A 48,582-nucleotide genomic window follows, 5' to 3' on the forward strand; every position below is an offset into this window, starting at 1 on the left:
GGGCCCGAATTTGCAGGAAAGGTGCTCGATGCTTGGGCCTACGAGGCTGGTGTTACCTTGTCGTTCATTCGACCTGGCAAGCCAGTGGAGAACGCCTACATCGAGAGCTTCAACGGCAAATTCCGAGATGAATGTTTAAACGAGCACTGGTTCACGTCGATGCGCCACGCGAAGGCAATGATTGAAGCGTGGCGCGTCGAATACAACGTCGAGCGACCACATAGTTCGCACGGTTATCCGACGCCTGAGCAGTTCGCCACCGCACACAGCCAGAAAGCGTTTTTAACGACGGACTCTACAGCCGTTTCCGATAAATGTCGGGGGCAGGTCACTTTCACGCAACACAGGATCATCCAAAGCGGGCGACGCCCCGCATCCTGCGACCATGTCGTATTACTTCAAGGATTTTATCAAGGCGGCGGACTACGTCTGCGAGGATGGCAAAACTGTCCCGACGTTTCACGAGATCCGGTCGCTATCATCGCGCATCTATACCGACATTCATGAGAAGGATTGTAAGCGATCAATAAATAACGCCCCTCGGTTATCGAAGAGGTAAGATCCTTCTGATATCCTTTTCTCCAAAGCCAGTGACCGGGAGTAGTGGTATGCGTTGGATATTGACCATTTTGCTCGCAATCGTTTCTACGTGTTCGGTGCTAGCTGCCCCAGCCGCCTTTAACGCTGGCGTAACCCGTCTTTCGGTGGCCGACGGAGCTGCTTCTCTCGACACGGTTGTCTTTTACCCTACGCATGAGCATGAGGCTCCATGGCAAGCCGGTCCGTTCACTGTGGAGGCGACACGCGATGCGCCTGTCGAGCATGGCCACTTTCCTGTTGTATTGATTTCACACGGAAGAGGTGGCAGCCCTTTCAGTCACCGTGAATTAGCTAGCTCTCTAGCTCGCGCCGGATTTATCGTTGTCTTGCCGACGCACGTTGGGGATGCTTCCGGCCATCCCAGGGCTCTTTCCCAAGCGCAGATTCTGATTGATCGCCCACGGCAGGCAGAGGCCGCACTCAACGCTGTCCTCATCGACCCCCGATTTTCGGCGAGTGCCGATGTCGGCCGAATTGGCATGATTGGCTACTCGGCGGGTGGCTATACTGCGCTGATTTTAGCGGGAGCAAAACCGGACTTCGCGTACGCCAGTGCATATTGCGCGAATCACGATGATCCGGGATCGTGCCCACATCCAGCAGCTCGCAATAGTGCAAACGGCACACACGGTATTCCTGCGGTATCGGCTGAATTGGTAGCCTGGCAACCATCAAGTGATCGCCGTCTGAAGGCCTTGGTGCTGATGGATCCACTGGCCATGATGTTTGAACCGTCGGGCTTATCGGCTGTACGCATACCGTCTATGCTGTATCGACCGCAAGACGACAGCTATCTTGGTTCCGCAAGGAATTCCCTCGCCGTCGCGTCGAGCTTGCCTGTACCGCCTACAATCCACGTGGTACCAGGCAACCACTTCGTTTTCATTGATCCTTGTCCGGCTGCAGTCGCGGCCAGTGTGCCGCTAATCTGTCAGGACGCTCCCGGGATCGATCGTCCGAATATCCATCGCCAGATAGAACATGAGGTCGTGGATTTCCTGCATGCAAATCTATAACGCAGGCAAAGCTTACATGTTCCAGGGAAGCAGCGCGTCGTAGTCGTCGACGGTCGTGGACAACGGCAGCTTTTTGAACAGCCAGGTGAGGTAACGGTAGGGATCTATATCGTTAGCTTTGCAGGTCTCAACCAAGGTGTAGAGGTTCGCGCTGGCGTTTGCACCGTCGACCGTATCGCTGAACAGCCAGGAACGCCTTCCCACACAGAACGGGCGAATCGCATTCTCGCAGGCATTGTTGCTTATCGGCCAGTCGCCATTTTCTACGTAGCGCATTAGCTTTGGCCACTGCGCGCGCAGGTACGTCAGTGCACGGCCCAACAGACTTTTCGGTGCAACACCAGGCAAGTGCTCAACCATCAGCGCGTGGATGATCTCCAGCACGCGTGCACTGTATCGTCGTCTCAATCGCTGTCGTCTCGTCGTAGGCCATTTCTCGCTATGCGCCTCGGCGGCGAACAACTTGCCAATGAGCTTTATGAAGTGCGTAGCGAGCAAATCAGGTGTCCGCGCAGCCTTGGGCACGCTCTCTTCGGCTTTCACGAAGTAACGTCTGGCGTGCACCCAACACCCAAGGTGCACGAGTTGGTGGCGCCGGGCGATATCGTTGTAGGGCTCGTATCCATCGGTCATCAGTACCGCACCCTCGCGGATTCCGGTGAACAGTTGATCGGCCAGCTTCGTGCCGCGCCCGGGGGTGTAGGTAAAGCAGCGGATCGGTACGACCGAATCTGTCATCTGCGCCCAGAGATAGCTCGTCGTTTGTGGTCGACGTCCTTTTTCTTTCAACACCTGCAGCGTCGTCTCGTCGCAATAAATCAGCTCGGCATCAAGCAGTGCGTCGCGCAGCAGGTTGATCACGGGTTGCGTGGCCAGTCCGACGCGCACCATGCTCGCCGCGATCGTATTCGACGACAGGTCGCCACCGAAGCGCCGTAGCAGACCCGCTTGGCGGTAGAGGGGCATGCCGAACTGATACTTGCCGGTGGCGATCCACGCAAGCGCCGATTCGCTCAGTAGCCCGCGAGGGATGATGCGTGCCGGCGCCGGTGTTACCTTGATGCCCAGATCACAGCACGTGCACGCATATTTGACCCGCTGGTGCTGAATCACCCGAAGCTGCTCAGGAATCACGTCAAGCTGCTCGCTGATCTCCACACCGAACTCGACGAGCGCATGTCCATCGTTTGCACAGAAACGCTGCGCTTCGGGCAGTTCGTGCCGTACAACGTCGCGCGGCAGGCTCGGATCAAGTGGCTTACGATGACCGCGCTTTTTGCGCGTGTGGCCAGAGACTGTCGATTCAGGCGCATCTTCTAGAGCGGGCGTGCTGTTTGTAGCCAGTACTTCGGCTTCGTTGAACAAACCCGGTTGATCTGAATCACGTGCCTCGCTCTTCGCGGCAAATAACTCCCGGCGGTAGGCCCGCAGCCGCTCCTCTGCAAGATCGCGTTCGGCCGTCACCAGCCGCAGCGCACCGCGCAGCGCCTCCCGCTCGGCGAGCAGCGCTTTGAGTTCCTCGGCGTTGATCGTGATGTTGGTCGGCATGCTAGGTTAGACCAGCATGTCGCGCGCACGTTCAGCTCACGCGCAGATATTCCTGCAACGGATGCCGGCGCACTGTCGTGATGTCATCGCCATCAAGCAGCGCATGCAACACCCCGGGCGTCATCATCACAACCTCGGCCTTTTTGTCGGGCCAGATGAAACGGCTTGCCTCAAGGCGTTTGGTCATAAGCCAGAACCCGCTACCATCCCAGCAAAGGATCTTGACCCTGTCGCGGCGGCGGTTCCCGAAGATGTAAAGCGAGCAGTCCATCGGGTTCAGGTGCATCGCCTGTTCGACGATAATCGACAGACTGTTCATGCCGTAGCGGAAATCGACTGGATCTCGATGCAAATACACTTTTAGTCTGTCGTCGAACCGGAACACGGCAAGCTCCCCAGCATTTGCACGATCGTTGCAAGCGCTTCTATGCTCGCTTTGCCCACCTCAAGCTGTACGCCGTTTGCCAGTCGAACGTGTAAGCCGATTGGAACCGGGGGCATTGCTCTGCTGGCCATCGATTGCGCACGCAACGATTCCAACGACGAGATGACGCGGGCGAAGGCCGGGGAGGATGCAGTTTGCCGCTGTTGCTGCAACGGTTCGGGAACCACATCATTGGGATCGCGCGTTTGAGCTTTTGGTTCGACGGCCTCGCGTGGCGTCTGCGCATCGATGGGCCACGCACTGCGTTCACGCTCCATCAGGTATTTGTTAATCCACTTGCGCAGCAAGTTCGCATTCACGGCATGTTCTTGTGCAATGCGTGCCACCGATACACCGGGTCGAAGGGCCGCTTTGATCAGTTCGAGCTTCGAACTTTCGTCGTAGCGCCTGCGACCATCGCGGCGGCGGTGCAGCACGCGCAACTCTGAGTCATTGTGAGTCATGGAAGGTGTCCACCTAGTAGGTGGACACCTTTTTCTCACACCCCAGCATTCCTCGATAGGGTGTCGTTCACTGATCGCTTACGAAGGATTTCACCCAGGCACTGCTTGGGCATAAGACATCAGACATGGCCGATATATACCGCGACTCGCGAGGCGCAGAGTGGGCCGAAGTGAAGATCAAAGCATCGTCGTTTTGAACGAATTTCGAACGAGGCTCTTCGCTACCTCATCAGCAACCAATTTATTCCTTTAAAATCAATCCTGCTTCACGTAGCGCGGCTGTTCTTGATGAGACGGCGAGTTTCTTGTAGATAATCTTAATTGAAAATACGAATTTTCTATTGCAATCATTGAGTTAATGTAATTTTCCGGTGTGCGAGAACCCCGTTAAAGTAACAAACTCACCCTTGAGTAAACAAAGGGTTACAAGCGGGTTTTGAACGAACCTGACGCGAGATCTGTAGGATAAAACGCAGACCTGGGGGCAAATGTGCAATCCTGTCGGTCAGTCGACGAATTCGAGTGGTACGAGGACACTCGGGAATTGAGCGATGCCCCGGCATGACGTGCCTGCGCTGATCGAGACGCAGAAGTAAGCTTCAGCGCGACATTGCGTGATCCGATTCACTCGACGCTTCAAACTCGATGAGGATACTTGCTCCGACCGAGGGCGAGAACTGCACGATGTGCCGCATCTCACTCGGACGAGGCGAGTCGGTCTGATCCAATAAAAGAACGGCGTCTGCAAACTGAGCACTGTCCGGATCAAGAATTTTCGCCTCATAAACAATATTTTGAGTGTTGAAGCCGTCCACTCGAACTCGCGTTACGCCCATAAATGATAGCCGCTTCCGAGTCGTGCCAACTTCGCTAACAAGGTCTACGTCTACCTTTCCAGGTATCGGGGCAGCGATCGAATGGATAACCCAGTCGTGAAATGATTTTATGGCCATGATCAATACGGAATGATAGAAAGCGGCACGCCAGGAGAGCGTACACCGTTATCCCAATTGTGACCGTGTGGCGTCCCGGCGCCGTGGTCTGCATGAAAGTCAATATCGTACGCAGCGTTACCCGCTGAGTCATATCGGCGCATCTGGCCACTCGGTAATTCAAGCCATCCGTCGGGCGGCCCGCCGGTTCTCGGCAAACTCTGACTTGCTGCTAATTGAATGCCGTTGCTCGGATCTAGCGCAAACGAATCTTCGACGCTGATGGCGTTTTGTGATGTCGATAGCATGTAAGGGCGATGAAGACATTTACAGGCTATCGAATCGTACTCAAGCGCGACTTCTTTTCCCAAGTATTTGGAGCGGCGGGGGCCGCCTGATTTCACAATTGGTGCATAACTGCGACACGAATTGCAATAAGCCAGGCTGCCTATTAAAGCTGCCTGTGCTTTGAATATCGTTTTTGTAGCTGCTACATTAGTCGATAGCACATAACCACCAGATGACGGCTGGTCACTAGCGGTCACAACGCGTCGCTGCACTTATTTTCTCGCAATAATAATACGAGTCTGTAATATAACCCATTTCCATTTAACAAGTCGCACGCGATAAAGTGATAGGCTTCTCGTTAGCCATCGGCCCGAAGCCGACAAGCCTTTACGGCAAGGATTACACATAGGCATTACTCGATGATAAGACATCCCGAATGGCCGATATGTACCGAAATTCGCGTGGCGCGTAGTGCGCTGAAGTGAAGGTCAAGACGTCGTAGTTTTGGATAGCCGAATTACTTGCCCAATCAGCAACCAATTTATTCCTTTAAAATCAACCCTGCTTCACGTAGCGCGGCTGTTCTTGATGAGACGGCGAGTTTCTTGTAGATATTTTTTATATGGCACTCTACCGTCAGTTTTGACAGCGCCAATCGTTCAGCAATTTCGCGGTTTGACAGCCCTTCCCCTACGGCCCCGAGAATCTGCCGCTCTCGCTTGCTTAATACCGACGCGCGCTCGGTAGAGGCAACAACCGCTGCCGCTACGACGGCATAGTTAACAGAAGGCGCCACAGGCTCCTCGGATGACGCTATCGTCAAGACTTCCGCTTGCACGGCATCCGGCCCTGCAAGCGTCTGCGCCACCAGCGCTGCTGCCCCGTCAGCACTATGCATCTCGGGCCGTCGACCGCCCGCATTGACTTCGTTTAACGGCGCACTTGATATTGGCAAGGCGACCGCGCCAGCTTGCCGCTCCGATGTCTGACCAAAAAGATGCAAGATATATCGCGCGACAAAAGGATCGATTGGTGCCCCCCCACGCAATGCACTTCGAATACTGACAAGAATCTCAACATCGTCGCGCTCTTTCAATAGATAGCCCGTGGCGCCAGCCTGCAGAGCCCCGACGATGATCGTCTCCGTACTCCAAGACGATATGACCAGGATTGGAAGCGAAGGATCGCCAGCATGCATCTCGGCGATCAGATCGATACCACAACCGTCCGGCAGACCAACATCCACCAAGGCCATGGCCACCGGCTCTTCTTGCAATAACGCTCTTGCCTCGCCGATGGTACTCGCGAACAGCAACGCGTCGTCGCGATAGCCCAGTTGTCGGAGAATGTGCTTCTGACGTTCCCGCATGACTGCCTCATCTTCCACCACCAACAAGGGAGACGGCAGTACGGAATCAACTCGTGAAACGAGCAAGTCGGACATGGTCGATCCGTAAAGAACGCTTGGATGGCGCGAAAAGAACGGCAGTCCGATACAACCGGCGCCAACGTAAGAACCTTCACCGCACTTCGGGGTAAGTGCGGGCCAGACTATCACTTACCTACGACATGAAACGCGCGTTTCAGCATTGGACGCCATATCGCGTCTTTTGAATATCCCTAAAAACAAGTAATTTTCACCTTCTTCTAGCACGCCGTACTGCCCTTATTGCCTCAAAAAACGCGCAAGGTGCCCCGAGCACTGGTAAACGTCACGCTTGGCATCGTCCCCATACCTGCAAAATCATTACATTAGATAGACAACATCCTTCCAAAAAACAATTGCGACACTATGTCGCACGTCGGAATCACAGGCGAAGCGAGCCAAATCAAAATCGACAATAGGAATCATTCTTATTATGGTTTAACATTGTTACTGCTACAACAAGCAACATTGATAACGGGGCCGAGCACATTCGGCCCCGTCCTGCTTTTAAAGGAACCGAAGTGAAGAGATTCGCCGTTGCAGTGATGGTTGCCACATCGTTGGCGTTCGGCTTGACCTGCGTGTCCGCATACGCAACGCAGTACCCGGTCACCGTCACCGATACGGCGGGACGAATGGTCACCATTGACCAGGAACCCCAACGCGTGGTCGTTCAGGATGGTCGGGATATTCTCACCATGGCCCTGCTGGATCGTCAGGACCCGTTTAAACGACTGGTAACCTGGAACAACTTGATCAAACGCGGCGACCCAGGGTTATGGCAAACCATGTCGACGCACTGGCCGGACGCAAAAAAGATTCCTGATATGCAGTTCTCGGATCAAGGCAACGTCAATCTCGAAACAATCATTTCGAAACAGCCCCAGTTGATCATTGCTCAGTTGCGGGCAAAGTCTGCGTTTGAGCAAAGTGGCGTCATCACACGCATGGACCAATTGCATATCCCGATCGTCTTCATCGATTCGGAGCAAGACCCCGTGGCGCACACCGCAGAAAGCGTTGCAATACTGGGCAAGGTGCTGAATCGCGAAAAAGAAGCAGAACAGTACGTCAATTTTTATAATCAGCGTCTACAAAAACTGCGAACAACCATCGCAGCGATTAACGCGCCGCGACCACGCGTGTTCGTAGAAGCAAAGGCGGGGTTCACGGGGGGCACCGACTGCTGCTTCACCCATGCGACCGTCGGCTATGGCCAGTTATTGAAAGCAGTGGATGCCGTCAACGTGGGTGCGGAACTACTGCATACGCCGTCCGGCAACGTAACGATGGAAAGCGTGATTGGCGCCAAGCCGGATATCTACATCATGACGGGTGCCAATGTCACCGGCAACAACAATATCGCACTGCCCTTCGGCTATGGCACCACGCTGCAGCAAGTAAATGCGGCATTCGCCAAGCTCGAAGCACGCCCGGGCTTCATGCAAACAAAGGCTGCACAGAATGGACAGATCTACGGAATCTATCATCTGTTCTACAACCATGCTTATAACATCGTGGGCATGGAGTATCTGGCGAAGATACTGTACCCCACGCAATTTGCCAGGTTAGACCCCGCCGCGGATTGGCAGACCATCATCTCGCAATTCACGACGATTCCGGCCAAGCCCCTGCTACTGGAAGCCAAAGCCCCAGCAAAGTAATACATGGCTGATATCCCGTCCCTTGATCAGAATATCGCGAATATGACCGCTCCCCAGAGCGTAACGCCGCTTGCGGCACGCGGCGAACACGTGACCAGTCGATCAGCACCCAGACCAGGAAGCAATACGATTCCCGAGGACGACATGGCCTCCGGCGTCCTTGCCGCGCGTTACCGTCGTGGCATTGCGAAACGCTTGCTACTCTTGACGGTTGTAACAGGGCTAGGCGTGGTCGCGATACTTGCTGACCTCGCAATCGGATCCGGCACCTTGACGTTGCAACAGGTATTGACAGCACTGCTCCACCCATCCGAAGTCGATATTGGGACCCGGGTTATCCTGCATGATATCCGCATGCCCATTACCTTCACCGCGGCACTGTCAGGCATCGGACTCGCACTGGCCGGCACGTTGATGCAAACGTCGCTGCAGAATCCCCTGGCCGAGCCTTTCACGATTGGCATTTCGTCAGCAGCAGGCTGCGGCGCCGCCATCGCCATCGTATTCCAGGCCTCCCTCGCAGGCTTCATGCCCTGGCTCCCGCCGGACTTATTCGTGTCGATGAACGCGTTCGTGTTCGCATTGCTGACGGTCCTGTTCATCAGCATCTTTGCGCGCAGTAACGGCCTGGGCGTGGAGACGGTGACATTGCTGGGAATCGCGATCCATTTCGTCTTCGCCTCCGCGTTGGGAATGATGCAATACTTCGCCGACGCGGATCAGTTGCAAACGTTGGTGTTCTGGTTGATGGGCTCACTACTGAAGTCCAGTTGGCTCAAGGTCGGACTGAATTTCGCGGTGATCGTAGTCTTGATGCCCCTGGTATTCTTGAACAGCCGGACCATTACAACGCTTCGCAGCTTCGGAGATCAGGCTGCCACGCTAGGCGTCAACGTCGCACGTACGCGTTTCCTGATGTTGTTTGCCGCCGCATTGCTTGCAAGCGGCATCACCGCTACCATCGGTGTGGTCGGGTTTATCGGGCTGGTTGCCCCGCATATATCGCGACTGCTCGCGGGTGAAGACCAGCGTTTTTCGCTACCCATGACGGCGGCATGTGGCATGTTGGTCATGACACTCGCATCGGTCGCCAGCAAACTTATTCTACCAGGCGGAATCCTGCCGATCGGCATGGTGACCTCGCTACTGGGCGTACCGTTCTTCCTGGCACAGATCCTGTGGCTTAAAAAGCGAGGAATGCGATGAATCGTCCTGGCGTCGAGGCTATCGATGACCTGGTGCAATCTGGTCTGCGCATCCGTAACATCCATGTCGCCATCGGGCGCAAGCGCATCGTCCACGATGTCAGCTTCGATGCCGGTGCCGGTGAATGCCTCGCGGTGCTCGGTCGAAATGGCGCGGGGAAGACAACCCTGATCCGTGCCCTGGCGGGCCTGCTACGTGCAGAAGGCAAGATTGTTCTGGATGGGCAAGACTTGGACACCATGCCGCCCTACGCCCGTAGCGCACTGATTGGTTATGTTGCACAATCCGTTGCGCACGGCGATGTGCAAATGTCAGTGTTCGAATTGCTGCTCCTGGTCCAGAACGGGCAAACGGCGGGCATGATCGGTCATCATTCCCTGGCCACGCCCGCATCTCACCTCGCACGCGCGGAGCGGGTGTTGCACGAATTGAAATTAGAAGCACTGGCAGAGGCGAAGCCGGGTAATCTTTCAGGTGGCCAGCGACAGATGGTCGCCTTGGCGTTGGCGCTGGTCCGCGAGCCACGCTTGCTATTACTCGACGAGCCGACATCGGCATTGGATTTAAATAACCAATTGCATCTGCTCGAGTACGTGCGGGACTACACTCGCACGCATCGGATCGTCACGTTGATGATTTTGCACGACTTGAATCAGGTCAGCCGCTATGCCGATCGCGTGCTTTTGCTTGATCAGGGCGCGACGGTCGCTTTAGGTGCAACCGAGCAAACCCTGACAGCAGAGCGGCTGCGTGAGACCTACCGCGTTGAATGCCAGATCGTGGCGTTACCAGACAACCAACGCGCGATTTACCCGTTGCATCGCGCGCTCTAAGCGTATGCAGCCCTCCATTGGTGCACGGCTGCCGGACGACATGACATCATAGCTGGGTACGAACGCTCCACAATTCAGGGAATAGTACGGTATCCAGCATCTTGCGCAAGTATTGCGCACCGTTGGTACCACCCGTTCCCTGCTTTGCGCCAATCACCCGCTCCACCGTGGTGACATGGCGGAAGCGCCACTGGCGAAACGCGTCCTCAAGGTCCACCAACTCTTCGCCCATCTGGTAAAGCTCCCAATGCGCGTCAGGCTCGCGATAAATCTGCAGCCACGCCGCCTCCACGGAGCTATCCGCGACGGTCGCCTGCGTCCAGTCCCGCTCCAATCGCGATGCGCTAATCCGAAAACCTCGACGCGCCAGCAGACGCACCACCTCGTCATAAAACGAAGGAGTATGGAGAACGGCACGTGTGGCTTCGTAACGCGCGGCATGATGCGAATGTGGCTGCAACATTCGGGCATTCTTGTTACCCAACAGGAATTCGATCTGTCGATATTGAAACGACTGAAAGCCGGAAGACGCTTCCAAATAAGGGCGCATTGCCGAGTATTCGGATGGGGTCAACGTCGAAAGAACATTCCACGCCGTCACCAGTTGCTCGAATATCCGTGACACACGGGCCAGCATTTTGAACGATTCCTGCAATGCGTCTCGCTTCACCGCGTCCAGTGCCGCGTGCAACTCGACCAGCATCAGACGCATCCACAGCTCCGACGTCTGATGCTGAATGATGAACAGCATCTCATTATGGTCCGGGGAGCGTGGATGTTGCGCTTCTAATATCTGGTCCAAAGCCAGGTAATCGCCGTAACTCATCGACGCGGAAAAATCGAGCTGCGCGTCGTGCCAGCCCTCGGCAGGTGCCGTTTTTCCGGTATGCGATTGCGTTGCCTGGGCCGCGGCCTCCATCAGCGGCGCTGCACCGTCGGTGGCTGCTACCGCACCGGCACCATAACCGAATGGGCATACCGCGCTTTTGGGTGTCGGTTGATTCATGATGTCTCAATTTTCATCGGGTATGGTTTGTATGGCTGTTCCGTCGATCGGTCAGGTCACTTGATCGCGGGTCGCCTTTGCAAACTGTCGCCACGCACCGCTATCCAGGATGTCCCCCAATATCTGCGCCGCATCCCATACATCGACAAAACGCGTGTAAAGTGGCGTGAAACCGAAACGAAGAACCGACGGTTCGCGATAGTCACCAATCACGCCGCGCGCGATCAATGCTTGCATCACCTCATAACCATGCGGAGAGGCAAAACTGACATGCGAACCGCGTCGTGCATGGTCGCGCGGCGTCACCAATGTCAAGTCATGGCTGCCGCATCGTGCTTCCACACAAGCAATGAACGCATCAGTCAAGGCCAGCGACTTGCGGCGCAGTGCCGCCATATCGGTTTTCGAAAATGTGTCCAGACCGCATTCAACAAGCGCCATTGACACAATGGGTTGGGTACCGCACAGGAAGCGGGCAATGCCGGGATCGGGGCGATACGCTGACTCCATTGCAAAAGGTGCCTGATGCCCCCACCATCCGGACAGCGGTTGCGAAAAAGCGTCTTGATGACGCTTGGGAACCCATACGAATCCAGGAGAACCCGGTCCGCCGTTCAAATATTTATATGTGCACCCTACCGCGTAGTCCGCGTTCGCACCATTCAGGTCGACCTCGACAGCGCCCGCCGAATGTGCGAGATCCCAGACGGCGAGCGCACCGCGCGCCTGCGTCAAGGCTGTGAGCGTGGCCATATCATGCAGATAGCCGGTCCGATAATTGACCTGCGTCAGCATTACGATTGCGGTGGACGCATCGATGACATCGGGCAGTTCCGACGGATCATCGATCAGCTTCAGAGTATGTCGCCCTCCCAATTGGGCGATGACGCCTTCGGCTATGTACAGATCCGAGGGGAAATTGGAGCGCTCCGAGATGATCACGGTACGCGCGGCGTCGCATTGCTGCTGCATACCCAACGCCGCCGACAAGACCTTGAACAGATTGATTGAAATCGTGTCGGTGATGACGGTCTCGTCCTGCGCCGCACCAAGCAAGGGAGCAAGCTTGTTCCCAAGACGCTTTGGCAAGTCGAACCAACCGGCAGTATTCCAACTGCGAATCAATTGTTCCGACCACTCACCCTCTATGACCTGCTGGGCTCGCCGGACGGCAGCCGCCGGCGATGCACCAAGTGAATTACCATCCAGGTAGATAACATTCCCCGGCAACGAGAAAGCATCGCGCAACGTAGCAAGAGGGTCGTTCTTGTCATATTGCAGGGCGTCGTCACGCGATGCAAAAGACGAAAAGTGCGTTAGTGTCATGGTGCTATCCAATTTCTCAAAATAGTTCGGCTTACGCATCGGACACGGGGCCGCGCAGGACCGCCCGTACTGGGCTCGCATCTGCCGTCGTGAGCTTCAACGGCAACGCGATCAATTCGTAGTAGTCGGGCTGTATGTCATCGAGTAAGAGCCCTTCAAGAATGGCCATCCGATGTGCCGCGACACGACGGTGTGCATCCATCGTTTTCGACGTTTGCGGATCGAGCGACGGGGTGTCCACCCCGATCAATGTGACGCCCTGCTCGGCCAGCCAGTCAATCGCCTCTGGCGCAATCGCCTTGAAATTCGTATCCCAGGTAGCTTGTGGCGCAACACGGTATGTCCGCACCAATACCCGTGGCGGCATCCTCCGGCCGCGCAAGGTGACAGCCGCCGCGGCGACGATGGTGGACACACCGACCACAGGCACGGCATCGACCAGGGCGCAGCAGTCCAGCACCACGCACGTCCCAATATAGGTCTCCAATGGCACAACACCAATCGGCGCACCGTTCGCCTCATAATGCAATGGACCGTCAGCATGCGTGGCCGTGTGCGGCGACAATGTCAACCGCGCGACATTGACGGGCGAACCAGACTCCATATGCCATACCGGCTCGACCGACACGGTCGTATCGCCAGGCCATACCGGCGTTGCGTCATGAATGGGAGCACTGATATCGAATAAGGAGAGAGGCATCGCTCGGAAACTCCCATCGGAAACGAGCAGCGGTGAAAAATGTCATGTTATGACGATCCAGCCGGAGAATTTCTCCTAAAAATATACATTCCTCCTCTATAAATCGCATAAAATTCCATTTCTAATCTTATTTCTCGAATAATATGCAAAGTCTATTGCTCGATGCCGTCGACATTCATATTCTCGACGTCCTACAGCGGCATGGGCGCATCAGCAACCTCGATCTCGCGGACCGGGTGTCACTTTCCGCGTCGGCCTGTCTTCGACGCACGAAGCTCCTGGAGGAACGCGGCATCATCGGCTCGTATCAGGCGCATCTATCGACGGAAGCGCTTGGCTTGACCCTGGAAGCATTCGTACATGTATCGATGCGCAACGATGTGCCTAATTGGCACGAAACATTCACAGCCGCAATTGAAGGTTGGCCAGAAATCGTCAGCGCCTATGTAATCACTGGCGACAGTCATTATTTGCTGCGTGTGGTAGCCCCGGATCTGAAGCATTTTTCCGCATTCATCTTGAATAAGCTGTACAAAGCACCTGGCGTGATGGATATCCGATCGAACATCGTGTTGCAGGCCGTCAAAGACACACCTGGTGCGCCGGTCGGCTTGATTCGCCTAGCCAATACAGCAGTAGGCTAATCTTCAGAACGTATGGCGCAATAATTGTTACGGCAATCGACTGGTCATTTGTATATAAAGATCCGAAGCAACCTGCCGATAACCTATTCAAGAACGACGTGGCGCGCTGCTGCGTTGGTAAGGGAGCCGGGATCGGGGAACCGTAATGCAAGTCGCGAGTAGCCAAGCCGAAAGCAAACAGTTGACCACCACGGCGGCTTCGCGCGCGAAAAACGACGCGCCGAAAGCTGCCGAGGCGTCAAAGAACGATAGTGCAGCAGCCCCCGCGAGCAGCACGAAAGTCACGCTATCGGAATCCGCTCGCCAGTTGCAAGCGGAAGACAGCAAGAAGGCGGATAAAACAGATACCAGTCGGCCCGAAGTGGCACCAACGTCGGCAATGGCCAAGTCGGCCGATGCCGAGAAGACCGCCGAAAAACCATCACCCATCAAGTCTCTTACTTACGGCGCTTTAGGATTGCCTAGCCCTGAAGAGCAGGCAAAGAATACGAATAAAGCCTATAGCGCGGGCAAATGGATCGCCGCACTTGGTACCATCGGCGGCATCATTGCAATGATTGCGCGCTTCGTTTAAGTCCCACGTTTCTTTACCGGCATGTTTGCGTGTCCGGATCGACAGGTGCATGTCTATGGTACTCAGAATAGCCACCGTCCTACATTGCGCACAATTAGCCGCCTGGTTTAACGTGTCTACCGCGATTTTGGAAGCCGCTGGAACCATAGGCATGCACCTATCGCATTTCACGGACGTGCCTGGTCACGTGATGGCGTATCGTTGATCATCTGATGTTACTTCTATCCGCCTTCATTACTTTCTATGTAGAAAGTGGTGCACCCTAGGAGCGCTGGGGCTATAGACAATCAATAGGATGTCTCCGCGCGGCCGAGACCGCCCTTGACGTCATGGCAGGCGTGACAAATAAAGCATCTCCCCCGTCATCGGTTGTTGTCAAAGCCTGGGCTACGTCTCGCGGACCTGGTCAATGAACGCTGGATTCCGCCGCGCTCGCAGTCACCGGCATGACTGCTGTTCGACGGACTGTTCATACGCAAGCGGCTGCGCGCACCACAGCCGGTTGTGGAAACGGCAGATCTCGCTGTGATCCGCAGGCTGTTGCTTAACACTGATATGGTTGCGGTGCTCTCTGCCGGACAGTTGCATTTTGAACGGGAGTCGGGCCAGCTCGATGTCCTGAATATCGAAGACATGCTTGCACAACAAACGCATCGATAGATAGCCTTACGCAACGGGCCGCCCGTGAACCCTCGCCAGCGGCAACTGTAGTATAAAAATACACTCAGATTGCATATAATTAGTATTACTAAAATTTTATGTTATCGCTTTTGACAGGAATTGCAATTTTCAGATTGCAAGAGGTGGCACTATTAAACATCACATGTATGATTCTTGTGCGAGAGCGTGAAGCCAGATGCCTGAAGGCATTGTTGCACGCATCAGGCGCCCTAGGCGATTGCTCGTGCCGATAACGCTGCAAGCCTGTGGCATGATGATATCGATACAGTGAACATCATGGTCACGACATGACACCGTAGCGGCGGCACGGGAGGCAACTATCTAGAACCAAAAACGTACACCTGCATCGATGCCGACCTCGTCGAGCGTGGTACCCCTGCCACGTAACATCGCGGCCGTCGCCCCAAAGGGGCGCTCCCAGGTCAAACCAATATACGGTGCGAACTTCCGCGTCACCTCATAACGTAACCGAAGTGACGCGGTCATATCGGAAATGCCAGCCCCAACACTACGGGCCGCGTCACGTCTACCATAGGCGTTCACCTCAAGTTCCGGTGTCAATACGAGCCGCTGCGTGAAGCGCCAGTCATAATCAGCGCGCGCCCACAACGCCGTGCGACTCGACGGATCGACATATGCCATCGCTGACAAATTGACGTACCACGGCATTACCCCCTGGACGCCCACCATACCCCAATAGCGAGTCGGGCCGGATCCAAGATCGGTGCGCATTCCGAGCAATGTGTTCCAATACCGGTCAACGGCGTGACGCCACGCCCCTTCGATGCGCACATCGCTCCAGTTGCCACGGATACGCTGTCCCTCGCTGCGGAAGAAAAACCGGTCGCGGTCCCCACCGATCCAGCCAGACATGTCCCAACGCATACCTGAAACACCGCGAACGCTTTGATAGCCGAATTGATCAAAAAGAATCTGATGATAAATCGCATCGTCATGCATATCCATGCCCGACATTGCCATACTCAGATTCGGGGCAGTCATCCGCACCGGGTCGATCTTGTCGGGCAGAATCACATTCGCCGGTGCAATCGCTGCTGCGGGCTGAGACGTCAAGGTATCACTTGACGACGTTGTCGGCGCGTCATGCCCGCCATGTGGATCGCTATTCATCTCCGGCATGTCGTGCATAGATCCCGACACGCCAGTATCGGGTGCCGCAGTGACATGCGTGTAGACCGCTATTGCACCCACGCACACGAAAACCCGAGACAGGTTCATCGCCAATTGTTTTGTTGCTGGCCGTTTGCGCAACAGCGTTTGCGGGCGCGTTGCCATCATGCAACCACCACCTTGCGAAACATCCCGGCCTCCATGTGATACAGCAGATGACAATGAAAGGCCCACTGTCCTGGTGCATCGGCAGTAACAAGCGCCGAAAGCTGTTTTGCCGGTTGGACGTTGATCGTATGCTTGCGCACTAGGAACGTTCCGTCTTCGCTCTCCACCTCGAAGAACATCCCGTGAAGATGAATTGGATGATTCATCATCGTGTCGTTGATCAACGTGATCCGGAGCCGCTCACCGTAATAAAATCGATACGGAGGAGCCTCTGAATATTTGAGCCCATCGAAACCCCATATGAAGCGCGACATATTTCCGGTGAGGTGAATGACCATCTCCCGGGACGGCGGACGCGGATCGAGCGGACCACCAATGGTGTGAAGGTCCGCATAGGTCAAAACCCGCCACTCCGATGCCCCCTGGGTCTCTCCTGTTCTCAGACGAGGACCAGGATCATCAAGGCGCTTCGAAGGCATTGCAATTCGCATATCGACCTCCACGCCCGTTGACAACGGCGCATCGGTGTCGGACCTGGCGGACGTGATGTCAGGCGATGGCGCATGAAGTACCGCGGTCTTGGCCGAAGACAACGGGTGCATGTCCATGGTTCCCATGGCCATGCCTGGCATCGTCGTATCGTGACGCTTCCCGCCATGGCCCATGTCCATGCCATGCATCGGCATCGCACCCATCATGTCTTCGTCGGCAAGCCAGGTCTTAGCCCGCATCATAGGCACGCTACCCACCATATCCATGCTTGGCGCCAAGGTTCCGCGAGCATAACCACTACGATCTATCGACTCGCTGAAAATCGTATAGGCCCGATCGTCCGGCATCGTGAACAAGACTTCGTAGGTCTCTGCGGCCGCAAATCGGAATTCATCCACGTCGACGGGATCGACTTGCTGCCCATCGGCTGCAATCACCGTCATCTTGATGCCAGGAATACGCACGTCGAATATCGACGATGCGCTTGCGTTGATGAAACGCAAGCGTATGCGCTCGCCCGCCCTGGCAATTCCGGTCCAATTCGCCGCTGGCGACTTCCCATTAGTGAGATAGGTGTATGTGGCACCGGACACATCGGCAAAGTCCGTAGGGTTCATGCGCATGGTATTCCACATGCGGCGTTTCAGAATCGCGGCGTGTAGGCCTTCGGTATGCACGTCCCGGAAAAATCCAGGAACCGTCGGCATCTGACGATTGTAATAATCGCTATCGGCTTTCAGATTGGATAAGATCGTCGACGGTTTTTCATCAGTCCAGTCACTCAACATCACCACATAGTCTCGGTCCGGCCTGACCGTATCGCCATCCTGCGGAACGATGACGATCGGCCCATACAGCCCCAACTGCTCCTGGAAGCCGCTATGACTGTGATACCAGTATGTCCCCGCCTGGCGTACCTTGAATCGATACGTGAACGTTTCGCCCGGTGCAATGCCCGGAAAACTGATACCGGGTACGCCATCCATCCCGAAGGGCAACACGATACCGTGCCAGTGGATCGACGTTACCTCGTCAAGCGCGTTGCGAACCCGTAACGTGACCGTATCGCCCTGCCGCCATTGCAGCAACGGTGCCGGCATGCTGCCATTCACGGTGAACGCACGCCGTGATTTGCCGGTGAGGTTCACGGCGCGCGTTCCAATTTCGAGATCGAACGTATTGCCAGTAAGCGGCTCGGCACGCGCTGGCTGCTCGGCTGCAACCGGCAGGTCAGCAGAGTTGCCGGATACGTTCTCGTCACGTACTGTCGCGTATGCTGAAACGACCCAACTTCCCGCGAACGTCGCCGCTGTTGCTGCGATGCCTTGAACAAAGCGGCGCCTGCTCAGAGGGGTGGCGTCGTCGCGCGAAGGTATCGCGTCATGACATGTGTTGACGCCAACTTCGGCGCCTATACCACCTCGTGGCGGTAAGTTCATACACTTCGCTCCCCATGCGACCATTGATGAGATATATCCGCATTAAACGATAGTGCAGAGCGGATAAAGCGTAAGCGTAGTCCATTGCTCAACACGAAGACCGAAGACAATGCCATCGCCGCGGCGGCAAGCATCGGCGACAATAAAAGTCCAAGGAGTGGATAGGCAAGTCCGGCGGCAAGTGGGATCAACACGACATTGTAGCCAAACGCCCACACCAAATTCTGGTGAATATTGCGCATCGTTGCATGGCTGATAGTCACAGCGTCCACCACCCCATGCAATGCACTGCGAGCCAGCACGACATTGGCGCTCTGTATCGCCACGTCACTGCCGGAACCAATCGCAATGCCGACATCGGCATGCGCCAAGGCCGGCGCATCATTCATGCCGTCCCCCACGAAAGCAAGCAAACCGTATTGCGCGCGCAATGCATCGAGGGCCGCTACTTTGCCATCGGGCGTTACATCGGCACGCACGTCGTCGATACCCAATATCGATGCCACGGCTGCAGCGGTCGCGGCCGCATCTCCGGTGATCATCGCCACACGTAATTGACGTGCACGTAACGCTGCGATGACGGTAGCCGTTTCTGGACGGATCGGATCGGCCACGGCAAGCGCGCCCACGACCCGCCCCGATAATGCTACGTACAGGACCGTCTTCATCGCCGCGTGCCACGGCGCGACAACCCTTTGAAGCACGTCGTCATCAGGCATCGCGGGTGCTGCTCTGTCGGCAACGCACTGATGCGCCATCCAAGTCGCATTGCCTATTGCTATAAGGTGACCGTCTATGGTTCCAGCGACCCCTTGCCCTGTGCTGGAAACAAAGTTCGATACGGTATGCGGTGACAAGGCCGAAGCGTTTTCGGCCAAACCAATATGCCGCGTGGCGGCAGCGACGACCGCATGGGCGAGTGGATGCGCCGATAAACGTTCCAGTGCCGCCATACCCGACCATAGCGCCACTTCATCGACCGAGACAAACCAGTGCGTATCCGTGACCGCGGGCTTGCCTACTGTCAGCGTGCCGGTCTTATCGAACGCGACAACCTTGCATGCCTGCAACGTCTGCAACGCATCGCCTTGGCGAAACAACACCCCAAGGCGCGCTGCCCGGCCGGCGGCAACCATGATCGACGTCGGTGTCGCCAAGCCCATTGCACAAGGGCAGGCGACGATCAGTACCGCCACCGCGGTGGAAAGGGCAAATGCCACGTCGCGACCCAATGCCATCCACGCGGCAAACGTCAACACGGCAGCAACCAATACAGCCGGCACGAACCACGCTGTAACAAGATCGACTTTCTGCTGGATCGGCAGCTTCGCACCTTGAGCGCGTTGCACCAGGGCGATGATCCGCGACAGCGTCGCATCGGCACCGACGCGTGTAACACGGGCCCGCAAGATACCATCGCCGTTCACCGTTCCGCCGGTGAGGTCGGTTGCCACACCGTGTCGTTTCTCAACCGGCATCGACTCGCCGGTCAGCATACTTTCGTCGACATACGATGCACCGTCGATCAATACCGCATCCGCAGGCACCCGTTCGCCAGGGCGGATCAAAATGGCATCGCCCACTTTCAACATGGCCAGAGGCACATCGCTTATGCGACGATCATCACCATTGTCCAGACCGTCGAGACGATGCGCGGTATCGGGACGCAGCGCCAGCAGGGCGCGAATCGCATCACCGGTCCGCCCCTTTGCACGCGCTTCCAGATACCGACCCAATAAAATCAACACGACGATCACCGCCGCTGCTTCAAAATACAGATGCCGTGCCTGTTCCGGTACCCAGTCAGGGCGTAGCGCGGCAATCATCGAAAAGCTCCATGCGGCACCCGCGCCCAATGCCACCAGCGTATTCATATCGGGCGCCGCGCGCCGCGCGGCCTGGGTACCTTTAATGAAGAATTGCCGGCCCGGTCCAAAAAGCACCAATGTGGTTAAGACCGCTTCAATCGTCGTAATCGTGCCGGTGCCAACGCTGCTCACCAACAGGGGAATAGCCGACAGCCCAAGATGGCCCGCCATTTCGAAAAGGAACACCGGTAACGTCAATGCGATCGCCAGAATCAAATTCCGGCGCTGCTGCATCACATCGCGGGCTTTACGTGCCGCCTTGGCATCGGAGGTGCCAAGCTCCGATCCTTCACGGGAAACAACCTCAGCGCCACCATTCAGCGTATGTGTTTCCGAACCGGGGAGGTCGGTAACAGGTAGCGTTGCTGGAGAAGCGGCAATGCGGCGTACTGCTTGCGTTGACCGCGAGTCCATCTGAGGCGCCGCCTCCGCAGGCTGCCTCCATTCATCCGCCATTTGAAGTTGGGTGGGATAGCCTGCGGCGGTACCCGCTTCGGCGATACGGGTGGGCTGTACTTGCGACGGATCGTACCGAACGAATGCAGTTTCACTCGCCAAATTGACCGCTACATCCGCCACACCGGGAATGGCTTGAAGTGCCTTTTCCAGGCGCCGCACGCACGATGCGCAGGACATGTCGGCGACGTCAAATGTGCCCTCTTCGAATGACGCGGATAAGCTGGGAGCACTTGCAGAAGGCGCATTCGGCGATATGTTTTCTGAGTTAGCCATATTGTGCTCCACGTTACGTTTCCACGACGATCACCTTAAACCTTCCAATTAGGTCAAGGTCAAGCGATGATTTTCAATGTCATGACATAAATAGCTATAGCAATCAAATTGGCGACGTCCCTTGGCTTGTCAGAAATGGCAAGTTTGGTAGCAAAACGAAGAGCATCGCTGTTGCAGCCATGCAAAATGATTGCAATTCGCATTCCTTCAAATTCATCCTTACGCGAGTTCTGGTAGACCGTCCCTTCACTTTGATGCACCATCGCCGCGATAGATGATGACTTGTTTTAAGTGGACCCTACGTAACGTCGCGCCAGCGTTGCGGCTGGTCTGAACAAGCGTGCATTTCGCGTCTGTTTTACACGCTCGTACCTTACGTTCGTTTGTCTGAAACCGCTCATTGAGCAAAGCCTGGTCTTCCCATGCACGTTCGCCCCGTTCGTACCAACTCTTTTATCTGGACTGGTTCATTGCTGGTCTGCCTCCTTGTCGCATTCGCCATCGTCTGGTTCGCGCCATTGGACTTGCGCCATCTCATTCCAAACGACGAAGGTCGCTATGCGGAAATGGCCCGGGAGATGTTCACGACCGGCGACTGGATCACACCCCGATATAACGGCTACAAATACTTCGAAAAACCACCGTTGCAGACCTGGGCAAACGCATTGACGTTTGCATGGTTTGGCATTGGTGACTGGCAGGCTCGGCTTTACACCGCACTGACGGGGTTCGGTGGCGTGCTATTGCTTGGCTATACGGCAACGCGGCTTTATGGTGCCGCGACGGGTTTTTATGCCGCCGTCATCCTCGCCGGCGCACCGTACTGGGCAGCGCTGGGCCATTACGACACGCTGGACATGGGCCTGTCTTTCTGGATGGAATGGGTGCTATGCGCACTGCTACTCGCGCAGCGCACATCTGCGACCACAAGGCAACGGCACGGCTGGATGCTGGTATGTTGGGCGGGGATGGCTGCAGCGGTGTTGTCCAAGGGGCTGGTCGGCTTGATCCTTCCCGGCTCGGTTCTGATCGTGTATTCGATCGTCAGCGCTAACCTGCGCGTATGGCAGCGCCTGCACATTCTTGCAGGGCTGACGTTGTTCATGGTCATTGTGCTGCCGTGGTTTTTCCTGGTTCAGAAAGCCAATCCTGAGTTCTTTCATTTCTTCTTTATCGTTCAACAATTTGAACGCTACCTTACGCCACAACAGAATCGGCCCGGCCCGTTCTTGTATTTCGTGCCCGTCATCCTGCTTGGATTTTTACCTTGGCTCACACTTGCATTTCCGACAGCCGGAACAGTAAAGGCATGGCGCCATCCAATTGACACCTTGCGCCGCGCCGTGTCCGTATGGCGCGCCGATGGCCGTCAGGGCGCGATCAATGGCACTGCCTTTACCGTGGTCTGGGGCGCTTTTATCTTCTTGTTTTTTAGCGTTTCGCATTCGAAGTTGATCCCCTACGTGCTGCCGGTTGCACCAGCCATCGCACTCCTGCTTGCCCACGGCGCGGTCTTGATTCCCTCTACGCGCTGGCAACGACATCTCCAAGGTTATTTGATCTTTTTGGTCATAGCCGCAGTTGCATCATTTGTCATTCGGTTCGTGCGAACACCGCGTGACTCGCACCAAGCGTTTCAAACCTTCCAGTGGTGGGTGTTCGCCGGTTTCGTTTTCTGTGCGGTGATGACGTGGTTCGCCATGTATCTGGCGCGCAACCCGCGAAGAATGCCAGCATCCTTCGCGGCGGTAGGATGCGGCTGGTTAGGCCTTTGTCTGATCGCCGGCACCGGGCACGACGCCTTGGGAAAACCCATGTCGGGAGCGCCGCTAGCCCCGGCGATCAAGGCCGCGATGGCGCGCGCGCCCGCCGATACACCCTTTTATGCGGTGGAAAAACTTGACCATACATTACCGTTTTATATAGGTCACACCACGATCATGGTTCAAGGAGCAGATGAACTGGCGTTTGGCGTATATGCAGAGCCAGAAAAATGGATTCCGAACATCAAGGACTGGGAAGCACGGTGGCGCGCCGAGCGGTATGCATTCGCGTTAATGAATCCGGCACAGTATCGGAAACTGGTGATGGAAGGGTTGCCCATGACAGTCATTGCGGCCGACGCCTGGCGCGTGGTGGTCGAGAAACCGCAAACTGCACCCTCGTCACCTTAAGCAAGGGCAGCGTTGGTCAGGGACAGGAAAGACGGCGCCGTAATCGTGCACTCCGCGAAGTCGCGGGAACGCCTCAAGCGAGAGCATCGCGTCAAAAGCCCATGGTGATCTTTCGACCAATCGATTGGCACGTCACTTGCTTGTAATTCTGCGCCACTCGGCGCGATGCTTAGTGGACCATCTGCTCATTTCTTGCGCCGACGGCCACTGGCCGGGATCGCAAGACGCATACGCCCCTGATTTGACCAACCCAGGTCGCCACAAAAATTTCACAAAAAAATCATGGAACTAAGCTATTCGCACTAGGAGAATTAACAGAGATATCCACAAAATCTGTGGATATCTTTTCGCCAGCGGCGCCATTGCGAAGCCAATGACCGTCCTCGAATAAATGTTCGGGGCACGACCTTAAATAACATGCTGCTCACACCGGGGGCGCATGGAAAACCGTCACGGCGTCACGATGTCCCAGTGGTAGCGACCATGGCGCCGTGAGCGTGCATCGTCGCCGCAAAACGCGCGAGTACGCGGACAAGCGTACCAGCGGGAACCGCGGCGGACTGCGGGTCGAATCCTGCGGCAGTATGCCGGAGGAAAAGCCACGCATCGGGGCTGACCGGCCCTGATTGTGCTTCGCGAAGCGCAAGATAGTCTGATAAAGCGCACTGGAGTGTCTCGATGGATAATGACGTTGCTTGAACCCCCGGCGACAGTTGCACCCGACATGCATCGGCTTTTGGGTAGCGGCAGCGTTGCCGCCCCCGACGCGCCGTCACCAATGTCGTGGCACGCACGACCGGCATGTCCTGCTGAATAAGCGCATCGATATCCCGAACACGCAACGTTGCCACTTCCGACATTCGTAGTCCTGTCACTGCGACGACATGCGCAAGCAATCGCATACGGGCCACATGTATTGCAAGAGGCGGTCGTCGACTGGATGATGTGCTCGCCATCGATGCACCTATGTCACACCACGCTTTTGCAGACTGCGGTATCGCGGAAACAGCATCAGTGCGCGTATGTTCGATCTCTGACTGCGCGACTGGCTTGATCGAAGGCAACAGCGAATCGAATAGCCCGTGGCGAACCGAACCCGCGAGCGCCAGATGCCCGAACAACACCTTCAACGTACGACGGGCAATTCTGACCGATGCGTCGCTGGCGGGGCCTTCGAATGGACGCCAGGTCGGCAGACCGCGCTCCACCTTAGGGCCACACCATTCAGAATCAGGTGCACGCATAAATGCAAAATATGCTTCCACATCGATCACGCGCAATTGCCCCAGCGTGGTTTGTCGTATCAACGCGGTCCATAGCAACAGGCGTTCCGCCTGCAGGCGGAAGCATCGATAGGTGCTGGCGGACTGCTTATACCGGTCAAGGACGCGAATAAGCATATCGCGGTCGGCAGCCACTAAGGCATCCGATGGGGTGAAGTACTCGATGGCGGCCAATCGATCACTTGTGACACGGCGCGCGGCGTCTACATTTGGACTCCATTGCCGACGCGGTGTTGCCGCATGTCGGGCAATGCGAGCGCCAAGGTCGACGGCGTTCATGGACAGCCAATCCTGAAGTCGTTGTGCCGCGCGCAGGCCGATCCGGGGCACATCCCGATACCAGCGAAAACCTCGACGATTGATCATCGACAATAGATCGCCTACAGTCTTCACATCGACCGCTTCCAAGCGGCGCGCCAAGACAGGATCGATCCAATCGCCGATGAAATGATGCAATCGAGGTGGTTCGACCAAAGTGGCTTCTAGTCGATCCAACACCTCTCTACGTCTGGCGCGAAGGCGCTGATTACGCGCCTCTCGTCGCACGGCCCGGTCCGCGATTACACTCGCCTTTTTCAAGGCCATATCGGGCACGGTCGCCAATAATGCGGACGGGGTTTGCATACCCGTCGTGTCGTCGACCAAACGGGCGGTAGACACAGCGAAAGTTGACGCGCCGCGACCTGCCTTGAGTCGCGCTTCCTCGTACAAAGCGATCAATTCAACTTCTGAATACACGCCGTCCGGATCATGGGTCTCGCGAAAATCATCAAGTGACGCGAACACATGCGTCGGAGCGTCTCCTGGCATGACGCTTACCGACGCCGGCACCATCGATGTCTGTCGAACCGTGCCTTGCAACGGTATGGTGGGCTTTGATAAAGGAGTCGCGCGATCTCCCGTACGAATTGCCCCACCAGGTTGCAAGCGTGTGTCGTCTTGCCACGTATGAATGACGGTCGCATCAAACGGCGTATCGGCAAGCTTCGCGGTTGGCAAGCGCAACAAGCGGGCGCCGGCACTGTCACCGCGCTTTCGCGCGGCATTTGACAATTCCTCGACGAGCCAACGCAGCGTGCTCTTCACTCGCCTGCGATCACCAAGCGTGCCGAGATACTGCTCGGCTAACGCACCGATATCGAGCCCTTCATATACCCCACGAATGAACGCCATGTGGTGTAAGCCGATTCGCCGTCGATGTAGACGATCAGCCGACGCGCCTATTGCCTGCGGCGTCTTTATTTCCGGAACGGCCCCGATATCAAGATGTGCCGCCACTTTGACAGGATTTTCTGGCATATCAGGGGAATGACTGAATACATTCGAATGCAATTGGCCGATTACGGGGTATCTACGGCAGGCTTGTGATTCATTATAGCGTGTTATCAGGCTATCATCTTTTTTTCAACAAACTCGGACGATCCATTACGTTTTGCGGAAATATACGCAAATACAAGCACTTAAGCACGGTCGACTGACATGCTCTCCGAATCGAAGTCGGCGGTGAACGAGGTCTACCCTGCTCTGTCCATGGTACGGTTTGCCATCGAACTGACACACCAAAGCGCTGGAGAAGAATGAGACTGCGTTACGACACTGCGACCTTGTATAGACGTGACTTTTTTGTGTCCGCTGAATTCACACCTTGCAATCATTGCTTTTAGTTGACCCGATGAGCATTAGTGCGATCAGTTTCCCCTAACCCAAATGTCAATTGTGTTGAGTAAATAACAACTTTCCCATTTACTTTTGGATGCACTGCACGCTTGGATGTCTGCCAGACATATGACGGATATCATTATCCGGGGCGCATTTCGTTTTTTTGTGGCCTCCATGTCGGCGTTGCCCCAGCCGGATGTACGATAGGGACGCGCAACAAAGTCAGTCGCCATTTGATTGTGTAGATAGATTTCATCACTAGTAATTAAAAATATATTATTATTTTTATACAACCGGATTCCATCGATGAGGCGAGTCATCGTGCTGGCTGCCCGTGATCGATTCGCTAAATATGGTGTCCGGAGGCAACCGACTGGTGAAGTAAGATTCATGTGAACGCTGTTATCTACTATCAACACGGGAGTGCCATCAACTGTAGCCATCGGACTTTCTACGTAGAAAGTCCACCATCTGGGTGCGGAATGGCATCGCGTACAAATTGGCCTGAATCAAAGGCCGACCTTGTTGCGACAGCTGATAGTTTTGCTGCTCTTGTGTATTGCAAAGGCTTATGCATTCCTGGCATAGGTGACTTTCTACGTAGAAACTGCCCATCACTGCATCATACGAATCGATACTGCCGAATTTCCAGGTCCGTATTTCATGGTTCGGCCGAAAACCTTGCGGATGCTCCGTGAGAACTAACCAAACGTAACCCTAGGAACCTAGTCACAGTGACGACCGGCAACAAGACACCGTTACGTGCCTTCACGACTATGCCGCCTGCTCACATTGCAGTCGATCGAAATTACGGATTCAGGCAAATCTGGCATTGTGTTGCCCAATATCGACCGATCAGCATCGCCCTTTTTCATCGACAACGCCCTTACTTACGTAGCGACAGCCTCGCCGTGCGATTATGAATAGTCTTTCTAAAAAGGCGCAATACCAGCAAGTCATTTAAAACGTGCCGTGCAGGGTCAGATCCGATGGCTATCACTTCTGCGAGCAGGTTTCTACGTAGAAAGTCCTTGCTGCGCACGTTGCTTTAGCTCACGCAATAGCATTATGTGTAGAAGATCAACGACAGATCATCGACTACACGCACTCACGGGCTACAGTCGAATACCAAGAGAAGGAGTATGCGTAGCCCAATGCTCTTAAGTCAAAGTCAATGCGGAATCTGAAGATATATCCGGATCTGACGCAGCGTAAAGGTAGAAAAGTTTGGCGCCGGACTCCTCGCATTCACATGGCTCTTTCTACGTAGAAAGTCGTACCAAGTCGAACAAAAGCCTGATGCTGTTCGCGTGTTTCAGCGATCTGGGCACCCCTGACAATGAAAGCTGTCGCGTTTCATGCCGTGATTAGCCACATCGATTAAACCGTGTGGAGGGATGTTGGAATCAATATTCTTCCTTGTACATGCTCACCGTACTGAGCGTCGTCAGTTAAACATCGATCAGTCGGTGCGTATGACAGGAATGCGCAGATGGCTCCATAAGATTTTTTGCAGAACGCTCAAGATTAGCTCTCTCGAGATATCGTTCATTAATACTATCTTTCTTTGTTTTATTGATTGAATAAGCCTTTCTTGGTTACAATGCTGAAACGACTTTCTACGTAGAAAGTTTCGGCGTATTCGCGGGAGGCAGGTACAAGATGGCAGCGAAAATCATTACAGTGTTCAATCAAAAGGGTGGGGCGGGCAAAACCCTTGTCAGTTGCCATCTTGCAGAAACCCTCGCTTTGCGTGGGAATAAATCCCTGCTGGTGGATCTCGATCCGCAAGGGACCGCCACCATATGGGCATCCATGTCTAGCGAGGATCGTCCCGTCAAAACTACGGCGATCAATCTGAGCATGATGGCTTCCGCAGCGCACAGAGAAATTCGAAAATTTGTCGCTGATTACGATTACATCGTCATAGACTGCCCGCCTGCAATCCAGTCGGTTGCACCGTCTGTGGCCCTGCTTGTTTCCGACCTTGCCTTGATTCCGGTCGGTGGTTCTGGAGGGAATTTGTGGGCTATCGAAGAAGCAAAGAAACTTGCAGCAACGGCAATGGCGAACAATGAATCTTTGAAGGTTCGCACACTTCCTAACATGTACCAGAACATCTCGATCGTCAAACAGGTCTTCCAGCACTTATCCGAAGACCCCAGTGTTCCCATGCTGAAAAGCCGGCTTGGACTGAGGGCGGCATTCAAAGAGGCAGAGACTACTGGGCAATCGGTACATACCATTTCTGGCGGGAAAGACGCAGTGCGCGAAGTCAATTCGCTTGTCGACGAAGTTCTGGCACTTATCTAAGGAAAATTGGAATGGCTGGAAAAAGAACTTTTCTGGATCGCTTGTAAAAGGGATCAACCGTGATGGTGCCATGCGCGCGTCGCTTGACGACCGCTTCTCGCGTGCCGAGGAATTGATCAGCGAAAAACCGAATGGCTTGCTATCGAGCAGTCCATCGAATCCCAATGATGCTGTGAATAGCGAAGGGCGTATCCATAACGACGCCGCACCACTGACGCTCATATCTTCCGCGGCAACAGCGTCACCTACGCCGGCACATCCCACTGCACTAGCGGACAGCCTCGACAACCTGGCAGCAAAGGGTGTCCGACAGCGGTTTGCCGCTTTGCCGATTGAAGCTATTCAAAGTAACCCTTTGAACAGTCGAAGCTATTACAATCCGGAGGCAATTGAAGCGAGGGCAGTCTCGATTCAGAAAGAGGGGCAGTTGGTTCCTGTCCTTGTGACACCGGATGCGCATCGCCCTGGCAAATATCTGCTAATTGATGGCCACTATCGACGCCTGGCAATGCAGTCGATCGGGCGCAAACAGATGGACTGCTGCATTCTTGAAGATTTACAGCCAGTGGATTTCTACCGCTTGTCCAAAGCGTTGAACCACGAACGTGAAGGTGAAACCGTTCTAGACGTTGCATTAGGCTTGCAGAAATTGAAAGACAACCAGATCGCAATGACGGACGAAGATCTGGTATCAATTGCCGGCGAGAACGCCACGAAAATCAGTAAACTGCTGTCGTTGCTAGAGTTGCCGTCTCCCGTCAAGGAAACTATCCAAGAGCATCCTCACCATTTTGGAATCAACACGGCCTACGAACTGACCCTATATCAAAAGGCAACAGATGGGCGAATGACCGAGCAACTGGCTCGTCGTATTGTCGACGAATCATTGACGTTTCGAAAAGTGGAGTCGATCCGAAAAAATGCGGAGCTTGGCAAGCGTCCAAAGAAACAACTGTCGCGACAATACAAGATTGTCGCGAGCGACGGGAGAGAGCTCGGTACGTTGAAAGAATGGGATTCGGGACGCGTCGTCCTCGACGTCAAGTTTAACGACCAGAAACAGCGGGACGCACTTCTGACCGATATCAAGTCGCAGTTTGGTCTCGACGGCGCCTCACTCATCGCCTGATTCCTCTGACCGAACTCAGTCGCAGCAGTTGGACATTATCCTAGGCCCAGTACCATAACCTGCTACCTTTTCACTCGTCGATATCGTCCGGCGTGGGCGAGTCTGACCGCGACGCGGCGGCCGCCGCGCCACTCAGCAGAAACTGCAACAAGTCCCCGTCGCTTGGTTCACCCCACGTAACGTGAGCGAGCCAGTTAAAAAAACTTTTTTCGGCAACCACAGACGGCTTGCGCGACTTCGAGATCTTTAACTGTTTCAAAGAAACGCTGTCGTTATAGTCTGCCAGCAATTGTGTCTGATCTTCTACGGCAAGTTCGTTGAAATACGATTTCGCAAGCGGCAGTCGATGGGCAATAAAGCGTTCTTTCAGTTCCTTAGGGGAAAGCCCAGCGGCACCGGCCATATTGCCAGTCGCGTCCGCGCCGCGAGATTTACCATTGACGTTCACCTCAGTGGCTTTTGGTGCTCTTCCTGCGGTAACACTTCCCCATCCTTGAGACAGTGCACGACGGAAATAGGCGCCAACATTATCGACAGGCGGCGCGTTCCGCTTGCCCATTCGTTCTTTTAGATAAGCGATCGCCTGCTGCACTCGGTCGACGCCATATTCGTTAACAAGCTTGCGTGCTTCCGATGGAAGAACGCCAAGTTTGGTCACTGCTTGGAGCACTGCCGGGTCCACATCCTCTTCGGACTTCGCTTCGGGTTTTCTGGTGATCGTGAACTGCACTTCCGCTACCGATCGACCATTTTTGTATTCGATCAACTCCACGGTATGGTCAGTAACTTCGTTGACCTCCTTCATGGCCGGAATCAGGATTCGACTCTTGAAGATTTTATATTCGCGATAGGAGCTCTTGTTCGAATCCTGCCCCAGAAAAAGCTCGCGAAACGTCTTCACCGGAATCTTGCCTGTACGGCCAATTCCCTCATAGCGCACAACGTTTTCCCATAGCGTCAGCGAATGACCGCGTTTGAATTGCCGGGTGATCCGCATGTCGATCATTGCGTACATCACTGGATTCAACAGCAATTCACGAATCTGGTCGGAGAAGTTGTAGCGTAGTCGCGATCCATCAATTTCCGCTCCGGATAACAGGCCCGATGCTTTCCAGATGCTGCGACTGTCGGGCATCAAATGATCCCAATTGACGACCGTACCGACGAGCGAGTTAATCGTCGCCTTGACGTAATTGCGGTTGTTGCTGTTCAGCCCAACGTCGTCGATAAGATTGCGCAGTGAGTACTCAAACGTCAACCGCTGATCTTCCGCATTTTGTGCGATTGCATTTTTGATCAACGCGTTGAACATCTTTGCTTGTTGCAACGTGATGGCGCCCGACTTCGGTGCGATATGAACCGCCTGGACCGCTTTCTTGAACGGTTCCGGTGGCTCCGCCGCCTGAAACAATGCGATCTGCGTTTCTTTGCTCGCTCGACTGCCGCTTGCCATGAACTCAACCTCGATATGCGCCGCCACGCATCTTTTGGCGCGGCCAAGGTGACATTATCGCCGATATCGTGCACCAATTGGAATGAATCAGCGGCGCGATTCTCGAACCATAGCCGTTCACCTCAAACGGGAAAACCAGCTGGCGAATTCTTGTAGGTAATTGATATTGTTCTACTATTTTAAAAATGAGATATCACGCGCTGCGAGGCATTCTAACAAGACACGAACCATAGATATGTACCTCAAGCACACGCAAGTGGATTCACGTTATTGTTCGGCGGGCGCTCTTCCACTGCGGTTTCCGCCAAGCGCTTGTTTGATTGACCATAAACCTTCACCTAAGTGCTACGGGTATCCCGTTCGACCGCCGTACCACTTGGCAAAACGAAAAGCAGAACGGGATAAGGAGCAAACAAGCGCACCGATCCAACTGCGACTTTGTGAACCATAGATATTCACCTTTCCATTGGAACGCTGCTCTCTGGAAGCACAGCGGCGTTATCCAAGTAACGCTGTCCTGCAAAGCATCTAAGCGAATCTGTGGTTTTTTCCAGTGGAAGCGACCAAAGTAGTACCCGTAAAGTGATGCGATTTGACGAGTGTCGCTTAAGAATCCATTCGCACAGTCCCTCTAAGCCTGTCGCAAAACGTGATTTCTACTATTTTTTGAGAGGAAATGATCTTAGCCTCGCGGTCCTTTGGCTATAGCGGTAGTGTCGGCCGCTTTACCATAACAATGCACCTTTTGTTCGTACCATAGACATGTACCTTTAGATGGCGAATGCCCATGAAATCGAAGATGTCACGTCTTAGCCCTTTAATTTGAAGGGGAGTAGTCGCCTGTGAGGGACCATAAACGTTCACCTTTACGTTATCCCATAGCTGTTCACCTGTGAGACCCCTTTCAAACCTAGAAATAACATCAAATTTATTTCTTATTACTATGTTTTTATACAATATTTTTCGTCTTACGGCACAGAAATACATCTCCGCAGAGGAAACACACCATAGCTATGCACCTTCGCTACACGGGCTACTTTTGCCGGGGTCATGAAACCAACGTGAACTTTCCCTGCTAAGTAGCTGTTTTTAATTCATTTTTGGAATGCAAGCACATGAGGGTGAAGGGTTATGGTTCTGTACAAATGCACACGTTGGGTTGTGTTTACCTAAGACACTTTACTAGTTTAGTAAACCTTTAGCGCCAATAAGGCATTGAATTTAAAACGGTAATCGTGCTAAAGGTGAACGTCGTTGGTATGGCAGGTTACCTTCGATGGGTGAAAAGAGCTGTGGATATGGTAAATAGGTGCACGGCACTGGTCCGGAGGGGGGTGTGTATATGGTTAATACGTATATCTCTATGGTAGGCACTCGGATCGTGAAGATCCGTTAGGTGAATAGGGAAGTGACAGGGTTGCTGGAATCATCGCGTGCAAAAAGTGGCTGCTCGCACAGTTTTGAACCATAGACATGTACCTATCAATAACCGACGGGAAGACGGTTCACGGCCGCTCGTACTAAGAGGTAGAATAACGCGCTTGCTTTACTGTAAGTGAACGAGTCCCAGGCGGCATGGGATATGATCGCGATGCGGGTAAGTTGGTTGAGCGGCGGCAATGAACAAGGATGGATGGGAATGACAGACACAATCAAACCGACGCGCGAGGAAGCCGAGAAGGCGGTGCGGACATTGATTCGCTGGGCCGGTGATGATCCGGATCGCGAGGGCTTGTTGGATACGCCGTCACGCGTCGTTCGTTCCTACGACGAATTTTTTGCCGGCTACGCTATTGATCCTGCCACTCTGCTTTCCACGACCTTTTCCGAAGTTGATGGGTATGACGAAATGGTCGTGCTGAAGGACATCCGCTTTGAGAGCTATTGCGAACACCATATGGTGCCTATCATCGGCAAGGCACATGTCGCCTACCTGCCAAATCAGCGCGTTGTGGGCTTATCGAAGCTAGCGCGCTTGGTGGATGCTTATGCCAAACGTTTGCAGATCCAGGAAAAGATGACGGTGCAGATTGCCGATACCTTGAATGCGACGTTGGAACCAAAAGGGGTCGCTGTCATTTTGGAAGCTGCGCACCAATGCATGTCAACGCGTGGTGTACACAAAGCGGGATCGACGATGGTTACCAGTCGAATGCTCGGCGCTTTTCGCGAGGATGCTTCCACACGCCGCGAGTTTCTCTCCATCGTGGGGAAAAACGCATCAATACTGGCTCCATACGCTTGATCGTTTTCGGAGTCGGCATCTATTGATGCCGGTATAAAGGATGGCAGAGTCCTATACCATCGGCATCATCTCCGATACCCACGGCCTGCTTCGTCGTGAGGCGGAATTTGCGCTGGGCGGCGTCGACCACATTCTTCATGCCGGCGATATCGGGAATGCGGAAATTCTGCAACGGTTGTCGCGCATCGCGCCCGTCACTGCGATTCGCGGTAATAACGATATTGGTCTTGACTGGGCGGACGCTATCCCCGATGTGCTGGAATGCACATTTGGTCGTCACACTGTCTATCTGATCCACAGTGATAAAGATTTGCCATTTGATCCCGCAGACGCCGGAGTGCACGTGGTTGTATCAGGGCATTCACACAAGCCCCTTATTCGAGAGCAAGCAGGAGTTCTGTTCTTAAATCCTGGTAGCGCCGGCCCACGCCGCTTCAACTTGCCCATCAGCATCGCGCGACTGTCGCTTTCCAACCGCGGCGCTCAAGCCGACATCGTCCTGCTCGACATCCCCCGAACCGGCACTTCCATTACATCGACTGCAACGCGCCGTACGTCGGGCTCGTCTCGGCGTACGACGTCCTCCTGAGCAAGATACAAGACTGCCCAGGTATTCGTGTTACGAATAGCAGGGTCCGGTTGCGCACGTTTTGCCTACGTGCGTTGATCCTGTGCAGAGTTATTTCGGTACAGGTGAACGTCAATGGTACGACTTCATTAAATATCCCTCAGTCTGCCAACCATAGATGTTCACCTTCGATGCACTAGTGACTTTTGCAATAACCGGTCTCGCTAAAAATGGTGCATGGGACACTGACTTTGACAATGTCGCCCAAACGGCTTTAACGCATAGATCGTCTGAAAATGGGTGCGGTACTGGCGTGGTATCGGCACGCTTTTGTTGTCATTGGGCATCGCGACCCGTAAAACTTGATAGGTGTAAACCCTTTGTTAAATTGTTTGGTCAATTACACAAATTTATATGTTAACCGCAAAAACACGCCCCAAAAACGGTAAAAATCGACTAGTCGTTCTCGGCATCCAGGAAGATCACAAGCTAAATTGTTAAATATCTTTTCTGGAATATCAGTTGTTTTTTTTCAAGTCATTGTTCTTAAATACTTTTTCGTTATTTCTCGTTTGCGAAATGATGTATTTCATTTTTGTACCCAATCGTGTATCCAATCGGCGACACGGTTTTTTTTAGTTTCCGTAATTGCAGTGGCAAGCTATCTTCTCATCCGGATTCAACACTATGCCGTTTGGAGAGATACGGAAAATGAAAAACAAGCTCCTGATGTCGACTCTGTCGCTCGCAGTGCTCGGTGCAGCTGGCGCCGCACACGCACAGAGCAGCGTGACGTTGTATGGCGTGATCGACGAGTCGCTCACGTACGTGCACCACGCGTCGGGAAGTAACAATCTCTGGGCGCTGGGTAATTCCAGCGGCGGTAACCTGTCGGGTAGCCGTTGGGGTTTGAAGGGTACTGAAGACCTGGGTGGTGGCCTGAAGGCACTGTTCACGTTGGAAAACGGCTTCAACCCACAGAATGGCACGCTGGGTCAAGGTGGCGCAGAGTTTGGCCGTCAGGCATTCGTCGGTCTGCAAAGCGATACGACTGGCACCATCACGCTCGGTCGCCAATATGATCCGGTGATTGACCTGGTGCAAGGCATCACGGCCGACAATTACTTCGGTTCGGCTTTCGCAACCGCAGGTGACGTCGACAACTACGACAACAGCTTCCGTGTGAACAATGCGATCAAGTACACGTCGGCTGTGTACTCGGGTCTGCAGTTCTCGGGTATGTACGCGTTCGGTAACGTTGCCGGTAGCCAAAGCTCGAAGCAGTCGTACTCGGGTGCCGTGTCGTACGCGAACGGCCCGTTCTCGATCGCCGCTGGTTACATCAAGTCGTTCAACACGGCGTCGACGGCCCGTTCGGGCTGGTCGAGTTCGTCGGACGGTCCGTTTGACAGCTCGATCAACACGGGCTATTCGGCAGCGCATTCGATCGGTATCGCACGTATTGCTGGTCAGTATGTGTTTGGCCCGTTCACGGCCGGCCTGGGTTACAGCAACGCGAAGTACTCGAACGACGCATCGTCGGGCTTCACGACCTCAGAGAAGTACAACACCGGGCAAGGTTTCCTGAACTATCAGGCAACGCCGGCCATGTTGGTGGGCGTGGGCTACAGCTACACGAAGTCAAGCGGCGATACGTCGGCGACGTACCATCAAGTCTCGCTGGGCGCGGACTACAACCTGTCCAAGCGTACCGACGTGTACATGACGGCTGCTTACCAGCACGCCAGCGGCGAGACGCGTTTGAACGCAACGACCGTGACGTCGGCTGTTGCGTCGATCGGTTCGTACGGCTACAACGGTACCAGCTCGCAAACGCTGGTCAACGTCGGCCTGCGTCACAAGTTCTAAGTTTGTAATCCGACAAACCGCGGCGTCGACGATGCCGCGGTACTGTAGGCATCGCGTACCAAGATGTGTCCTTGTGCGCTGTTGCCACAGCTCTGAAGCGCTCGTGTTCAGTTCGAACCGGGCGCTTTTTTATCGACGTTTCAAAGATTTCGATGTTTCATGGGAGGGCCCGCGGCAGCGATAAGAACGCACAAACACAGCATGAGGCGGATAGTATTATTCGCCAGGTCTGCCGGATACCATAGCAGTTCACCTATCGCGCCACGTTACGCGAAAAGAGGTCAGCCAACGCGCAATGCGCTGGCAAGGGCCGGTTCCCACAGGAAACGCGTTGTATGTTCCAGCATGTTTTCCGGGCGCGTTGGCAGATGTGCCTGTAAAGCACGCAGCGTTGATGTCTGCACTGCTTGTGCGAGAACGTCGTTTGCCAGTGCTTCGACGTCGGCACTGTCTGTGGTGACCGCCTCCACAACCGCACCGAAGTGAATGATCAAGTCCTTGATCGTCATGCCGGGGCGTAACAGCAATTCGGATAGCATCGACACCATGTTCTGATTGCCGATCGTGCCCGGCAGCGCATTGAAAAACACTCGTGAACGCCACAACGCCTCATCCCGTGGTACGGTGGGAACGCTGCGAATAAACGTCTCGTCGAACCGTCGGCAAATGCCGCGATATTGATCGCACAGAAACGCACGAATCGGAGTAGACGGGTCCGAGCTGATTCTCAGGAAAAATGCTATGCGATTTGCCGTTTGATCTTTGCGCGTGAACTCTCTCGCCAACGGCAAAATGATTGCCGCGATGACGTGAGTCGGACGGATGTGTTCACCGTTGACTTCTTCCAGCGTGTCCAGGAGCGCACCACGCTCGGCGTAGAGCGGATCCAGTACCCGCGCCAGCATCGCCTGACAGAGCGCCTCCTTTGTTCCAAAATGGTAATTGATGGAGGCGAGATTAACCCCTGCGCGCTCTGTGATTGCACGTAACGTCAAGCCTTCCGAGCCTTCTTCAGCGTAGACTTCCTCCGCAGCATCGAGGATTTTATGTTTTGTGGACGACTGGTCCCGAACAGACATGCCTGCCACCTCCGGAAGCGCACCATTATAAAAAATGTTTAAGCAATTATTATTCCAACAATATCAGAAATGCGCAAACAACTTAATCAGGCGTACGTTTGTACACATTGGAAAAAGCCGTTTAATTATCAGTTAATCGCGGTGATCTTGATGGATCACCGCATGGTCTCTCACTGCGGGAATGGCGCATATCGAAAGAGGCGCGGTATCCATAAACAGGAGGATTTTTTTGAACGACGGCAGCGTGGCGTTCAATGCTCATGCCCTCGATATCTCAAGCGTGTGTCGCGTTGAAGCTGGTCCGGCCGATTCGCGCGCGAGTCCGCCAATAGTGGGCTTTTGTCAGGAGAGGTGAGCACAAACAACGGTACAATTCCGAAGGTCTGTACCGTTTGCTCGGTTGCCGCTTTTTACGCCATTTTGGCGCCCGTGGCCGACGCACATCGCCGCTCTGACTCAACCACTGCCTCCGTGATGCCTGTCAACTCGTCTACATCCGACTCTCCCAATAACGCGTCCGCCGTATCGTCGGCAACCATTTTTCACAATAGTCGCTGCAGCACGTCGCGCAAGACGCTGGCGTTGTTGCAGGAGCGAGGTATCGCACCGGTTATTGTCGATTACCTGAAAACTCCGCCGACACGCGCGGCCTTGAAGTCGATGATCGAAAAAGCCGGATTGTCCGTCCGTGGAGCGATACGCGACAAGGAAGTCCTCTTTGGGGAGTTGGGGCTCGCGGACGCCAGTGACGGGGCGTTGCTGGATGCAATGGTGGCACATCCTATTTTGATCAACCGGCCGTTCGTCGTGACGTCGAAGGGTGTTCGTTTGTGTCGTCCGGTGGAATCCGTACTTGAGATCCTCCCTTGATGCACGGGCATCGACGCGCAGCGAAGGTGTTGCATGCCGCAACGCCACTGCTGTATACGTCGCCATTTTCAGGCTTTTCAAGCCCTTGTTTCTACGTCTTTTCTAGATAATCCTCTCATGTCCGATACCCAACATGCTGTAGCGACGCTGAGCCGCTTGCTCGCGGATGCGCGTCAGTCTCACCAACAGATTCCCGCTGATACGGTGCTGCCTACCTTGGACGATGATGCGGCATGCTATGCGGTTCAACAGGCCGTCTTTGCACTGACCGGTGAGAAGATTGCCGGCTGGAAAATTGGCGCCAAATCACCGGACGCGGCACCGGGCGGTGCGCCGCTGGCGTCGCACGGCGTGCACGGACCCGGTGTGGCCCTCGCGTTCGACGATTTTCCGCCGGTGGGGCTTGAGTTGGAGATTGGCTTTCGGCTTGGCAAGACCTTCGCCGCGCGCAAGGCGCCGTATTCGGACGACGAAGTACGCGCGGCTATCGCGGAAATGGGTGCGACTATCGAATTGGTGGCCACCCGTTTCGCGGGTTGGCCCGACGTGGACAAGCGGGCTACCAGCGCTGACTTCAGCACGCACGGCGCACTGATCGTAGGCAACTTCGTGCCTTATCGCGACGATTTCCCCTTTGTATCACCGCAGGCGCACTTCCGAATCGGGAGCACCGATATCGTGGCCGCGCAAGTGCAAGGCAAGATCAGCAATTCCGCTGGCGATCCGCGGCGCCTCCTGTCGTGGGCGGTGAATTACTGCACGGCACAACTCGGCCTGGATCTGACGCCAGACATGGTATTGACCACGGGGACGTTTACCGGAATGTACCTTGCGCAACAGAAAGGTGAAGTCCGTGGCGAGATTGTCGGACTGCCCCCGGTCGGTTTCGAGTTGGTGTGATAGCTACGCGTGGGCGACGATGCGACAGGTGAACGCCCATGGTGCCCACTTGTTTATACACGGGCCAGTGTTCAACCGTCGAGTGCCGCAAGGTGCAGCGTATGAGAGCGGCCAATCCACATTGGACTGTCGCGATGATCGCGTAGGGCATCGCCGGTGTTAGGATGCACGAATACATCCAATTCGCCATGGTGCAGTGTCAACCAACTCACGATGGCGGCCATGTGGTCTGGGGCAAATGCCAACTGATAGCTCCACTTCGGGTGTGGGCCGACCGTCTTTTCATGGAACCGTCCCATCTCCAGTTGGTTACCAAGGTGCTTCAGGATTTTTTCTCGTAAATGCCAGGCCGTATCCCGGCTGGTTTCATCGAAATAGACATGTGCATGCCAGCTCTTGATGACTTGGATGGCGGAATCGGAGAGGGCGCTTGATGAGAGGTCGTTCATAGTGGGTGAAGAAGCGTGATGCGCCACAATGCAAGAGGCAACGCCATGAGATCCGCCAATAAGCGTAGACGACAATCCTGGCGGCCACGACGCGTTGCTACGGTTTTTCCCATTATCCCAGGAAGCCTTGGAACGGTATTAAGTACGAAAGCGGTCGGGAGCGGGGTAAGTCGTATTGCCCAGCTCCGTGTGCGTCTGCGGCTGGCGGCGCAATGCCTCGCATTGTTGCCGCTGCTTGCTGCGTCATGTGCGGCCAAAGCGTCCGATGTCACGGCGGCCTCCGGCTTGCCCGCGCCCGACGTGGTCGAAACCATCGTAATGGTGCGCCATGGTGAGAAACCGATGCAAGGGTTGGGGCAATTGAACTGCCAAGGGCTGAACCGTTCACTGGCGTTACCAAAAGTATTACAAAGACTGTATGGTAAGCCCGATGTGATCATCGCGCCGAACCCGGCCATATTGAAATCGGACCTGGGTCGTTCGTATGCCTACGTGCGGCCGCTGGCGACCATCGAGCCGACGGCCATCGTCAACGGCATGCCGGTGGAGGTAACACTTGGCTATGACGACCGGGACGGGCTTGTGGACCGATTGCTGGCGTCAGACCTGCAAGGTAAGACGGTCTATGTCGCCTGGGAGCATCGCATCGCCGAACAGGTCGCCAAGACGTTGATGAAGCGGTTAGGGACTTCCGAGGACGTTGTGCCACGCTGGGGCGGGGGAGACTATGACAGCATCTACGTGGTACGTGTGACCGGTGTGACGGGGCAGACCCGGACCGCGCGGTTCGCGCATGACCATCAGCACCTAGACGGCGTGTCGACGCGTTGTCCGTGACGCTCCTCGGACGAGAGGTCGCGGTATTTATCTTCGGGTGAATGGGTCTGCCAGCGCGTGTCACGGGTCATTGACGTATAGTCGGGATATGAACAAACGTCTCGCCAGTCTGGCCGCCATCCCGTCGTTCATGCCGTTGGCCGGTGCGGTCCTGCTGCTCGGCATTGCGATGTCATTCACCGCGCCTTATCTGTCGCTTTTCAGCATTGAGCGCGCAGGAATGACCCCGCTCCAGTTGGGCATCTTCATGACCGTCAATGCCGCTAGCGGCGTGGTCGCCAGTACCATTGCCAGCAGATGGTCCGATCGGCGGGGAGGACATCGTGCATTGCTGATAGGGGCATTACTCGCCGCGGCATTGGGCTATGTGTTCCTTTGCTTTATGACCAACTATATCGGCTTGCTGGTGATTGGCGTTGCATTCCTCGGCACGGGTGGATCCGCGATTGCGCTGGTGTTTTCATTCAGCCGTGTCGGCCTGCCTTTTCGTAGTGACGCAGAACGGGCGTTTACAACCGCATCGTTGCGGACAGTCTTATCGATGGCATGGGTATTCGGGCCGTCCGTTGGCGCGTTGATTCTTGCCGCTACCAATTTCTACGGCCTTTTCCTTTTTGCAGCCGCGAGTTTTGCCGGATGTGCGGCTATTGTCTATCGCATGCGACCGGTCTCCGTATCGATATCAAAGGGTGCATCCCAGGGATTTCAGGCCACGCGGGCCGCGATGCCCGCAGCTGCTGATCGACCTGATCATGCCGCGATGATCCGCCCTGGTGCGGCGGCGATCGATATGCCCAGTCGTAGCGGGGCGACTGGCGAGAACCCCATGGATGCAACCTCTGTTTTCGCTGCGGGGAAGGTGGACGATATCGGAGGAACCTTGGAAGCGCCTGCCACGGCGGTAGCAGGCCGCGTGGACAAGGCAGCATTGTGGCGCGCGATCGTGGCGCTGACGCTGTTAGGGCTTGTAGCGAACGCGACGATCATCGTGCTGCCGCTGTACATCGTTCAGGGCATGCACGGCACGCGCATCGACGTTTCCGTGATGCTTGGCCTGGGCGCGCTGTTGGAAATACCGATGATGTTGGCCTTGGGAGCCCGTAGTGATCGCTTGAACAAGTTGAAGTGGCTGGCGGCCTGTGCGGCGGTGCATACGGTGTACTTCATTGCCGTCGCACTGGCCTGGCGCATCGGCATCTTGATTCCCATGCAGGCATTGAGCGCGTTCGTCGTGGCGGTGACGTCCTGCCTGGGCATGGTGTATATCCAGGATCTGATGCCCGCGACCCCGGCAGCGGCAACCGCCTTGTTCTTCAACGCTGCGCGGGTCGGTTCGATCATGTCAGGGATTCTGTCGGGTGTAATGGTCGGCACATTCGGCTATCAGGGCACCTTCCTCGGATGTGGGGTACTGGCGTTCATTGCGCTGTGGCTGTTCCTCAATCCGTCCTGGTTCAAGGACGTCTTGCGTGCCTGGCGTCGAGACGGCTGGCAGGGTATTGCTGGCCAATGCGAAGCATGGTGGGGACGCATCAGGCATGCACTTCGCGGTTTAGCGCACCGCCGGCGGCGTTAAAGCGGTGCCTGACGCGGACCGTGACGGGGCCCTGGTATGCAACTCGTCCGGCGCCCATGGTTCGAGTACTGTCCCGGCGATGCGTTCGACGGCACTGCTGAGACGTTGTAACACCGGCGAACGCAACGCCCATCGCTGCCAATACAATGGCACATCAACACCATCATCGCGCCCTGAGCGCGTGATTTGGCGCAAGATACCGTCCGCGATCAGGGGCGCCGCCATTTGTATCGGCAACATGCCCCAGCCCAGGCCGAGTCGGAGTGCCTCGATGAAACTGCTCGTGGTAGGGATGCGATAGCAGGGCGCAGCGCGGCTTCCAGGAGTGCTGTGTTTCAGGCGACTTGCCGCGGCGCCAGCGGCATCACGGGTCTGGTCGGCAGATTTTCTCAGCATATCCGCGGCTACGGACATCGCGTCCCCGGGGGCGGCGGGTACCCAGGAGGTAAGGAAGCGCGCGTGCAGCGCATCCTTCTTGTTGAACTGGATAAACGGCGCGCATGACAGGGCGGCCCAGGAATCGATATCCGGCCCGGGTGTTTCCAACACAGTCAGCCAGCGCCGGTGAAATTCGGGTGCCGCAACCGCGATGTAGCGCATGACGCCGAGCGGCGTCGCAGTGCAGCCTTGGACTGGTTGCGGCTCGGCCGTGACCGCACCGATGACGCTGCCGTCACGCAGTAGCGCCGTTGTATGGTCCTGATCGTCCACCTGGATATGCAACACGATCGCCGGACCGTCGTCCTGCGCACTCGCCACCGCATTGGGGACTGCCATGAACCACGTATCCAGTGAGTCGGCATTAACGACCACGGGAATACGCACTGGCGGGGCGGCACCGCCGGTAGCGTGCGGATCACCGTCCAGCCCCGACAGACCTTGCAAACAAGCCAGTGCCTGCAAGGTCTCCGCTTCGAGCATGTCAATCTGCTCGGCGTGCCGCGCCAGTTCCGCACCAGCTTCTGTCGCCACGCAGGGCGTGCCGCGTTTGATCAGGACCTGGCCCAGGCGTTCTTCCAATTGCCTTACACGCTGAGAAATGGCCGGTGCCGTTACATGCAAAATGCGGGCGGCGCCATCAAAGCTGCCCTCGCGTAGAACGGTGACAAAGGCACAAAGTTGAGCGCGGTCGATCTGCATGGAAGGTTGGTTGGGCGGTGATGCGGTAAGACCGGTGGCTACTTAAGAAACGCTAAGGTGGCATAACAGACTTTGCGTTGTCCCGGCGCCGGCGTGCCGCTATGCTTGCCAATTATAGAAGCGTTCCCCTGGGTGCCTTGTGTGCCGCTTGTATTTTCTTCCCGATGCCTGCGCTGTTTTCGATGAATCTTCCGCTTTTCGAAGCCACCCGGCACATACTGCCTTCGCTTGCTTCTGGCTTTGGCCTGACAGCAGGCCTGATCGTGGCGATTGGTGCGCAAAACGCCTTTGTCTTGAAGCAAGGCGTCCAAGGCCGACACATCGGTCCGGTCGTGTTGCTGTGCTGTGTGTATGACATAGCCCTGATCGTGTGCGGACTTGCCGGCATGGGTACGGTGATTCTGGCGCATCCCGCTTTGGTCGACACCGTACGCTATCTCGGCGCGGCGATGTTGGCTGTCTATGGTTTGCGCAGTTGGCTTGCCGCGTGGCGTGGCACATCGGCTCTATCAATGCAGGCGGTTCCGGAATCCCTGCCACAGGCCGCGCCCCCCTACTGGTCCGCGCCGGTCTGTGCTGCCACCGGTGCCGCAGGGGCGGTATCCGCACGCCAGGCGGTCATCCGGCGCGCCGGCCGGCATGAATCGCCATCCGGCTCGCTGCGCGCGGTCTTGCTGAGTGTAACGTTGCTGACGTTGCTGAACCCGCATGTCTATCTGGACACGGTCGTCTTGTTGGGAGGGGTGGGCGGAACGTTGCCCTGGCCCGAGCGAGGTTGGTTCGGCGCTGGTGCGATGGTCGCCTCCTGCGTGTGGTTTGTGCTGCTTGGATATGGCGCGCGGCGGTTGAGCGGGTGGTTCGCACGCCCTGTCGCGTGGCGTGCGCTCGATGCGATGATCGGTTGTGTGATGTTCATTATCGCGGCGTCGCTGCTGATGGCGCACTTCTGACGCCGGAAGACACGCGACGCCGTGTGTCAATTGCGCATGCCGCGGACTGCTGGAAAATGCCGCACGATGCGCCGGTTACCCGCTACTGATTTACTTTTCGCTGTTGGCGTTGGCATCGGTGGCCGGCTGTCCGCTGTAGAATCGATGATGCATATCGGCCAGGCCAAGTGTATCAAGTACTTCACGCAATCGATTGGCGGGACGGGTACGCGGCAGGTCCTTGTATTGCGCGATGATCAATTCGTTCTTCATGGAATGTTCCCACCCCACGAGTTCCGTGACGCTGACCTGATAGCCGTGCGACTCTAATTGCAGGCAACGCAATACATTAGTGATCTGGCTACCGAATTCCCGTGTATGCAGGGGGTGGCGCCAGATTTCCGTCAGTGGGTTCGACGCCAACGCGGCGCCCTTGTGCTTGCGCAGTACCGATGCCACCTCGGCCTGGCAACAGGGCACCACGACGATCGATTGGGCACCCTTGCGCAGCGCAAAATCAATGGCGTCGTCCGTAGCGGTGTCGCAGGCGTGCAGTGCCGTGACGACGTCTACTTTCTCCGGCAAGGCACGACTTTTCGTGGCATCGGCAACGCTTAGATTGAGAAATGACATCCGATCGAAACCGAGCTCGCTCGCCAATTCGCGTGAGCGTGTGACCAGTTCTTCCCGGGTTTCGATACCATAGATATGCGAGGCGTCGTCGATGGCCTTGAAAAACAGGTCGTAAAGTATGAATCCAAGATAGGACTTCCCCGCGCCATGATCCACCAGCGTAACCGCACCGCGCTGCTGTTGAATGTCAACAAGCAACGGCTCGATGAATTGGAACAGGTGGTAGACCTGCTTCAGCTTGCGCCGACTGTCCTGGTTCATTTGACCGTCACGGGTCAGGATGTGCAACGCTTTCAACAAGCCGATCGACTGTCCCGGACGGATTTCATACTTATCCTGCCGGTCGTGTTTCTCTTGCTTGACCTGCAACTTGCCGGATTTATCGGCTGTGCCTGACAGGGACGCGCGGGAGGGGGCGGATTGCTTAGCCATCGGAATGCGGGAAAACATCAGGGAGAAGGACCAAGCACGCCAGCGCAAAGCAGGCATGCATGCTACGACAGGGAGGGTTTCAAGCCGTCGAAGCAGGAGAGTGTCACATTTTAACAAACTGCGGACCTACCCCCGATGGATCGGGATGCCGTGTTGCGATGTTGTCTGGTTTCCAAACAAACGGCTGAACCGACGAGCACGTCGTGCAGCGGCATGGCGGGCATCGTTTGTCGGGATCTCATTGTGTGCGATGCCTGAGCCGGACGGACACACGGACCTGTCACGACCCATCGCATCACACCTGAATGAATTGTTCATAGCATGATCGAATGACAACGTGGGTACGCACCGTCTGGTGAAGTTGTCTGTTGTTTTTTTGGTTTGACCAGCATGCATATTCACCGCATGCTCCGATCAGAAATATCCGGGACGTGTCGTATGTTCGCATTCCCCATCGCGAATAGACAGGTCGGGAGTCGTTGCGCCATTTCATAATTATATTTTCGAGATAAGTCATCTGTTATGACTGATTCGTTAATAGCGTTATGGGGCACGGGTGCGGATAAGCAGTGTCGAAAGGTGAAAAGCGGGGCGAATCGCCTTCTGCTCAAGTGATGAGTGGGTCGACTGATTCAGTAAAGTTCCCTGCTGCTTCCGCGTGACGGTATCGCGTGGTGACGTGGCGAATGGCTGCCGCTCGTTTGGCATGCTTTGATTGGAGTGCATCTTGAAAAACATGGAAATGCGTACGGTAAAAAACGCGGCTGCCACCGCAGTGTTGTTGGCGCTAGGATCGATGGGGCTGCCCGCGCAAGCACAGGAAGTGTATGTGCAGGGCGGTACACAAGGTGGTGGATTGGGTGCGTCGTGGGGCATCACGAGGTATTTTGGTGTTCACGCGGACGTTAATGGTTATAACCTCTCCCATTCGTTTAACGCGGGTGGTAATAAGTTCGATGGCAAACTGCAAGTAAGGCACCTGGGCGTGTTTGCCGACGTATTCCCATTTCCGTCTTATGGTTTTCGCGTGACGGCCGGTACGTTGATCAATCGTGATCGGATGAATGCGACCGCGGTGCCGACAAATGGCAACTACTACGTTAGAGGCGTTGCCATTCCAGCTGCGCTTGCCCAAGGCCAGCAATTGAGCGTCAATGCCCGTTTCCCGACTTTCATGCCTTATGTGGGTCTGGGCTGGGGGCATCAGCCTGTGCACAAGGGATTCGGTTTTGTCGCGGATATCGGTGTCGCGTACGGCCGCCCGCGTGTCGGTTTCCAAGAACCGTCTGTCCTTACCACGTACATAGCGCGTTCCGCGATCGATCAGGAAGAAGCCGATATCCGTAGCAAAATAGAACGCTATAAGTGGTATCCGATTGTGCAGATCGGCGTCAGCTATCATTTTTAAAAACGATACATTCGCCTGCGAATCGGCGAAATACGGCATCGATCCTTACTCTCATGCGTTGCTGCAACAAGACGCGCGGCCTTTCTGGCGGAGTAGTGATCGGTGCCGCTTGCCATTTGGGATCATGTAGCCTGGAACGAATTGTGCGTTGACCGTGCTGTCTGCTTGACGTGTCGTGAGTGCGGCACATGGCAGTGGTGACCAGCCCATGAAGAACGTTGGTGCATCAAGGCGTTCGGAAGCAAACGGTGTGTTTCCGATGCGATGGCAACCTCAACCGTCATCCGAGTAACGTAACGCATTACGTAACATTCGGGAACGTCATGTCCCATGGGGCAGATGGCCCCAGGTGACAAGGCCCTGTTTGCGTGCCGCGTTTGCTCGTGTGTCAGCCCGGAGTGCAAGCTGCGATGATTTTGTCCGAATACTGCAAGGCGACCTTGTTCTGTCTCGTTTTCGACGGTCCCGGGCCGCGTACCGTTGTCTATATCCAGGCTGGCACCAAGGTTGCCGCCATTCGTAAGGCAATGGACGTCATGATTTGTCTTCACGACGTCGGCATCAGTGAGGTTGCGATGACGCATGTCGCGTCGTATCACGATTTGCTCGCCGAAGGTCGTGCCGAGGTCGAGAGTTTCCGCATTTTCGAGGCGCGCTGGTTCAGCGACGGTACGGAAGAATGGGTATGTTCGCCGCTGATCCTGAGTAACGATTCGACGTTGCTGGGCGCATGGGCCGCGTTGCAGTATGAAATTGCCGCAGGATATGTCGAGCAACTGCCACCGCGCTCACTGCTGGATTCAGGCAAGCCGCCAGTGTCCTAAGCGCGAGCGCACCGGGCGAGCTCTCGCGGCTTTGTCGAAGCGAGAAAGCATCGCGTGTAGAATCGGGTCGTGCAGCGTCATCCGGACGCGCACGGTAATCGCGCCCGCACCGTGGATGCGCGTCTCTCGAGACTGCCATGCTGAAGCCTATCCTTCTGGTTGAAGACAATCCGCATGACCTCGAGTTGACGCTTATCGCACTCGAGCGCAGCAACCTTGCGAATGAGGTCGTCATCGCTCGAGACGGGCAAGAGGCGTTGGATTACTTGAGCGGAGAAGGTGGTTGGGCCGGCCGCGAGCCGGGCAACCCGGCGGTTATCCTTCTCGATATGAAGCTGCCCCGGGTAGACGGATTGGAAGTCCTTGCGGAAGTGCGGCGTCGTGGTGACTTGGCGTCTATTCCTGTCGTGATGTTGACGTCATCTAAGGAAGAGCACGACTTGTTGCGCAGTTATGCCTTGGGCAGCAACGCCTACGTCGTAAAACCGGTGGATTTCCAGGATTTCATTTCGGCTGTGTCCGATCTCGGGATTTTTTGGGCAGTGCTCAATGAGCCGCCACCCGGGTCGTTACGGGTGACGCGCTCCGCGCCGCGTGATAGCGAGGCTTAGTACCCAGTGATCCAAGATCGTGCGCTCAAGCGCGATAAATCGGCAGACGTACTGTGAAAGTGGCACCATGGCCAACGCCGTCGCTTGCAGCGGTTACGGTGCCATCGTGGCATTCGACCAGATTGCGCACCAGCCACAGCCCGAGTCCCAGCCCTCCAATACGTCCCGCATTCGTGCTGCCTAGCTGCTGGAACCGTTCGAAAATGCCATCCAGTGCGTCCGGGTCGATGCCCACCCCATGATCACGCACGCGCAGGCACGCCATGCCATCTTCCACTCGCACGGACACCTCCACGGGACCTTCGCGACTAAATTTCATGGCATTGGAAAGCAAATTCCAGACAATCTGCCGCAGGCGGCTTTCATCGCCAAGCACCACGCATGATTGCAACGCCGGAGTGACAAGATCGAGGCCCCGTGCTTGTACGTCCGGTCGCATTTCTTCCGCGACCAATCCGGTTAATGCCCCAAGGTCGAGCGGGATGCGTCGCACGGACATCTTGCCGCTAACGATGGCGCCGGTGTCCAGTAAATCGCCCACCATCAGCGATAGCTGACGCGCGTTGCGTGCAATAACGTCAATGCCCTGGCGAATTTTTTCGGGATCATGCACCCGTTCCAGCAGTTGCGTCCACGACAGAATCGCGTTGAGCGGAGAGCGGAGTTCATGACTGACTGAGGACACGAATCCGTCCATGGTGTCGACGCGGTCATCGCTGCGCTGGCGCGCACTGCGCTCCTCGCTGAGTTGCGATTCCTGCGCCAGTTCCAGTTCCTTGCGCTGGGTAATATCCAGCATCAGCCCGAGCACAGCCTCCAGCACACCGTCTTCGGTGTATCGCCCAGATCCGCGAACAAGAATCCAGTGCAGGGAGCCATCGGGTCGACGCGTCCGGCAATCGATTTCGAAGAAAGTACGTGCGGACAGTGCGTGATAGATCGCATCGCGCATCCGTTGCCGATCGCGCGGATCGATAACCGATTCGAACAATATTTTCTCGGTTAACTCGGCATCCCGCGTCAATCCGAGATTGATTTT

General features: G+C 55.5%; 41 protein-coding genes and 1 pseudogene. 21 read left to right on the forward strand and 21 right to left on the reverse strand.

Translation table 11 applies throughout. The annotated features are described in order from the left end of the window. Window positions 1–258 (forward strand): annotated as a pseudogene (locus WM40_RS31710) (integrase core domain-containing protein); the annotation flags it as partial. A gap of 350 nt (window positions 259–608) precedes the next feature. Next, entirely contained in the window at window positions 609–1,616 is a 1,008-nt protein-coding gene (locus tag WM40_RS20960; protein ID WP_046153873.1) for an alpha/beta hydrolase family protein, read from the forward strand. A gap of 12 nt (window positions 1,617–1,628) precedes the next feature. Here the strand turns inward: WM40_RS20960 and tnpC are convergent, their stop codons facing one another. From tnpC to WM40_RS31715, 6 genes are all read right to left on the reverse strand, one after another. After that, window positions 1,629–3,164 carry an IS66 family transposase gene (gene tnpC, locus WM40_RS20965; RefSeq protein WP_046153874.1) on the reverse strand — a complete coding sequence of 512 codons (1,536 nt, stop codon included), beginning with the start codon at window positions 3,162–3,164 and terminating at the stop codon, window positions 1,629–1,631. 31 nt (window positions 3,165–3,195) lie between these two features. Beyond that, entirely contained in the window at window positions 3,196–3,549 is a 354-nt protein-coding gene (gene tnpB / locus WM40_RS20970; protein WP_046153875.1) for an IS66 family insertion sequence element accessory protein TnpB, read from the reverse strand. Next, a complete protein-coding gene (locus WM40_RS20975) occupies window positions 3,525–4,052 on the reverse strand; it encodes a transposase (RefSeq protein WP_046153876.1) in 528 nt (175 codons plus the stop codon). The genes tnpB and WM40_RS20975 overlap by 25 nt, the downstream gene beginning before the upstream one ends. A 599-nt stretch (window positions 4,053–4,651) precedes the next feature. Next, on the reverse strand, window positions 4,652–4,867 hold the full coding sequence (locus WM40_RS30305) for a hypothetical protein (RefSeq protein WP_157685174.1): 216 nt from the start codon (window positions 4,865–4,867) through the stop codon (window positions 4,652–4,654). A gap of 140 nt (window positions 4,868–5,007) precedes the next feature. Then, a complete protein-coding gene (locus WM40_RS32585; protein ID WP_157685175.1) occupies window positions 5,008–5,544 on the reverse strand; it encodes a PAAR domain-containing protein in 537 nt (178 codons plus the stop codon). Between the two features lie 269 nt (window positions 5,545–5,813). Further along, on the reverse strand, window positions 5,814–6,716 hold the full coding sequence (locus tag WM40_RS31715; RefSeq protein WP_046153877.1) for a response regulator transcription factor: 903 nt from the start codon (window positions 6,714–6,716) through the stop codon (window positions 5,814–5,816). A gap of 503 nt (window positions 6,717–7,219) precedes the next feature. On the opposite strand from WM40_RS31715, the gene WM40_RS20995 reads away from it, so the two are divergent. Genes WM40_RS20995 through WM40_RS21005 form a run of 3 tightly spaced genes read left to right on the forward strand, consistent with a single transcriptional unit; the run spans window position 7,220 to window position 10,401 of the window. After that, window positions 7,220–8,362: an ABC transporter substrate-binding protein gene (locus tag WM40_RS20995; RefSeq protein ID WP_201779158.1), complete on the forward strand. Its 1,143-nt coding sequence runs from the start codon at window positions 7,220–7,222 to the stop codon at window positions 8,360–8,362. A 3-nt stretch (window positions 8,363–8,365) separates the two neighbouring features. Then, window positions 8,366–9,568 carry a FecCD family ABC transporter permease gene (locus WM40_RS21000; RefSeq protein ID WP_082103073.1) on the forward strand — a complete coding sequence of 401 codons (1,203 nt, stop codon included), beginning with the start codon at window positions 8,366–8,368 and terminating at the stop codon, window positions 9,566–9,568. Then, on the forward strand, window positions 9,565–10,401 hold the full coding sequence (locus WM40_RS21005; protein WP_036012603.1) for an ABC transporter ATP-binding protein: 837 nt from the start codon (window positions 9,565–9,567) through the stop codon (window positions 10,399–10,401). Before WM40_RS21000 ends, WM40_RS21005 begins: the two co-directional genes overlap by 4 nt. 46 nt (window positions 10,402–10,447) lie before the next feature. Here the strand turns inward: WM40_RS21005 and kynA are convergent, their stop codons facing one another. Genes kynA through kynB form a run of 3 tightly spaced genes read right to left on the reverse strand, consistent with a single transcriptional unit; the run spans window position 10,448 to window position 13,433 of the window. Next, complete coding sequence (kynA, locus tag WM40_RS21010) at window positions 10,448–11,407, reverse strand: tryptophan 2,3-dioxygenase (RefSeq protein ID WP_024905303.1); 960 nt, start codon at window positions 11,405–11,407, stop codon at window positions 10,448–10,450. 51 nt (window positions 11,408–11,458) lie between these two features. Further along, a complete protein-coding gene (gene kynU, locus WM40_RS21015) occupies window positions 11,459–12,733 on the reverse strand; it encodes a kynureninase (protein WP_046153886.1) in 1,275 nt (424 codons plus the stop codon). Between the two features lie 31 nt (window positions 12,734–12,764). Further along, entirely contained in the window at window positions 12,765–13,433 is a 669-nt protein-coding gene (gene kynB / locus WM40_RS21020; RefSeq protein ID WP_024905305.1) for an arylformamidase, read from the reverse strand. Window positions 13,434–13,576: 143 nt separating this feature from the next. On the opposite strand from kynB, the gene WM40_RS21025 reads away from it, so the two are divergent. After that, window positions 13,577–14,077, forward strand: a complete 501-nt coding sequence (locus WM40_RS21025; RefSeq protein ID WP_024905306.1) for an Lrp/AsnC family transcriptional regulator — start codon at window positions 13,577–13,579, stop codon at window positions 14,075–14,077. 145 nt (window positions 14,078–14,222) lie between these two features. Beyond that, a complete protein-coding gene (locus WM40_RS28160; protein WP_024905307.1) occupies window positions 14,223–14,651 on the forward strand; it encodes a hypothetical protein in 429 nt (142 codons plus the stop codon). A gap of 438 nt (window positions 14,652–15,089) precedes the next feature. Here the strand turns inward: WM40_RS28160 and WM40_RS21035 are convergent, their stop codons facing one another. The 5 genes from WM40_RS21035 to WM40_RS31720 all read right to left on the reverse strand — a co-directional run bounded on the left by WM40_RS21035 (window position 15,090) and on the right by WM40_RS31720 (window position 21,425). Next, the gene (locus WM40_RS21035) at window positions 15,090–15,305 is read right to left on the reverse strand and encodes a hypothetical protein (protein WP_046153879.1); all 216 of its coding nucleotides are present in this window, start codon (window positions 15,303–15,305) and stop codon (window positions 15,090–15,092) included. Window positions 15,306–15,653: 348 nt separating this feature from the next. Then, on the reverse strand, window positions 15,654–16,628 hold the full coding sequence (locus WM40_RS21040; RefSeq protein WP_157685886.1) for a copper resistance protein B: 975 nt from the start codon (window positions 16,626–16,628) through the stop codon (window positions 15,654–15,656). Next, complete coding sequence (locus WM40_RS21045) at window positions 16,628–18,562, reverse strand: copper resistance system multicopper oxidase (RefSeq protein ID WP_082103078.1); 1,935 nt, start codon at window positions 18,560–18,562, stop codon at window positions 16,628–16,630. The genes WM40_RS21040 and WM40_RS21045 overlap by 1 nt, the downstream gene beginning before the upstream one ends. Then, window positions 18,559–21,162 carry a heavy metal translocating P-type ATPase gene (locus WM40_RS21050; protein ID WP_052738438.1) on the reverse strand — a complete coding sequence of 868 codons (2,604 nt, stop codon included), beginning with the start codon at window positions 21,160–21,162 and terminating at the stop codon, window positions 18,559–18,561. Before WM40_RS21050 ends, WM40_RS21045 begins: the two co-directional genes overlap by 4 nt. Window positions 21,163–21,221: 59 nt before the next feature. Next, window positions 21,222–21,425: a hypothetical protein gene (locus tag WM40_RS31720; protein WP_046153880.1), complete on the reverse strand. Its 204-nt coding sequence runs from the start codon at window positions 21,423–21,425 to the stop codon at window positions 21,222–21,224. A 159-nt stretch (window positions 21,426–21,584) separates the two neighbouring features. Between WM40_RS31720 and WM40_RS21060 the strand changes: the two genes are divergently transcribed. Next, a complete protein-coding gene (locus WM40_RS21060; RefSeq protein WP_024905313.1) occupies window positions 21,585–23,336 on the forward strand; it encodes a glycosyltransferase family 39 protein in 1,752 nt (583 codons plus the stop codon). Window positions 23,337–23,794: 458 nt separating this feature from the next. On the opposite strand, the gene WM40_RS21065 is transcribed toward WM40_RS21060, so the two are convergent. Next, on the reverse strand, window positions 23,795–25,792 hold the full coding sequence (locus WM40_RS21065; RefSeq protein ID WP_157685177.1) for a phage integrase family protein: 1,998 nt from the start codon (window positions 25,790–25,792) through the stop codon (window positions 23,795–23,797). Window positions 25,793–27,940: 2,148 nt separating this feature from the next. On the opposite strand from WM40_RS21065, the gene WM40_RS21075 reads away from it, so the two are divergent. Together WM40_RS21075 and WM40_RS21080 are read left to right on the forward strand one after the other, a co-directional pair. After that, the gene (locus tag WM40_RS21075) at window positions 27,941–28,591 is read left to right on the forward strand and encodes an AAA family ATPase (RefSeq protein ID WP_024905315.1); all 651 of its coding nucleotides are present in this window, start codon (window positions 27,941–27,943) and stop codon (window positions 28,589–28,591) included. Next, a complete protein-coding gene (locus tag WM40_RS21080) occupies window positions 28,563–29,720 on the forward strand; it encodes a ParB/RepB/Spo0J family partition protein (RefSeq protein WP_157685887.1) in 1,158 nt (385 codons plus the stop codon). Before WM40_RS21075 ends, WM40_RS21080 begins: the two co-directional genes overlap by 29 nt. Before the next feature lie 70 nt (window positions 29,721–29,790). On the opposite strand, the gene WM40_RS21085 is transcribed toward WM40_RS21080, so the two are convergent. Continuing rightward, window positions 29,791–31,173, reverse strand: coding sequence for a replication initiation protein (locus WM40_RS21085; protein WP_024905317.1), 1,383 nt, complete (start codon window positions 31,171–31,173; stop codon window positions 29,791–29,793). 1,633 nt (window positions 31,174–32,806) lie between these two features. On the opposite strand from WM40_RS21085, the gene folE reads away from it, so the two are divergent. From folE to WM40_RS21100, 3 genes are all read left to right on the forward strand, one after another. Then, entirely contained in the window at window positions 32,807–33,418 is a 612-nt protein-coding gene (folE, locus tag WM40_RS21090; RefSeq protein WP_046153892.1) for a GTP cyclohydrolase I FolE, read from the forward strand. 40 nt (window positions 33,419–33,458) lie between these two features. Beyond that, complete coding sequence (locus tag WM40_RS21095; protein ID WP_082103080.1) at window positions 33,459–34,007, forward strand: metallophosphoesterase family protein; 549 nt, start codon at window positions 33,459–33,461, stop codon at window positions 34,005–34,007. A gap of 690 nt (window positions 34,008–34,697) precedes the next feature. Beyond that, a complete protein-coding gene (locus tag WM40_RS21100; RefSeq protein ID WP_024905320.1) occupies window positions 34,698–35,855 on the forward strand; it encodes a porin in 1,158 nt (385 codons plus the stop codon). Between the two features lie 281 nt (window positions 35,856–36,136). On the opposite strand, the gene WM40_RS28165 is transcribed toward WM40_RS21100, so the two are convergent. Further along, window positions 36,137–36,934, reverse strand: coding sequence for a TetR/AcrR family transcriptional regulator (locus WM40_RS28165; RefSeq protein ID WP_024905321.1), 798 nt, complete (start codon window positions 36,932–36,934; stop codon window positions 36,137–36,139). A 474-nt stretch (window positions 36,935–37,408) separates the two neighbouring features. On the opposite strand from WM40_RS28165, the gene arsC reads away from it, so the two are divergent. Both arsC and WM40_RS21115 read left to right on the forward strand, forming a co-directional pair. Next, a complete protein-coding gene (arsC, locus tag WM40_RS21110) occupies window positions 37,409–37,804 on the forward strand; it encodes an arsenate reductase (glutaredoxin) (RefSeq protein WP_046153894.1) in 396 nt (131 codons plus the stop codon). Window positions 37,805–37,921: 117 nt separating this feature from the next. Further along, the gene (locus tag WM40_RS21115) at window positions 37,922–38,704 is read left to right on the forward strand and encodes a hypothetical protein (protein ID WP_024905323.1); all 783 of its coding nucleotides are present in this window, start codon (window positions 37,922–37,924) and stop codon (window positions 38,702–38,704) included. A 71-nt stretch (window positions 38,705–38,775) separates the two neighbouring features. Here the strand turns inward: WM40_RS21115 and WM40_RS21120 are convergent, their stop codons facing one another. After that, window positions 38,776–39,153 (reverse strand): DOPA 4,5-dioxygenase family protein, encoded by a 378-nt coding sequence (locus WM40_RS21120; RefSeq protein WP_024905324.1) that lies wholly within the window; start codon window positions 39,151–39,153, stop codon window positions 38,776–38,778. A 45-nt stretch (window positions 39,154–39,198) separates the two neighbouring features. Between WM40_RS21120 and WM40_RS21125 the strand changes: the two genes are divergently transcribed. Beyond that, window positions 39,199–39,990 (forward strand): histidine phosphatase family protein, encoded by a 792-nt coding sequence (locus tag WM40_RS21125; RefSeq protein WP_201779159.1) that lies wholly within the window; start codon window positions 39,199–39,201, stop codon window positions 39,988–39,990. Window positions 39,991–40,078: 88 nt separating this feature from the next. Next, window positions 40,079–41,566, forward strand: coding sequence for an MFS transporter (locus tag WM40_RS21130; protein WP_024905326.1), 1,488 nt, complete (start codon window positions 40,079–40,081; stop codon window positions 41,564–41,566). Here WM40_RS21130 and WM40_RS21135 read toward each other — a convergent pair. Continuing rightward, window positions 41,543–42,706, reverse strand: a complete 1,164-nt coding sequence (locus tag WM40_RS21135; RefSeq protein WP_052738440.1) for a LysR family transcriptional regulator ArgP — start codon at window positions 42,704–42,706, stop codon at window positions 41,543–41,545. The two genes, WM40_RS21130 and WM40_RS21135, sit on opposite strands and share 24 nt — an antisense overlap. A gap of 182 nt (window positions 42,707–42,888) precedes the next feature. On the opposite strand from WM40_RS21135, the gene WM40_RS21140 reads away from it, so the two are divergent. After that, window positions 42,889–43,656, forward strand: coding sequence for a LysE/ArgO family amino acid transporter (locus WM40_RS21140; protein WP_046153897.1), 768 nt, complete (start codon window positions 42,889–42,891; stop codon window positions 43,654–43,656). 90 nt (window positions 43,657–43,746) lie between these two features. On the opposite strand, the gene WM40_RS21145 is transcribed toward WM40_RS21140, so the two are convergent. Continuing rightward, window positions 43,747–44,700, reverse strand: a complete 954-nt coding sequence (locus WM40_RS21145) for a class I SAM-dependent methyltransferase (protein WP_081765161.1) — start codon at window positions 44,698–44,700, stop codon at window positions 43,747–43,749. A 736-nt stretch (window positions 44,701–45,436) separates the two neighbouring features. Between WM40_RS21145 and WM40_RS21155 the strand changes: the two genes are divergently transcribed. From WM40_RS21155 to WM40_RS21165, 3 genes are all read left to right on the forward strand, one after another. After that, a complete protein-coding gene (locus WM40_RS21155) occupies window positions 45,437–46,108 on the forward strand; it encodes a hypothetical protein (protein WP_096335631.1) in 672 nt (223 codons plus the stop codon). A gap of 410 nt (window positions 46,109–46,518) precedes the next feature. Continuing rightward, entirely contained in the window at window positions 46,519–46,932 is a 414-nt protein-coding gene (locus WM40_RS21160; protein WP_024905331.1) for a hypothetical protein, read from the forward strand. A gap of 137 nt (window positions 46,933–47,069) precedes the next feature. After that, complete coding sequence (locus tag WM40_RS21165) at window positions 47,070–47,543, forward strand: response regulator (protein ID WP_046153882.1); 474 nt, start codon at window positions 47,070–47,072, stop codon at window positions 47,541–47,543. 25 nt (window positions 47,544–47,568) lie between these two features. On the opposite strand, the gene WM40_RS21170 is transcribed toward WM40_RS21165, so the two are convergent. After that, on the reverse strand, window positions 47,569–48,582 hold a 1,014-nt coding region (locus WM40_RS21170), incomplete at its 5' end, for a PAS domain-containing sensor histidine kinase (RefSeq protein WP_046153883.1).

Source organism: Robbsia andropogonis (assembly GCF_000970345.1).
GTDB lineage: Bacteria > Pseudomonadota > Gammaproteobacteria > Burkholderiales > Burkholderiaceae > Robbsia > Robbsia andropogonis.

Excerpts from the sequence above, each read along its gene's own strand:
- WM40_RS21025 (WP_024905306.1), top strand. The coding sequence starts at position 13,577 with ATGCAAAGTCTATTGCTCGATGCCGTCGACATTCATATTCTCGACGTC.
- tnpC (WP_046153874.1), bottom strand. The coding sequence starts at position 3,164 with ATGCCGACCAACATCACGATCAACGCCGAGGAACTCAAAGCGCTGCTC.
- WM40_RS21120 (WP_024905324.1), bottom strand. The coding sequence starts at position 39,153 with ATGAACGACCTCTCATCAAGCGCCCTCTCCGATTCCGCCATCCAAGTC.
- WM40_RS21040 (WP_157685886.1), bottom strand. The coding sequence starts at position 16,628 with ATGGCAACGCGCCCGCAAACGCTGTTGCGCAAACGGCCAGCAACAAAA.
- kynU (WP_046153886.1), bottom strand. The coding sequence starts at position 12,733 with ATGACACTAACGCACTTTTCGTCTTTTGCATCGCGTGACGACGCCCTG.
- WM40_RS21155 (WP_096335631.1), top strand. The coding sequence starts at position 45,437 with ATGGAAATGCGTACGGTAAAAAACGCGGCTGCCACCGCAGTGTTGTTG.
- kynB (WP_024905305.1), bottom strand. The coding sequence starts at position 13,433 with ATGCCTCTCTCCTTATTCGATATCAGTGCTCCCATTCATGACGCAACG.
- WM40_RS21035 (WP_046153879.1), bottom strand. The coding sequence starts at position 15,305 with ATGCGTTTGTTGTGCAAGCATGTCTTCGATATTCAGGACATCGAGCTG.
- WM40_RS21005 (WP_036012603.1), top strand. The coding sequence starts at position 9,565 with ATGAATCGTCCTGGCGTCGAGGCTATCGATGACCTGGTGCAATCTGGT.
- WM40_RS31720 (WP_046153880.1), bottom strand. The coding sequence starts at position 21,425 with ATGGTGCATCAAAGTGAAGGGACGGTCTACCAGAACTCGCGTAAGGAT.
- kynA (WP_024905303.1), bottom strand. The coding sequence starts at position 11,407 with ATGAATCAACCGACACCCAAAAGCGCGGTATGCCCATTCGGTTATGGT.
- WM40_RS21125 (WP_201779159.1), top strand. The coding sequence starts at position 39,199 with ATGAGATCCGCCAATAAGCGTAGACGACAATCCTGGCGGCCACGACGC.
- WM40_RS21085 (WP_024905317.1), bottom strand. The coding sequence starts at position 31,173 with ATGGCAAGCGGCAGTCGAGCGAGCAAAGAAACGCAGATCGCATTGTTT.
- WM40_RS21100 (WP_024905320.1), top strand. The coding sequence starts at position 34,698 with ATGAAAAACAAGCTCCTGATGTCGACTCTGTCGCTCGCAGTGCTCGGT.
- folE (WP_046153892.1), top strand. The coding sequence starts at position 32,807 with ATGGGAATGACAGACACAATCAAACCGACGCGCGAGGAAGCCGAGAAG.
- WM40_RS21130 (WP_024905326.1), top strand. The coding sequence starts at position 40,079 with ATGAACAAACGTCTCGCCAGTCTGGCCGCCATCCCGTCGTTCATGCCG.
- WM40_RS21000 (WP_082103073.1), top strand. The coding sequence starts at position 8,366 with ATGGCTGATATCCCGTCCCTTGATCAGAATATCGCGAATATGACCGCT.
- WM40_RS21140 (WP_046153897.1), top strand. The coding sequence starts at position 42,889 with ATGAATCTTCCGCTTTTCGAAGCCACCCGGCACATACTGCCTTCGCTT.
- WM40_RS28160 (WP_024905307.1), top strand. The coding sequence starts at position 14,223 with ATGCAAGTCGCGAGTAGCCAAGCCGAAAGCAAACAGTTGACCACCACG.
- WM40_RS31715 (WP_046153877.1), bottom strand. The coding sequence starts at position 6,716 with ATGTCCGACTTGCTCGTTTCACGAGTTGATTCCGTACTGCCGTCTCCC.
- WM40_RS21045 (WP_082103078.1), bottom strand. The coding sequence starts at position 18,562 with ATGAACTTACCGCCACGAGGTGGTATAGGCGCCGAAGTTGGCGTCAAC.
- WM40_RS21165 (WP_046153882.1), top strand. The coding sequence starts at position 47,070 with ATGCTGAAGCCTATCCTTCTGGTTGAAGACAATCCGCATGACCTCGAG.
- WM40_RS21115 (WP_024905323.1), top strand. The coding sequence starts at position 37,922 with ATGTCCGATACCCAACATGCTGTAGCGACGCTGAGCCGCTTGCTCGCG.
- WM40_RS21135 (WP_052738440.1), bottom strand. The coding sequence starts at position 42,706 with ATGCAGATCGACCGCGCTCAACTTTGTGCCTTTGTCACCGTTCTACGC.
- WM40_RS21060 (WP_024905313.1), top strand. The coding sequence starts at position 21,585 with ATGCACGTTCGCCCCGTTCGTACCAACTCTTTTATCTGGACTGGTTCA.
- WM40_RS20975 (WP_046153876.1), bottom strand. The coding sequence starts at position 4,052 with ATGACTCACAATGACTCAGAGTTGCGCGTGCTGCACCGCCGCCGCGAT.
- WM40_RS21065 (WP_157685177.1), bottom strand. The coding sequence starts at position 25,792 with ATGGCGTTCATTCGTGGGGTATATGAAGGGCTCGATATCGGTGCGTTA.
- WM40_RS21145 (WP_081765161.1), bottom strand. The coding sequence starts at position 44,700 with ATGGCTAAGCAATCCGCCCCCTCCCGCGCGTCCCTGTCAGGCACAGCC.
- WM40_RS21075 (WP_024905315.1), top strand. The coding sequence starts at position 27,941 with ATGGCAGCGAAAATCATTACAGTGTTCAATCAAAAGGGTGGGGCGGGC.
- arsC (WP_046153894.1), top strand. The coding sequence starts at position 37,409 with ATGCCTGTCAACTCGTCTACATCCGACTCTCCCAATAACGCGTCCGCC.
- WM40_RS20960 (WP_046153873.1), top strand. The coding sequence starts at position 609 with ATGCGTTGGATATTGACCATTTTGCTCGCAATCGTTTCTACGTGTTCG.
- WM40_RS21095 (WP_082103080.1), top strand. The coding sequence starts at position 33,459 with ATGGCAGAGTCCTATACCATCGGCATCATCTCCGATACCCACGGCCTG.
- WM40_RS21160 (WP_024905331.1), top strand. The coding sequence starts at position 46,519 with ATGATTTTGTCCGAATACTGCAAGGCGACCTTGTTCTGTCTCGTTTTC.
- WM40_RS21050 (WP_052738438.1), bottom strand. The coding sequence starts at position 21,162 with ATGGCTAACTCAGAAAACATATCGCCGAATGCGCCTTCTGCAAGTGCT.
- WM40_RS28165 (WP_024905321.1), bottom strand. The coding sequence starts at position 36,934 with ATGTCTGTTCGGGACCAGTCGTCCACAAAACATAAAATCCTCGATGCT.